Here is a 55841-nt window from a genome sequence, read left to right as displayed (position 1 = left end):
GCCGCTGCGGGCGCGGAAACGAGCGCGGCGGCAGCGATCAGGAACCGGCGCATCTGCGTTCCTCCCCTCTCGAAGGCCGCAGCATAGCATGAAACCGGATCAGGCGCGCGATCGATAGGGCGCCCAGCTCCCATCGGGCTGCGCCAGCCGCTCGGCAACGATGCGCAGCACGTCGGCGTTCCACGCAAGCCCGATATGCGTGCCGCCCACTTTCAGCGTCTCCCATGTCGGGCCGTTGCCGATATCGGCGCTCGCGGGCGCCACGATGCCATCGAACGGCGTCAGGATCGCCGTCACCGGCACCGACGGCAACTCCATGAGGTTGGTTTCGATCGGCGGCGCGTCTACCGTGTGGTCGTTCAGCCGCTCGTAAAGCCGCCACGCGTTGTTTGCGTGCAGGTCGCGCGCGGCGGGCGTCCCAAGCGTTACGATCAGGCGCACGCGGTCAGGGATGCGCTTCGCGATCTCGCGCGCGTAAAGCCCGCCGAGGCTCCAGCCAACAAGGCTCACTTTCCGCTTCTGCCCGGCGTGCACGGACTTCACATAATGCACCATCTGCACAAGGAGGCCGGGCTTGAGGCCGAGATTGGTGCCAAAGCGCCATCCGGCGTTCCAGTAGCCGAGCGCAGTGAGACGGCGACGCAGCGGCCATGTCAGCGCATCACCCGCCAGGAAGCCCGGAAATACGATCACGGGATGACCGTCGCCTTTTGGCAGGCCATGCGTCCGGCTTTTCATGACGAACCGGCAAAGTTCCGGCACGGCCTTCACCTCGAGCGCGAAGCGCCCGAGCGGCGGCGGCATAAGGCCGGACGGCGGCGTCAGCGCACGTTCGCGTCGATCCACGCCTTCACCTCCGGGCCTATATCGTCGCGTTCGAGCGCAAGCGCGATGTTTGCCGTCACGTAGCCGGCCTTGTCGCCGCAATCGTAGCGCGTGCCCTCAAACGGAAGCGCGTGGAAAGGCGAACCGCCGATCAGCTCCGCCATCGCGTCGGTAAGCTGGATCTCGTCGCCGGCACCGCGCTTCCGCGCCTCGAGCTTGTCCATGACCGCCGGCTCCAGAATGTAGCGGCCGATCGCCGCCATCGTGGAGGGCGCATCGGCGGGCTTCGGCTTCTCGACGAGGCCGCGCACTTCGGTGAGCGCGCCGCGCTGCGCGCCGGGCGAAACGATGCCGTAGCGGTGCGTGTGCTCGCGCGGCACATCGAGCACGCCGATCAGATTGCCGCCAACCTCGGCATGTGCCTCGATCATCGCTTTCAGGCAGGGGCGCGCCGGGTTCCACAGCAGCTCGTCGGGCAGCAGCACCGCAAACGGGTTGTCGCCAATGAGGTGCCGCGCGCACCAGACGGCATGGCCGAGCCCAAGCGGCTCGCGCTGACGCACATAGGCGATGGTGCCCGCCGCAAATCGCGTGCCGTCGAGCTGCGCCAGCACCTCTTTCTTGCCGCGCTCGCCGAGCGTCGTTTCCAGTTCGTAGTGGCGGTCGAAATGGTCCTCGATGGCGTTCTTGCCGCGGCCGGTGACGAAGATCATCTGCTCGATCCCCGCCGCGACCGCCTCGTCGACCGCGTACTGGATCAGCGGCCGGTCGACGACGGGCAGCATTTCCTTGGGCATCGCCTTGGTCGCGGGCAGGAACCGCGTGCCAAGGCCGCCTACGGGGAACACCGCTGTCCGAACCTTGCGCATGTCTACTCCCGCCCTAGAACCGCTTGAGAAGCCTGAGGTAATAGCCCCGTTCCTCTTCCGAACGCGAGGGGTCGCTTGCGCGTTCTTCGAGAATCTTTCGTATCTGCTGGATGCGCCGCACATCAGCCTGATCGGGCAGTTTGACCGCGCCCTGCCCGAACCCCGTGCCGGGGCGCCCGAGCGGATCGAGCCCGGAGCCTGCCGCGCCCGGCTGCATCGCCCCCGCCCCTGCAGCCTGCGCCATCTGCTGCGCCGCCGCTTCCGCCGCGTTCGCCGCCTGCCGAAGCAGATCGAGAGCGCGCGTCTGCGCCCGGATCGCGCCGCCCGCATCCCCGGCGCCGAGTGCCCGCGCCGCTTCCGCCATCGCCTTCGCGGCGGCACCGAGCGGCTGCGGGGCCTGCATTCCCGCGGCGCCGAACCGCTTCACCAGCGCCTCCGTGTCCGCTCCGAGCGTGCGCTGCGGCGGGGCATTTTCGCGCAGGCCGCTGTCGTTTCCAAAAGAGGCCTCGATCATGTCGGCGATCGTCGCGTCGCGGAGCACGCCCTGCCGTGCCTCGATCGCGCGCAGCGCCTGCGCAGCCTCCGCGGCAGCGGCGGCACGGGCCTGCGCTTCGGGATCGGGGGCGGCATTGCCGAAGCGGATCGTCTCCATCAGCTGCCGAAGGTTCGCGAGCGCCTCTGCCGCGCCCGCCTTGTCGCCCGCCGCCAGCCGGTCGCGCAGGTCCGCGAACATCTGGTCGAGGAAACCGAGATCGACCGTCGCGCCGGTGCCCGAGGGAGATGGCTGCGCGCCGCTCTCCGCAAGCGCCGCGGCGATCTGCCGGCTGAGATACTCGCTCATTGCGGCTTCCAGCCGGTCCGCCATCGCCGCAAGCGACGCGTCGTCGCCCGCACCGATACCGCGCGCCAGGTCTTCCATCGCGCGCCGCATCGCGTCCATCGCCTGCGTCGCGCCGCCGTCTTCGAGATCGGTAGCGATATCCCAGAGCAGCGCCGCGATGCTGTCCCGCGCATCCTTGCGCGGATCGTGCACCAGCCGCCACGTCGCGGCGCGCAGCCCCGCAAATACGCCGAGGTCATCCTGGAAGGCCGGATGATCGGCTGCCAGCCCCGAAAGGCGGCGCGCCACCCCGTTCCGCTTCGCGCCCGCGAGCAGGTCGGCCCGCACGGCGACGATCGCCTGCGCGAGCGGATTGGCAAAGCGGCGCTGCGGCAGCGTGATGCGGATGGGTGGCGACACGCCCTCTTGCCCGGCGCCGTCGGTGGCGACGAGCATCAGTTCGACGGTCGATCCGGCGAACGGGTGCGGGGTGAGATCGGCGAAGAGACTGCCCCGCCCTGGCGGCACGCGCGTTTCGAGATCGACATCGCGCACCGCCTTGCCGCGCCGAACGCGTAGCGACAGCGCGGAAACACCGTGATCGTCGCGCAGGCGGAAACCCAGCCGAAGCGCGCCGGTGGGCGTGATGGCGGGATCGCCATCGAAACGGATCGCAGGCCTGAGATCGGCGGCGAGCGAGAGATCGAGCGTCGCGATCCGGCGCGCGCCCTGCTGCACGCTGTATTCGCCCGCACGCGCAAGCGGAAAGGATACGCGCCCGCCTTCCGCCGCCGCATCGATGCCCGGGCCAGCGACGTGCCACCCACCTTCAAGACCTTCGACGCGGATCGTGACCCGGCTTGTGGCAAGCCCGTCGAGCGCGGCGTTCGCTCCGCCCTTCAGATCGATGCGACGCGGCGGTGCGCCCACATAGGCGGGCGGCTCCAGCGTCACCGCGACACGCACGCCTTCCAGCGTCGTCGGCCACGGAGAGACGGCAGCCGCGAGTCTCTGCGGCGCCTCCGCCTTCGCGAGCATCAGGCCGAGGAACAGCGCCGTGCCGATGAGCGGCCAGAGCCCGTAACGGGTTTCGAGCGTCGGCTGCCATTCGAAACGGCCAAGTCGTGGGCACAGCTTCTGTGCATCGGCAAGTGCACGGCCCCAGAGCGCAGCGCCGAAACCGTCGGGGTCGCTGACGGGCACATCCGCGACAAGCGCGAGCGCGCCCCGACTGAGCCCGCCGCCCCGTTCCAGCCGTGCCCGGCGCGCGGCCGCCGTGGGAATGCCGATGCGCCATCCCGCGCGGACCAGCAGGGCGACACTGCCGACGATGAGCAGCGCGAGCAGCGCGACGCGCAGCGTTCCCGGCAAAGCCTGCACGAGCCCAAGCAATGCGGCGGCGAGCCACAGTAGCCAGAGGGTGAGCACAAGGCCGAGTTCGCGCGGCAGCGCGCGCTCGGCGGCGAGAACGATCCCCGAAAAGGCGAGCGGCACGCGCATCGCGGCAAGGAAGGCTTGCTGCGGCGCGGGTGCGGTCATCGCGCTATCCGACCCAGTTCGGCACGCGGTCCTGCGCGATCAGATCCTCGATCGTGCTGCGCGGCCGCACCAGCGCCCACTTGTCACCCTTCACCAGCACCTCGGGCGTCAGCAGACGGGAGTTGTAGGTCGAAGCCATCGCCGCACCATAAGCGCCCGCCGTGCGGAATACGACCAGATCGCCGGCCTCCACCGCGGGAATCTCACGCCCTTCCGCAAACGTGTCGCCGGTTTCACACACCGGGCCGACGACGGTTGCGGTCATCAGCTCTTCCGTCTGCATCACTGAATCGATGTCGTGCCATGCGTCGTAGAGGCTGGGGCGCAGCAGATCGTTCATCGCCGCGTCGATGATGACGAAATCGGTCGTCGCGCCCGTCTTCACGCGAATGACGCGCGAGACGAGCACGCCCGCGTTGCCGACAATCACGCGCCCCGGCTCGAAGGTGAGGCGCACGTCCCAACCGGCGGTGACGCGCGCGACCATCGCGCCGTAAGCTTCCGGAAGCGGCGGTCCGGGCGTGTGCGCCGAATAGGGCACGCCAAGCCCGCCGCCGAGATCGGCGCGGCTGACCGTGAAGCCTGCCGCGCGCAGATCGGCGATGAGCGCACCGACGCGGGTGAACGCCTGCTCCAGCGGCGCAAGGTCGGTGAGCTGGCTGCCGATGTGAAGCGCGACGCCCACCGGCTCGATACCGGGGAGCGCGGCCGCAAGCGCGAATGCCTCCAGCGTGGTATCGATCGGAATGCCGAACTTGTTCTCGGCCTTGCCCGTCGAAATCTTGGCGTGCGTGCCCGCGTCGACATCAGGGTTCACGCGGAACACCACCGGCACGGTCCGCCCCATGCGCGCCGCGACGGCCGAGAGCATCTCCGCCTCGGGCAGCGATTCCAGATTGATCTGATAGACGCCCGCCTGAACGGCGGCCTCCATCTCATCCGCCGTCTTGCCGACACCGGAGAACACGATCCGCTCGGCCGGAACGCCCGCCGCAAGCGCGCGCTTCATCTCGCCGAGCGACACGACATCGGCCCCCGCGCCGATCCGCGCGAGCGTTGCGATCACCGCCTGGTTCGAATTCGCCTTCACCGCATAAGCGACGAGCGGCGGGGCATTGCCCGCGCCCGCCACCGCATCGCGGAACACGGTGAAGTGCCGCTCGATCGTCGCCGACGAGTAGCAATAGAAGGGCGTGCCGACGGCCTCCGCGAGCGCGGCCACGTCGACATCCTCGGCCATCAGGCGGCCGTTCCTGTGCTCGAAATGGTCCATCAGAGCCCCGGCGGCAGATCGAATTCGTCGTCGCGGCGCTCTTCGGAGCGGCGGACGGGATCGTCGACACGCTCGGGCGCGGCCTGCGTCGGCGGATCGAGCATCTGCTCGGTGGTGAGCGGTTCCTTGACGCCGGGCGGTGGCGCTGGCGGGCCGCCCTCGGGCCACGCGAGCGGCCCTTTGGCGCCGCACGCGGCAAGCAGAAGCAGCAGAGGCAGCGCGGCCTTCATTGTCCGGCCTCCCGCGCGGCGGCAACGGCCGCGCGCACGTTCGCGGGCGACGTGCCCCCGAAGCTCGTACGGCTCGCGACCGAGGCATCGACGGTAAGCACGCCGAAAACCCGCTCATCGATGCGGGCGTCGATACCACGCAGCGTCTCCAGCGGCAGCGCCGCAAGGTCAGAGCCCGCCGCCTCCGCCGCCGCGACACAGCGGCCGGTGATATGGTGCGCCTCGCGGAACGGCACGCCGCCTTCGCGCACCAGCCAGTCGGCAAGGTCGGTCGCCGTGGAGAAGCCCGTGCCCGCCGCTGCGCGCATCCGCGCGGTGTCGAACGTGATCGTCTCCACCATACCGGTCATCGCGGCAAGGCAGAGCGCGAGCGTATCGAACGCCTCGAACACCGGCGCCTTGTCGTCCTGCATGTCCTTCGAATAGGCGAGCGGCAGCCCCTTCATGATGATGGCGAGGCGCTGGTAGGCGCCAAGGAACAGCCCTGCCTTCGCGCGCACCAGCTCGGCGGCGTCCGGGTTGCGCTTCTGCGGCATGATCGAGGAGCCGGTGGAGAAAGCGTCCGGCAGTTTCACGAAGCCGTAAGGCTGGCTCGCCCAGATGATGATCTCCTCGGCAAACCGCGACAGATGCAGCCCCGCCATCGCCGCCGCCGACAGGAATTCGAGCGCAAAATCACGGTCCGAAACCGCATCGAGGCTGTTCGCCAGCGGCCGGTCGAAGCCGAGCGCCTTCGCCGTCGCGTGGCGATCGATCGGGAACGACGTGCCCGCGAGCGCCGCTGCGCCGAGCGGCGATTCGTTGAGCCGCGCCCGCGCATCGGCAAAACGCCCGCGATCCCGCCGCGTCATCTCGAAATACGCCATCAGGTGATGGCCGAGCGTGACGGGCTGCGCCGTCTGCAGGTGCGTGAAGCCCGGCATCACGTCTTCCGCGTGCTGTTCCGCGCGGGTGAGCAGCGCCTTCTGGAAACCACCAAGACCCGCATCGATCGCATCGATCGCATCGCGCACCCACAGGCGGAAATCGGTCGCCACCTGATCGTTGCGCGAGCGCGCCGTATGGAGCCGCCCGGCAGGCTCGCCGATGATCTCCTTCAGCCGCGCCTCGACATGCATGTGAATGTCTTCGAGTGCTGAGTTCTCCACGAGACCGCCCGCAGCATACTCGGCCTCGATCGCATCGAGACCCCGCGCGATTTCGGCGGCGTCGCCCGCAGAAAGGATGCCCGCCGCCGCCAGCATCGCGGCGTGCGCGCGGCTGCCCGCGATGTCCTGACGCCACAGGCGCTTGTCCACGCCGATAGAGACATTAATGTCACGCATGACAGCAGACGGCCCTTCGGCGAAGCGGCCGCCCCACATGTCATTGGAGCTTGCAATGCGGTCCGTAATGTTCGCGATCCTCGTTCTCATGCCGCTTTCCGCCTGCGGCAACGCCAAGGAGGCCGATAAAGCAGACGCGCTCGCCTCGCAAGAAAGCGCGGCCCCGGCAGCGAAGAAAGCCGAAGCGGGCGTCGTGGACACCTCGCAGGCCGGCACGCCCGCGCCCACGCAGGCCTTTGCGCGCGAAGACGGCAGCAAGGTGACGCTCGCCGATTTCCGCGGCAAACCCGTGCTCGTGAACCTGTGGGCAACGTGGTGCGCGCCGTGCATCGCCGAAATGCCCGCGCTCGATCGGCTCGCGAAGGCGAAGGCCGGCGAAATGGCGGTGATCGGCATCAGCCAGGATCTGCAGGGCTGGGGGAAGGTGAAGCCCTTCCTTGCAAAGGCGAAGCTGCAGCACATGACCATCCTCCTCGACGAGGAAGGCGCACTCGCCACCACGCTCGGCGCGCCGGGCCTGCCCTTCACCGTGCTCTATGATGCGGAGGGCAAGGAAATCTGGCGCGTCAACGGCCCGCGCGAATGGGACCAGCCCGGCGGCTTCCCCGAAACCGCCGCGCCGGGCCCCACCGTGCATTTCCATGCCGTCGGGCAGGAGCCGGGCTGGACGATGGACATCGCCACCGGCCGCGACGTGGAGGTGATCGCCGACTACGGATCGAAGACCGCCACGTTCAAGGCGCCCGCCCGCCTCGCACTCGAAGGCGCGAGCAGCTTCTCCGCTGCGCAGGGCAAGTCGTCGCTCGCCGTTTCGATCGTGAAGAAGCGGTGCGAAGACGCGATGAGCGGCAAGCCCTACGCCTACGCCGTCACAATGACGCTGGACGGCAAGCGCTACGAAGGCTGCGGCGAAACGCTATAAATAGCCCCTCCCCTGAAGGAGAGGGGAGACGGTCAGAACTCGATCCGGTCGAGCCGCCAGTCCTCGGCCTCCGCGCCCGCATACCAGTCCTGCATGAACGGGTGCGCGAGAACAGCATTCACATAGGCCTCTGATGCATCCGAGAGCGGTACGTCGTAGGTATGGAACCGCGTGACGACGGGTGCGTACATGATGTCCGCCGCGCCGAACGCGCCGAACAGATAAGGGCCACCGTTACCGCCGAAACCATGCAATGCCTCGCGCCACAGCGCGTCGATGCGGCCGATGTCGCGCTCCACCTCAGGCGTCAGCGCGAACGCCGGATAGGTCTGCCCGGTGTTCATCGGGCAGTGCCTGCGCAGATTGATGAAACCCGCGTGCATCTCCGCCGCGATCGAACGCGCGAGTGCCCGCGCCGCGTCGTCCTTCGGCCAGAAGACGTCGCGGCCGACACGGTCGGCGAGCCAGTCGATAATCGCGAGGCTCTCCCACACAACGACGTCGCCATCCCAAAGCACCGGCACGGTGCCCGAAGGCATCAGCGAGGCATCCGCCTTCGCCGCGGCGAATTCGGGCGTATCCATCGGGATCACCACTTCGTCGAATGCGAGGCCCGATTGCCTGATCGCGAGCCAGCCGCGCAGCGACCACGACGAGTAGCGTTTGTTGCCGATCACCAGTTTCATATGCCCGCCTCGTCCTTCGCCGCCCCGAGCACCGCAGCGCGCAGGTCTTCGATCCCGTGGTTCTTTTCGGAGCTGGTGGCGAGCAGGCTGGGGAACGATGCCGGATGCCGCTTCAGAAGCGCCGGAAGATCCTCGCGCAGCTTCGCGACCCAGCTTTCCTTCACCTTGTCCGTCTTGGTGAGCACGATCTGGTAGGAGACGGCGGCGCTATCCAGCATGTCCATCACGTCTTCATCGACCTTGCCGATACCGCGGCGGCTATCGATCAGCAGCAGCACGCGCTTCAGATTGGCACGCCCGCGCAGGTAATCGAACACGGCGCGCTTCCACGCGTCCACCATCTTCTTCGGTGCCTCGGCATAGCCATAGCCCGGCATGTCGACGAGGCGCAGCACGGCGGGTTCGCCGACATCGAAGATATTGAGAAGCTGCGTGCGTCCCGGCGTGTTCGAAGTGCGCGCGAGGCCCTTCCGCGCCGTCAGCGCGTTCAAAAGCGAAGACTTGCCGACATTGGAACGCCCCGCGAACGCCACCTCCGGCAGGTTCGCCGGGGGCAGGTCGTCCATCGTCGGCGCCGACTTCACGAAGGCGATCGGCCCCGTGAACAGCCGGTTCGCCTCCCGGGGGCTGACGCCGGTCATTTTGCTTTGGCAGGTTCGGGCGCGGGCGCCGGATGCTTGCGGATCAGCACCCACTGCTGGGCAATCGAGATGATGTTGTTCACCGTCCAGTAGAGCTGCAGACCCGCTGCGAACGGCGCCATGATGATCATGAACATCCACGGCAGGATGGCGAACACCTTCTGCTGGATCTCGTCGAGCGGCTGCGGATTGAGCTTCTGCTGAAGCCACATGGTGATGCCGAGCAGGATCGGCAGCACGCCGATGCCGATGTAGGGCGGCGGCGTGAACGGCAGCAGGCCGAACAGGTTCACCGGCGTCAGCGGATCGGGCGCGGAAAGATCCTTGATCCACAGATAGAACGGCTGGTGACGCATATCGATGACGAGGAACAGCGTCTTGTAGAGCGCGTAGAAGATCGGGATCTGCAGCAGGATCGGCAGGCAGCCCGCGAGCGGGTTCACCTTCTCCGTCTTGTAAAGCTCCATCATCTCCTGCTGGAGCTTCAGCTTGTCGTCCTTGTAGCGCTCCTGCAGCGCCTTCATCTTCGGCTGCACCTGCCGCATCTTCGCCATCGAGGCGTATTGCTTGTTCGCGATCGGAAACAGCACGAAGCGGATGAGGATGGTGAGGCCGATGATGGCGACGCCGAGGTTGCCGGTCTTCTCGAACAGCCAGTCGAGCAGGTGGAAGATCGGTTTCGCGATCACCTCGAACCAGCCCCAGTCGATGGCGCTGCCGAGGCGGACGACGCCGAGACCGTCCTGATAGCGATCGAGGACGTCCACTTCCTTCGCGCCCGCGAACAGGCGCGTCGTCGTCGCGGCGGTCTGGCCAGGGCCGACCGCGAGCGGTTCGCCGCGCACGCCCGCCTGATAGCGCTGATCGCCGCCGCCGCGGAAGTTCGCGTCGAACGTCGCGTCGTTCGCGGGGATCAGTGCGGAGAGCCAGTATTTGTCGGTGAAGCCGATCCAGCCGCCCTTCGAGCGGAAATCGATCTGCCGGTCCGGCGCCTCGTCGATGTCCTCGTAATTATTCTCGTAGCTGGTCTTGCCGCCGAACACGCCGATCGGCCCGGTGTGGGCGTTGAACGTGCTCTTGTCCGGCCCGGTGCCGACGCGTGCGACAAGCCCGTAGGGCCGCGCGACGAGCGCCTGGCCGCCCTTGTTCACGATGCTCTGCTTCGCGGTGAACAGATAGTCCTTGTCCACCGACAAAGCGATCAGGAAGGTCTGGCCTGCGGCGTTCGTCCACGACAGCGTTACCGGCTGTTCGGGCGTCAGCGTCGGCGCGCTCGCCGTCCAGCGTGTTTCGGCGGTCGGCAGGCCCGCGGACCCGGTCCAGCCGAATTCCGCGAAGTACGCGCCCTGCGTTCCCGAAGGCGAGAACAGGCGGACGTTCGGCGAATCCTTCTTCAGCGTCTCGTCGTGGCGCAGCAGCAGAAGGTCGTCGATGCGGGCGCCTTCAAGATTGATCGAGCCCGAAAGCGCGGGCGTGCGGATTGCAACGCGCGTGCTTTCCGCGATCACCGCCGCCCGCTCGCGCAGCATGGTGGGCGCCTCCGCGACCGGCGTTGCGCCATCCGCCTTCTGCGCGGCACTGACCGGTGCGTTGGACTTCGGCGTCGGGAAGAAGCGCTCCGAAACGGCGGTCCAGCCGAACAGCACGACGATCGACAACAGGATCGCCAGAAACATGTTGCGATTATCGCTCAAGCTCGACCACCTTCTTGCGGCCCGCAGCAGGGCCTCGACTTCATTATAGTTTCGGAACCGGGGACGGGATCGAACCCCGAACCGCCCCACGGATGGCAGCGCAATATCCGACGAAGCGCAAGCGCGCCACCCTTGATAGGCCCGTGCCGCTCGATAGCCTCGATGGCATAGGCCGAACACGACGGCGCGAACCGGCAGGTCGGCGGCAGGATCGCCGAGAAGCTGAGCTGCCAGCCGCGCGCCACGAGGATCATCATCCGGGCGACCAGCCTGCCGATCATCTTGCGACCTTCCGCACGGCACGCTGCAGATCGGCGATCAGATCAGCATAAGCGCGGGTCAGCCCGGCCTCGCGGCCGATCAGCACATAATCATGGGCGGGAGACGCCAGCGCAGGCATCGATTCGGAAACGAGCGCGCGCAGACGCCGCTTCAATCGGTTGCGGACGACCGAATTGCCGATTTTCTTGGTGACGGTGAAACCGACGCGCACACCGCCGCCATCGGCGCGGTCGCGGGCCAGCAGAATGAAACCGTCGGTCACAGCGCGGCGTCCCTTGTTCGCGGCGAGGAAATCGCGCCGCGCACGGAGCCGCTCCGGCGTCGGAGCTACGCCGACAGCCGCTTGCGGCCGCGCGCGCGGCGGGCCGCCAGAACCTTGCGGCCGCCCGGCGTCGCCGAGCGCGTGCGGAAGCCGTGACGCCGTTTGCGGACGAGCTTGCTCGGTTGGTAGGTGCGCTTCATCGGACATGCCTTCTTGCGAATCGAATCAATAAAAACGGCCGCGCACGCGTGCTCGCGCAATCGCGGCCGAAACCTTCGGGCGAGCGCATAGGCCAAGCGTGCGCCCAAAGTCAACGGAAAGCATGGACGCGCCTACTCCGGACGCGGCCGCTTGCGGCGGCGAAGACCCATGTCGACCCAGCGCGCGATCTTCGGATAGCGGCGCTTGAACGCGACGTAGCGCTTGCGCGCCCAGTGCGAGTTCCGGAGCACGAGCGCAAGGCCGATCGCCGAGCCGATGAAGCCGAACGGCCCCGGAATCAGTGGCCCGCCGATGATCGGCGACAGAATCATCAGCATCACGCCCGCCGTGATCTCCGCGCCGCGCCGCGCGAGCGAACGCGGCCGCCGCGGCTTGCGAGCGGATGGGGAAGGCGTGGTCACCGGGAATCCTTGAAGACGCGCGAATCGTTTCTGCGGCGCACGATGCACCTGCGGCGTGTAAAAAAAGAGGCCGTATCCTCAGGGGTTTGACGGCAATGTTGGCGCACTTTACCGGTGTTCTCCGATGCATCGTTTCGGTGCATCAACGGGGGAATGCCGGTCATGGTTGCGCGCGTGCAGACAGTCGCGTTCATCGGGCTTGAAGCGCGCAGCATCGACGTGCAGGTGCAGATCGCGCGCGGGGGCGCCAAGTTCACCATCGTCGGCCTGCCCGACAAGGCCGTGGCCGAAAGCCAGGAGCGCGTGCGCGCGGCGCTTTCCGCCATCGGCCTCGCGCTTCCCTTCCAGCGCATCACCGTCAACCTTTCGCCCGCCGACCTGCCCAAGGAAGGCAGCCACTACGATCTCCCCATCGCGCTCGGCCTCCTCGCCGCGATGGGCGTCGTCGACCTCGAAGCCCTCGCCGGCTACGCGGCGGTCGGCGAACTCGCGCTCGACGGACGCGTCAGCCCCGTGCCCGGCGTGCTGCTCGCTGCGCTCCACGCCTCGTCCAATGAACTCGGCCTCATCTGCCCCGCCGCGCAGGGCGGCGAGGCGGCATGGGCAGGCTGCGACGTGCTCGCCGCGCCCGATCTCCTCAGCCTGCTCAACCACCTGAAAGGCACGCAGCTTCTCAGCCAGCCCGTGGCGACTGTGGCCGACGAACCCGTCGGCGCGCCAGACCTCGCCGCCGTGAAAGGCCAGGAAACCGCCAAACGCGCGCTCGAAGTGGCGGCGGCTGGGGGCCATAACCTGCTGTTCTCCGGGCCGCCGGGCGCGGGCAAATCGCTCCTCGCCGCCACGCTGCCCGGGATCCTGCCGCCGCTCTCCCCGCGCGAGGCGCTGGAGGTCTCGATGGTCGCCTCTGTCGCGGGCGCGCTCGATGGCGGCAAACTGATCCGCACCCGCCCGTTCCGCGCACCCCACCATTCGGCCTCGATGCCCGCGCTCGTCGGCGGCGGCGCAAAGGCGCGGCCGGGCGAAGTGAGCCTCGCGCATCTCGGCGTGCTGTTCCTCGACGAGCTGCCGGAGTTCCAGCGCCAGGTCCTCGATTCGCTGCGCCAGCCGCTGGAGACGGGCGAAGTCAGCGTCGCCCGCGCCGCGCTTCACGTCACCTACCCCGCGCGCGTGCAGCTCATCGCCGCGATGAACCCCTGCCGCTGCGGCCACCTCAGCGACCCCGCCCTCGCCTGCGCCCGCGCGCCGCGCTGTGCCGCCGACTATCAGGCAAAACTCTCCGGGCCGCTCCTCGACCGCATCGACCTCCACGTCGAGGTCGAGCCCGTCTCAGCCGCCGATCTCGCGCTGCCACCACCTGCGGAAGGCTCAGCCGAAGTCGCCGCCCGCGTCGCCGCCGCCCGCGCACTCCAGACCGCCCGCTACGAAGCCCACGGCGTCCGCACCAATGCCGAGGCCGACGGCAAGCTCCTCGAAGACGTCGCGACGCCCGACGACGCCGGGCGCACGCTCCTGATGCAGGCCGCCGAATCCATGCGCCTCACTGCGCGCGGCTACCACCGCGTGCTGCGCGTCGCCCGCACGCTCGCCGACCTCGCGGGCGCCGAAACCGTGGCCCGCATCCACGTCGCCGAAGCGCTCAGCTACCGCCGCCGCGCCCCGGTGAACTGAGCCGCCAGCCCACCACGCACAGCGCCAGCATCACGGCGTTCCCGACGGCGTCGAGCAGGCCCAGCATCGTGAACACGGGATCGACGAAGGTGAACCACCAGTTGAACCCGAAGAACGGCAGCAGGGCGATGCCATAGGCAAGAAACGTGGCACGCGTGAAACGGCTGAACGTCGCGAATAGCCCGGAAAGCACCGCCTGCGCCCCGAAGCAGCCCACGACGAACGGCAGGATCGGCGCCCCCGTTCGGTACGCCGGCAGCAACGTCAGATCGATCACGCTTTGCGGCGCGATGAGTGCCCAGCCGCCCAGAATGAAGAAGACCGAACCGATACCCCACTGAATGTGCCGTGCCGTCATCATGATCCTCTGTCAGCGAACACCCGGACGATAAGGCACGGGCTGCTGTTCGCTTTAGCCCGCCCGCATTTCCATCGCCAATCCGCTCGTTTATCGTTATCGCCGCGCGGCGGGACGCGTGGCTGGGGGAATCGTTGATGCCGTTACATGTGAAGATGCTGATCGGGTTCGCGGCCGGTCTTGTCGCGGGCCTTGTCGTGCATTTCACGGCCGGCGCGGATGCCGCGTGGGTCCATACCGTCACGACCTATGTCACCGGCCCGATCGGACAGCTCTTCCTGCGCCTGCTCTTTATGCTCGTGATCCCGCTGCTGTTCTCTGCGCTTGTGCTCGGCGTCGCCGAGATGGGCGATGTCCGCTCGCTCGGCCGCATCGGCTGGAAAACGCTCGCCTACACGATCGGCGTTTCCGCGGTGGCGGTGGCGATCGGCCTCTTCTTCGTCAACGTACTGCGCCCCGGCGACGGTATCGATCCTGCGCTCGCCCAGCGCCTTCTCGCCGATGCGGGCGACAGCGCATCGGCGATTGTCGCCAGTTCGCGAGAGGCGCCCTCCGGCATCGACGCCGTGCTCAACATCGTGCCTTCAAACGTCATCCGCGCCGCTGCGGACAACGACATCCTCGCCGTGATGTTCTTCGCGCTGATGTTTGGCATCGGCATGGTGCTCGCGAACTCGCCGGGCACGGAGCGCCTGAAGGGCGCGATCGAAGGCCTGTTCGACGTGACGATGACGCTGATCAACCTCGTCATCCGCATGGCGCCCTATGCCGTCGCCTGCTTCATGTTCAATCTCGCCGCGCTGTTCGGCTGGGATCTGCTCGCCCGCCTCGCCTCTTATGTCGGCGTCGTCGTGCTTGCGCTCGGCGTGCACATGATCGTCGTCTATTCGCTGGCGGTGAAGTTCCTTGGCGGCATGTCGCCCGCGCGCTTCTTCAAGGGATCGGAGGAAGCCATCGTCATGGCCTTCTCCACCGCCTCCTCCAACGCCACACTGCCGACAGCGCTCCGCGTCGCCGAAACCAAGCTGATGCTGCCCCGCCGCGTCTCGCGCTTCGTGCTCACCATCGGCGCCACCGCCAACCAGAACGGCACTGCGCTCTTCGAAGGCGTCACCGTGCTGTTCCTCGCGCAGTTCTTCGGTGTCGAGCTGTCGCTCGGCCAGCAGTTCGTGGTGATGCTGGTGTGCATCCTCGGCGGCATCGGCACGGCGGGCGTGCCCGCCGGTTCGCTGCCGGTCGTCGCGCTCATCCTCGGCATGGTCGGCGTGCCGCCCGAAGGCATCGGCCTCATCCTCGGCGTCGACCGCTTCCTCGACATGTGCCGCACCACGCTGAACGTCACCGGCGATCTCGCCGCCGCAGTCGTGGTGTCGCGCGGCGAAACCGACCCACCGCTCCTCACACCCGAACCTATGCGATGAGACTTTCCACCGTTTCGTGAAAGCGCCGGATGCCGAGTTCGAGGCTGCCGAGCAGCAGTTCGGACACCGCGCCGCTTTCCAGTCCCTGTTGGCCGAGCGCGGCCGCGCCGAAATCCTCGGTGCCGAACACGCCGCCGTCGAGCAGCTCCCATGATCGGCGCCAGTGATCCTCGGCCTTCGCGGTCGCGGGCTTCTCGGGGATCAGCATGAAGTCCTCAACCAGCGTGCGCCCCGCCGCCTGCGGCATCAGCGTCATCAGGTTCACGTAATCGGGCGAGAACACCAGCACCGTGCCGGGCAAGAGCTGATAGGCATAAGTGACGACACGGCGCAGCGCCGCCCAGTCTTCAAGATCGACCTTCGCCAGATAATCGGCCCGCGCCACGGCAGATCGCGCGTGCGGACCGATCAGGTCGCCCGCCGTGATCCCGTCCACGAAGAACGGCGCGATCGTTTTCGCGTGCAGCCGCTGCACATGGTAGCTTTCAAGGAACGCATCCATGATGAGCTTCCAGTTCGCTGGCACATCGTGCGTGCGGCGATTGTAGAGATACATGTCGCCAAGCCCGAGCGCGTCGAAATCGGCCGCGAGCGCGCCCTCGACATACGAAAAATCATAGGCCCGATCCCGTTCCAGCCCCGCCCAGATGATCCCGCCCGCCTCGCGCGAGGGGAGTTCGAGAAGCCCGCGCTCCGCCTTGTCGAGCCCCGGAAACGTATCCGCGCGCGGCACGCCCGCCAGCCGTCCGTCCGCGCCATAGGCCCAGGCATGATAGGGGCAGACGATGCGCGGCGCCTTCTGCACGTCCGCGCCCTCCATCAGCCGCGTGCCGCGATGGCGGCAGACGTTCAGGAACACGCGCACCACGCCCTTGCCGTCACGCGTGATGAGCAGCGGCACGCCGAAGCCGTCGTGCGGCACCGCCATGTTCGCCTCCGGCAGCAGCGCCGATACCGCAACCGCAACCGGAAGCCGCCCGAACAGCCGGTCGCGCTCCAACCGGAAACGCGCGTCGTCGACATAGACGGAAGCGGGCACGGTCGCGGTGCGGTCGTCGTGCGCGGCCTTGCCGTCCGCGATCACCCGCGCCAGCGCAAGCTGGCCGGCGGTCGGACGGCGCGGGGGTGAAAGGGCGTCCATACCGCACATTCTACCGCGCCGGAGGCCGCCCGGCACCTAGCGCAAACGGGGGAGGATTCCCGTGTGGCAATTTCCCGCCTAAACAGGCATCAGCCGCCCGGAATAGGCGGTCAGAAACCGCGTTCCGGGAACATGCTGATGACCGATGATAAGCTAAAGGGACCAAAGCTTCTGGCCGCCGCGTTGCGAAACCGGAAGCTTGGCGTCATGCTCGCTTTCGGGTTCTCGGCGGGACTGCCCTACGCCCTGCTGCTTGGCACACTCTATGCGTGGCTCAGCGAGGCGAAGGTCGACCTGGAAACCATGGGCGTGTTCTCGCTCATCGGGCTCGCCTATGCATTCAAATTCCTGTGGTCTCCGCTTGTCGACACGGTGCGCCTGCCGCTGCTCGAACGATTCGGGCGGCGGCGCGGCTGGCTGATCCTTGCGCAGTCCCTTCTCGGCGGCATCCTGATCAGCCTGTCGTTTCTCGATCCGCATTCAGCACTCGGCTGGTTCTCGCTGTTGGCGGGCATCGGCGCGTTCGCCTCCGCCACGCAGGATATCGTAATTGATGCTTGGCGCGTGGACGTCGCCGACGAAACCGCCACGCTCGATCTTCTCTCGACCGTCTATCAGTTCGGCTATCGCATCGCGGCACTGGCCGGCGGCGCGCTGGCGCTGGTGTTGGCGGCGCGTATCGGTTGGCCGGCGGTGTACTTGGGCATGGGCTGCGCCATGCTCGCTGTCCTGTGTATTACCTTCATGGCCCCCGATACGCCCCGTCCGGCGGCTGCGCGGGGAGAAGCGCCGCTTCGTCAGCCGGGTGAACTCACCCCGCATGTACGCGGCTTCGCACTCATCCTCGTTGGACTGCTCTGGGCATGGGCGCTTGCGACAGTCTGCACGTTCATGGTGGAGTCGCTCAGCAACGAACCGGCGCTGCGCCCCAACCCCACGGAATTCCTGAAGCGATACGGCCCGCTCATTGTTATCGCCACCGTGATCGTACCGGCAATCGTCGCTGCCGTTCTGGTGTTCATGAAGGCCAGCGGGCGTCATATCCTCACCGCTGCTTCTCCGGCCGATGGGCAACTGGGCCGCATAATGGATCACGGCTACTCCGCATTGCTGTTGCCGCTTGCCGAGCTTGTGGGCCGTCTGCGCGGCGCAGCGGTGCTCGTGCTTGCACTGATACTCAGCTACCGAATCACGGATTCGATCTGGGGTCCGTTCGCACTTCCCTTCTATCTCGATGAACTCGGCTATTCGAACGACGAGGTTGCTGTTGCCTCCAAGTTCTTCGGAGTCGGCATGACCATGCTCGGCATCGCGCTCAGTGCGTGGTGCTTCGCCGCCATCGGGCGCATGGCAACAGTGGTACTTGGCGCAATCACCGCCGCAGCCAGCAACCTGCTTTACGCTGATCTCGCCAGTGGCGGTGGTGGCCTCGACCTTTTTGGACTGCTTTCAGGTTTCTACTGGCTTGTAGGGCTGTTCGGTGCGGACGACCGGCTGGCGCGATTGATGTTGGCCATCGCCGGAGAGAATATCGCGGGCGGCCTCGCCGGAGCGGCGTTCGTGGCCTATCTGTCTTCGATCACCTCGAAACAACATAGCGCCGTACAATATGCGCTGCTGTCCTCGCTGACCTTCCTCGTCGGCTCGCTCGGCCGGGCAGCGCTCGGCGAAGGCATTGAGGTTCATGGCTATGCGCCGATTTTCATCCTCACGGCCTCTATCGGCGTCATCGCCGTGGTTCTGGCGACGATCGAATGGGCGAGGCAGAAAAGAGCCCTGAACATCAGCCCGGAAGCGGCCCGTTGATCCGGAGCACGTCACCGGCGAGGTAGAGCGACCCCGCGATCAGTACCACGGGCGGCGCCTTGCGGTCGGCGGCGTGGCCGATGCGGCGGAGGGCTTCGTCGACCGATACGGCGTGGGTCGCGGTGAGGCCGACATCGCTCGCGAATTTCGCGAGTGTTTCCGGGGGCACACAGTCGTGCTCGGGGATCGGCACGGTGTGCACCGCCGTCACGCGGCCGGCGAACGCCTTGAGGAAGGCCGCCGCGTCCTTGCTCTGGAGCATCCCGAGCACGAGGTGGAACGGCGTCGCCGCGATATCCTGCGCGCGGAAGGCATCGACGATGACGCGCGCGGCAGAGGGGTTGTGGCCGCCGTCGAGCCAGAGTTCGCTGCCCTGCGGCAGGTGCTGCACGAACGGGCCGCTCTCCAGCCGCTGCAGCCGCGCGGGCCATTCCGCCCAGCCCGGCCCGGCGCGCAGTGCTGCATCCGGCACGGCGAGCGCCGTCTGGTGGCGCAGCATCGCGGCGGCAAGGCCGACATTGTCGATCTGGTGGGCGCCCGGCAGGCGCGGCATACCGAGCGTCAGCTTCGACTTGCTATCGCGGTAGTGAAGCTGGTCCTGATAGATGCCCACATCCCAGTCGATGCCGCGCGCGATGATGCGCGCGCCCTTCGGCCCCGCCACCTCGCCGATCGCCGCTGCCACCGTCTGCGGGTAGCGGGAGGTGACGAGCGGCACGCCCTTCTTGGCGATGCCCGCCTTCTCGCGCGCGATGTCGAGGATCGAGTGGCCGAGGAACTGCTGGTGATCGAGGCCCAGTTGGGCGATGCCGCAAACGGCCGCCGTTGGCACCACGTTCGTCGCATCCCATGTGCCGCCGAGCCCGACCTCGATGACGCAGGCGTCGGCGGGCATGCGCGAGAAGGCCGTGAACGCCGCCGCCGTGGTCAGCTCGAAGAAGGTGATCTGCTCTTCGTTGTTAACGCTGATCACATCGGTCAGCAGCTCGATCAGCTCGGCATCGGTAATGAGCCGCCCGGCAAGGCGGATACGCTCGTTGAAGCGCACCAGATGCGGCGAAGTGAAGACATGGACGCGGTGGCCCGCCGCTTCGAGGCAGGCGCGCAGGAACGCGGCCGTCGAGCCCTTGCCGTTGGTGCCGGAGACGTGGAACACCGGCGGCAGGTGGTGGTGCGGGTTGCCGAGCTTGCCGAGCAGCCGTTCGAGGCGGCCGAGCGTCAGGTCGATCAGGTTGGGATGCAGCGCCTTCGCCTCGACGAGCAGGGCGTCGAGCGCGGGATTGTCTGATCGGGCCCCCTCGGTGGCCATCAGCGCGGTGCTGGCATCGATCAGGCGGCTTTCGCGGGCGCGTTGGTGAGCACGCCGAGCAGGCTGCCAAGCTGCGCCTTCAGCCGCTTCCGATGCACCACCATGTCGACCATGCCGTGCTCGTGCAGATATTCGGCGCGCTGGAAGCCCTCGGGCAGCTTCTCGCGGATCGTCTGCTCGATGACGCGCTGTCCGGCAAAGCCGATGAGCGCGCCCGGCTCGGCAATGTGCACGTCTCCGAGCATCGCGTAGGACGCGGTGACGCCGCCCGTCGTCGGATCGGTGATGACGACGATGTACGGCAGCCCCGCCTCGCGCAGCAGCGAGGTGAGCACGGTCGCGCGCGGCATCTGCATCAGGCTCAATAGCCCCTCCTGCATCCGCGCGCCGCCCGCCGCGGTGAAAACAACGTACGGCACGCGGCTGTCGAGCGCGGCTTCTGCCCCGGCGATGAACGCCTCGCCGACACCCATGCCCATCGATCCGCCCATGTAGGCGAAGTTCTGCACGCCGACGACCGCGGAGATGCCCTCGATCTGGCCTTCTGCAACGGCGAACGCCTCGGGCTCGCCGGTCGCGCCCCGCGCGGCCTTGATGCGGTCGGTGTATTTCTTTTGGTCGCGGAACTTCAGCGGATCTTCCGTCACGGACGGGATCGCCAGCCGCTCATACTTGCCGCCGTCGAAGACCTGCTGGAAACGTTCCTTCGGGCCGATGCGCTCGTGGAATTCGCAGCGCGGGCAGACGTTCATGTTGTCCACCAACTCGCGGTGGAAGTTCATCTGGCCGCAGCCCCGGCACTTCGTCCAGAGGTTGTCCGGCGTTTCCTTCTTGGTGAGGAAACTGAGCGCGGGGCGGATGCGTTCGAGCCAGCTCATGCGGCCTTCTCCCTTGCGGTGGCGAGCGCGGCGGCGAGCCCGGCCACATAGTCCTTCACATGCGGCGCGGCCGCGGCGCCGTGCGCGGCGACGATATCGACGATCGCCGAGCCGACGACAACCCCGTCCGCAACGCGGCCGATCGCGGCGGCCTGTTCGGGCGTGCGAACCCCGAAGCCCACCGCGACGGGCAGGTCGGTCGCTACCTTCAGCCGCGCGACCGCGTCTTCGATGCTGCCCTGCGCCGCCTGCTGCAGCCCGGTGATGCCCGCGACCGAGACATAATAGAGGAAGCCGGACGCCCCATCCAATACGGCGGGAAGCCGCGCGGCATCCGTGGTGGGCGTCGCGAGGCGGATGAAGTGGAGCCCGGCAGCACGGAGCGCGGGGCCAAGTTCCGCATCCTCCTCGGGCGGCAGATCGACCGCGATGAGACCGTCCACGCCCGCATCTTTCGCGGCAGCGGCGAACCAGTCGGCACCGCGCCGAAGCATCGGGTTCGCATACCCCATCAGCACGAGCGGCACCTGCGGATGACGCCCACGGAACGCCTTCGCGATGCCGAGAATGTCGGCCGTCGTCGTTCCCGCCCCGAGCGCCCGCAGGTTCGCGCGCTGAATGGCGGGGCCGTCCGCCATCGGATCGGTGAACGGCATCCCGAGTTCGATCACGTCCGCTCCGCCCGCGACCAGCGCGTCGAGGACGGCGCCGGTATCGGCAGGCGACGGATCACCGCCGGTAACGAACGTGACAAGCGCCGCGCGGCCCTCGGAACGGGTGCGGGCGAAGGCGGCGGAGAGACGTCCGCTCACAGCTTCACCCCCAGCGCTTCGGCCACGGTGAAGATGTCCTTGTCGCCGCGCCCGGAGAGGTTGACGATGATCAGCTTGTCCTTGCCCAGCGTCGGCGCGATGCGTTCTGCAGCCGCGATGGCGTGCGCGGATTCGAGTGCGGGGATGATGCCCTCGAGCTTGCAGAGGCGCTGGAAGCTCGCGAGCGCCTCATCGTCCGTCACGGGCACATAGCGAACCCGGCCGATCTCATGGAGCCAAGCATGTTCCGGTCCGATGCCGGGATAATCGAGCCCCGCCGAGATCGAGTGCGCCTCGGTGATCTGGCCGTCCTCGTCCTGCAGCAGGTAAGTCTTGTTGCCGTGGAGAATGCCCGGCGAGCCGCCCGCGAGGCTCGCGGCGTGGCGCTTGTCCAGCCCCTCGCCCGCCGCCTCGACACCGACGATCTCGACGCTCTCGTCGTCGAGGAACGGATGAAACAGGCCGATGGCGTTGGAGCCGCCGCCGACGGGCGCGATCAGCATGTCCGGCAGACGGCCTTCCGCCTCCAGAATCTGCGCGCGTGCCTCGGTGCCGATCACCGACTGGAAATCGCGCACCAGCTCCGGATAGGGGTGCGGGCCCGCGACCGTGCCGATGATATAGAAGGTGTCGTGAACGTTCGCGACCCAATGGCGCAGCGCCTCGTTCATCGCGTCCTTGAGCGTCTTCGCGCCCGATTCCACCGCGACCACCTCGGCGCCGAGCAGCTTCATGCGGAACACGTTCGGCTGCTGGCGCGCGACGTCCACCGCGCCCATGAAGATCGTGCACGGCAGGCCGAAGAGCGCGGCCACGGTCGCGGTCGCGACGCCGTGCTGGCCCGCGCCGGTCTCGGCGATGATGCGCGTTTTGCCCATGCGCTTCGCCAGCAGGATCTGGCCGATGCAGTTGTTGATCTTGTGCGCGCCGGTGTGATTGAGGTCTTCGCGCTTCAGGTAAACCTTCGCGCCGCCGAGATCCTTCGTCAGCCGCTCTGCGAACCACAGCGGGCTCGGCCGGCCGACATAGTGCTTCAGCAGGTATTCGAACTCGTCGCGGAACGCCGGGTCGGTCTGCGCCGCACGGTATTCGCGTTCGAGATCGAGGATCAGCGGCATCAGCGTTTCGGCGACATAACGCCCACCAAACGCGCCGAAATGGCCACGCTCGTCAGGCTGCTGCCTCAGGCTGTTCTGAACCGTCATCGTGCGCGCACCGCCTCGCAAAACGCCCTGATCTTCGCCGGAGATTTCACGCCCGGCGCATCCTCCACCCCCGACGAGACGTCGACGAGCGGCGCCTGCGTCGTAGCGAGCGCCTCGCCGACTGTCGAGGCGTCAAGTCCGCCCGCAAGACCCCACGCCGCACCGGGATCGAAGCCCCCCCTATCCCCGGCCAGCAGCCGCCAGTCGAAGCGCACGCCCATGCCGCCGGGAAGCGCCGCGCCGGTCGGCGTCTTCGCATCGAACAGGATGCGGTCGGCAACGCCCGCATAGCGCCGTGCGTCGGCAAGATCGGCGCGGGTCGCAACCGATATGGCCTTCCACACCTCGACGTCGAAGCGCGCCTTCACCGCCGCTACGCGATCCGGCCCCTCGTCGCCGTGAAGCTGCACGCCATCGAGCCGCGCGGCGCGCACCGCCGCACCGATCGCCTCGTCGTCGGCATTCACGAACAGGCCGATACGGCGAATGCCGGACGGGACCGCGCCGGCAAGCCCGCCGGCCTCATCGAGCGAAAGATTGCGCGGGCTTTTCGCGAAGAACACGAAGCCCACGTAGTCGGCGCGCCCTGCCGCCGCGGCATCGATCGCGGCGCGGTCGCGCACGCCGCAGATCTTGATGCGCGCCACGGCTCAAAGGCTCTGAAGGATTGCGTCCGCCGCCGCGCCGGGATCATCGGCGCCGGTAATCGGCCGCCCGATGACGAGAATGCTCGCGCCCGCGTCCATCGCCTGGCGCGGCGTCATCACACGCTTCTGATCGCCGATGGCGCTGCCCGCCGGGCGGATGCCGGGGACGACGAAGAAACCTTCGGGCCACTGTGCGCGCATCGCGGCAACTTCGTGCGCCGAGCACACGATGCCGTCGAGCCCAGCGCCCCGCGCCAGCACCGCCAGCCTGCGGACCTGATCGGTGGTGGTGCCGATCACGCCGGTGGCGGCAAGATCGTCCTCGTCCATGCTGGTCAGCACCGTGACGCCCACGACCTTCGCGCCGGGCCGCGCCGCCGCCTTCGCCGCGCGCATCATGGCGCTGCCGCCGCCCGCGTGGACGGTGAGGATGTCGTAGGGGCACGAGGCGAGCGAACGGACGGCGCCGGCCACGGTGTTCGGAATGTCGTGGAGCTTGAGGTCGAGGAAGACAGGCACCCCGCCCTCCCCCGCGACAGCAGCGACACCCTCGCGGCCGTTCGCCATGAAGAACTCAAGGCCGAGCTTGATGCCGCCGACGCGCCCTGCGACGTGCACGGCAAGCGCCCGCGCGTGATCCTTGTCGGCCGTATCGACCGCACAGAAAATCGGGTTCGTCATAGCGGGGGAGCAAGCGGCGGCGGGGCCGGGTCCATGACGGGCGACGGTTCGGAGGACGGCGCCGGGGCCTTGTCCTCCAGCGCGCGTTCGAGCTTCTTCACCCGCCGCGACCAGTGCCAGCGGCTGGTATAGCGCAGGATCGCGAGCGGCAGCGCGCCGATAAGGAACATGAGGAGCAGCAGAACGGGGAGCCGGATCGCCAGCTCGTAATCGCCCCACAGCTTCAGCGTGACGAAATCCCAGTTTCGCGCGGCAAACCATGCCAGCAACGCGCCAAACAGGAAGTAAAAGGTCAGCGTGACGATGCGCATGACCTCTGCTTAACGGACAGGCACGCGCGATGCCAGTACCGATAGCGCACAAGGCGCCATCAGCCCAAAAGATGATTTAGGGTGTGTGGGGATTCAGTTCAGGGCGAGGCGAAAACGGTGGATTTCGAGAACCGGAGCGCAGCGTACTAAAAGTACGTGAGCACCGGAAGCGCAGAAAGCCGCCGTTTGCAGCCCGCTCTGGGCTGAATAGCCACACACCCTATTTGTTGAGCCGCTCGCGCAGTTCCTTGCCCGCCTTGAAATACGGCACGCGCTTCGCGTCCACCGACACTTTCTCGCCGGTGCGGGGATTGCGCCCCGTCCGCGGATCGCGGCCGCGTGTCGAAAACGCGCCAAAACCGCGCAGTTCCACGCGGCGCCCTTCAGCGAGCGCCTCCGTGATCGAATCGAAAATGGTCGAAACCACCCGTTCGACATCCCGCTGCGACAAGTGCGGGTTCATTTCCGTGACTGCTGCGACGAGTTCAGATCGAATCATCTCTCACCCCGTTTCTCGAGCCCCAATTTTTTGTTCAAAACACGTTGTGGGCCACCCAGCACGGCCCGGGTCCGTTGTCCCCCGACTCGGTCCGCGCAAATCATACAACAGCTTGAGCAGGTTAACAAAAAGCAAGCGGCCCGTCAGCAAAGGAACTGACGGGCCGCAAATGGCTCACAAAGGCGCGTCGCTTACTTCTTCGCGTCCTTGGCCTTGTTCAGCGCCTCACCGAGGATGTCGCCGAGGCTCGCGCCCGAATCGGACGAACCGTACTGCTTCACGGCTTCCTTCTCCTCGGAGATCTGCAGCGCCTTGATCGACAGGTTCGGCTTCTTCGAACGATCGAAGCCGATCACCTGCGCGTCGACCTTCTGACCAACCTGGAAGCGCTCCGGACGCTGCTCGTCGCGGTCGCGGCTGAGATCGCCGCGGCGGATGAAGCCGGTCGAACCGCTGTCGCCGAGCGTGACCTCGATGCCGCCGTCGGTGATCGCCGCCACGGTGCAGGTGACGGTCTCACCCTTGTTGACGCCGCCGCCGCTGGAGACCGTGGCACCGCCACCGCCGCCCGATGCGGAATCAAGCTGCTTCATGCCGAGCGAGATGCGCTCCTTCTCCACGTCCACGTCGAGCACGACGGCCTTCACCGTCTCGCCCTTGTGGTGCAGTTCCAGCGCGTCTTCGCCGCTCACGCCCCACGCAATGTCGGACATGTGGACCATGCCGTCGACGTCGCCGTCGAGGCCGATGAACAGGCCGAACTCGGTGGTGTTCTTGACTTCGCCTTCAACAACGCTGCCGGCCGGGTGCTGAGACGCGAACGCCTCCCACGGGTTCTGCTGCGCCTGCTTGAGGCCGAGGCTGATGCGGCGCTTGTCCTCATCGACCTCGAGCACCACGACGTCGACTTCCTGGCTCGTCGAAACGATCTTGCCGGGGTGGACGTTCTTCTTGACCCACGACATTTCGGACACGTGGACGAGACCTTCGACGCCCGCTTCCAGCTCCACGAAGGCGCCGTAGTCGGTGATGTTGGTGACGCGGCCGGTGGCCTTCTGGCCGACCGAGTACTTGGCGGCGGCGCCTTCCCACGGATCCGACTCAAGCTGCTTCATGCCGAGCGAGATGCGCTGCGTGTCGCGGTTGATGCGGACGATCTGCACCTTCACGGTGTCGCCGATGCCGAGCACTTCCGACGGGTGGCCGACGCGCTTGTAGCTCATGTCGGTGACATGGAGCAGGCCGTCGATACCGCCGAGGTCCACGAACGCACCGTAGTCGGTGATGTTCTTGACGACGCCGTCGACCGTCTGGCCTTCGGTGAGCGTCTGGATGAGGCCCGAACGCTGTTCGGCGCGGGTTTCCTCGAGCACGGCACGGCGCGAGACGACGATGTTGCCGCGCTTGCGGTCCATCTTCAGCACCTGGAACGGCTGCGGCATACCCATCAGCGGCGTGACGTCGCGCACGGGGCGGATATCGACCTGGCTGCCGGGGAGGAACGCCACTGCGCCGCCGAGATCGACGGTGAAGCCGCCCTTCACGCGGCCGAAGATGACGCCGTCGACGCGGGCGTTTTCCTGGAATTCGGATTCGAGCTTGTCCCAGGCGGCTTCACGGCGCGCGCGGTCGCGCGACAGCATGGCCTCGCCATAGGCGTTCTCGACGCGGTCGACATACACTTCGACCTGATCGCCGACCTTGATCTCGGGCTTCTCGCCCGGCGCTGCGAACTCGCGCAGCGGCACGCGTCCTTCCGACTTCAGGCCGACGTCGATGACGGCCATGTCGTTTTCAATTCCGGTGACGGTGCCGGTGACGACCCGGCCTTCGAATGATTCGCTGCCGCCGAGGCTCGCTTCGAGGAGCGCCGCGAAATCGTCGCGGCTCGGCGTGGGGTTGGTTGCCATAGGTATCAGTTATCCTTCATGTCTGTTTACTGGCCGACCGGTTGTTTCCGGCGGTCTGGAAACACGTCCGGGCCCCATGCCCGTCCGCTCTCCTGCAAAAGCCTGCGCTGCAAAACCTTGCGTTTGGCCCTTCTTTTCCGGGTTCATGAAACGCGGAAAACGGGCGGCATCCTGAAGGCTGCCACCACGAAAAGCGGCGCCGCTCTATCCCAAAGCCGCCTTTTCCGCAAGTCGCGCCTCGGCAAGCGCGATCGCGCGCGCGATCGCCGTCTCCCGATCCATGTCGGACGTGTCGAGCAGGATCGAGTCATCCGCCTGCCGGAGCGGCGCGGCATCGCGCTCCGCGTCCCGCGCGTCGCGTTCGGCGAGATTGGCACGCACGACGGCATAGTCGCGCTCCGGCGTCTCCGCCTGCCGGCGTTTCGCACGCACGTCGAGGCTCGCGGTCACGAAAATCTTGATGTCGGCATCGGGCGCGATCACCGTGCCGATGTCCCGCCCGTCGAGCACCGCACCGCCCGGCTGGCGCGCGAAGGCCTGCTGACATTCGAGAAGCGCCGCCCGCACCTCCGGATGCGCAGAGACAACCGAGGCCGCCCGCGCCGTCGAAGGTTCCCGCAGCGCCGGATCATCGAGCACGGCCACGTCGAGCGTTCGCGCGCACTTGGCAGCGAGTGCAGCGTCGGCGGGATCGCCCCCCGCGCGCAGCACGGCGAGGCCTACGGCACGGTAGAGGCTCCCGGTATCCATGTGCGGCAGACCGAAATGCGCAGCGAGCGCCCGCGCGATCGTGCCCTTCCCCGAGGCGGCGGGGCCGTCCACGGCTATAACGACAGCGAAACGATTTGCATTCGGCACATTCATGCCGCTCCTATAGACGCAGGCGTATCGATGTGAAGTGCGAAGGGGGGCGCATGGTATCGGTGGGTGCGATGAAGATCGTCATCGGCACGCGGCCGGAGGCGATCAAGCTCGCCCCGGTCGTACTCGCACTGCGCGCGCTGCACCTTCCGGTTCGCGTGTGCCTGACAGGACAGCATCCGGAAATGGCGACCGAGGCGCTCGCGCCCTTCGGGATCGAGGCCGACGTGAACCTCGATCTGATGCGCCCCGGACAATCGCTTGCCGAGCTGACGCAGCGCGCGGTGGATGCCCTTACCTTGCGGCTGACCTGCAAGCAGCCCGCGTGGGTGATTGTGCAGGGCGACACGACTTCCGCGCTCGCAGGCGCCATCGCGGCCCGGCAATTGGGCATCCCGGTCGCACATGTCGAAGCCGGACTGCGCAGCTTCGATCTCTCCCAGCCCTACCCTGAAGAGCTGAACCGCACACTGATCGCGCAGCTGGCGACGCTGCATTTCGCGCCCACGCCAGGCGCAGAGGCGAACCTCCGCGCCGAAGGCGTGCCAGGCAAGGCGATCGAAGTGACGGGCAACACGGTTGTCGATGCGCTTCACCGAACGCTGCAAACCCTACCTGCCGCGCCGCGAAGCAAGCGGCGCCTCGTACTCGCCACACTGCATCGGCGGGAAAACCGTGAGACCGCGTTTCCCGAGATCATCAGTGCACTCGTCGAAATCGCAGCGCGCCGTGACGTCGAGGTGCTGCTACCCCGTCACCCCGGCTGCCCGCCCGACATGTACGCGCCCCTGAAGACCGCGCCGAACGTGCGGCTGGTACCGCCTATGCCCTACCCCGACTTCGTCGCCGCACTCGCCGCGGCGCACCTCATCATCACCGATTCGGGCGGTATCCAGGAGGAGGCTTCCGCACTCGGCATCCCGACGCTTGTGGTGCGCGCGCTCACCGAGCGCCCCGAAGTGATCGAGGCCGGCACGGCGATAATCGTGGACACGGCGAAGAGCGGCATCCTGACCGCCGCGACGCGACTGCTCGATGACGATACAGCCCACCGCAGTATGGCCAACGCGTCCACGCGGATCGGAGACGGCAAAGCCGCCGAGCGGATCGCTCGGCGGCTTTATGATGAACTGCACGCCGCGCGCCGCCCTGCGGCCTGAAACGCCTCAGTCCTCGGCGGGCTTGGTCTGCAGCTGGATATAATTCTGTATGCCCATCGATTCGATCAGCGAAAGCTGCGTTTCGAGGAAGTCGACATGCTCCTCCTCGCTTTCGAGGATGTCTTCCAGAATCTCGCGGCTGATGTAGTCGCGGACCTTCTCACAGTGCTGGATGGCATCGCGCAGCGGCGGGATCGCCTCGCGCTCAAGCTCCAGATCGGCTTTCAGCACCTCTTCCACCGACTCGCCGATGCGCAGCCGTCCAAGCAGCTGGAAATTGGGCAGACCGTCTAGGAACAGAATGCGCTGGGCGAGCTTATCGGCGTGCTTCATCTCATCGATGGATTCGCCGTACTCGTACTTTGCGAGGCGCGTGACGCCCCAGTTGTCGAGCATCCGGTAATGCAGGAAATACTGGTTGATCGCGGTCAGCTCGTTCTTGAGCGCGGCGTTCAGGTGCTTGATGACGTCCTTGTCGCCCTTCATGGCGCGACTCCTTCATGCTGTTCACAGGGGAAACCTGAGGCATGAAATCTCACGAAAAAAATCGTGCGTCAACAATGACTTGGAATGATGCGAAGCACTATCATCCGCAACAGGAGCGAGACACTCTCAGGCTGCGCGTCCACCTTTCAGCAGGCGCCGGGCATGAGGCAGGCATTGACCGCACTGCGGGCGAGCGCCAAGGCGCGCGTAGGTTTCCACCGGGCACCCTTTCGGGCCAGCAGCGGCGCGGACGTCGTTCTCACGCAAGGCATTGCACACGCAAAGGATCATCGGAACCGAACCATCCCCAAGACCAATAATGCGAACGATTAGCAGGATTGCGACAGTTCTGCAAGTCGTTCGCATTCGCGCCTGAGTGTAAAGCGCAACTTTGCCTCTTCCCAATCGTTAACGAATTGGTAACCTTCGTTAACAGCAGGCGTTGGGAGAGAGTTCGTGGGCCACGAACAAGAGTATGTGCAGGTTCGCGCGCGCGTTTCCCGAGCGACGTTGATCAACGACCTGCGCTTTTTCCTCACCGCGTACGTCGCCGGAACGGCCTTCGCGCTGGTTTACCTCTTCTAGCGCGTGGCGGCGCCCATGCGCTGCATGAGCGGCAGGAAGTCCGGGAAGCTCGTCGCGATCGGGCGGGCATCATCCACAACCACGGGCGCCTTCGCATTGAGGCCGAGCACAGCGAAGCTCATCGCGATGCGATGATCGAGGTGGCTCGCCGCCGTTGCGCCACCGGGCACGGGGTTTCCGCCGCTGCCGTGGATGACAATGCCGTCTTCCAGCTCCTCGACCGGCACGCCGCAAGCGGCGAGGCCTGCCGCCATCACGGCAAGGCGGTCCGATTCCTTGACGCGCAGTTCCTCCAAGCCGCGCATCACGGTCGTGCCGTCCGCAAAGGCCGCCGCGACCATCAGGATTGGATATTCGTCGATCATCAGCGGCGCGATCGTCGGATCGACCTCGCCGCCTTTCAGCATGGCATGGCGAACGCGAAGCGCGCCGACCGGCTCTCCCCCCGCCTCGCCCCTGTCCTCCACCGCCACCTCGAGTCCAAGCATGGCGAGCGCATCGATGATGCCCGTGCGCGTGGGATTGAGGCCGACATTTTCGATCACGATCTCGCTGCCCGGCACCACAAGCGCCGCCACAAGCGGGAACGCCGCGGATGAAATATCCCCCGGCACCGTGATTCGCTGCGGCTTCAACTCCGCCTCGCCATGCACGGAGATGAGGCGCGCACCGTCCGGCAGCGTTTCCACAGTCAAATCCGCGCCGAAACCGCGCAGCATCCACTCCGAATGGTCGCGCGTCGGCACGCTTTCGATAACCCGCGTGATGCCCGGCGCGTTGAGGCCGGCGAGCAGCACCGCGGACTTCACCTGCGCCGACGCCACAGGCAGGCGATATTCGATCGGCAGCGCCGGAGAGGCACCCTCCACCGTCATCGGCAGGCGATCACCGTTCCCGGAGAAGCGCGCACCCATCTGCGACAGCGGCATGATGATCCGCTGCATCGGACGCTTCGAAAGCGATGCATCGCCCACGAAAGTCGCGCGAATCGCATGGCTGGCCACAAGCCCGGCAAGAAGCCGCGTCGAGGTGCCGCTGTTGCCCATCTCCAGCACGCCCGCAGGCTGCAGCAGCCCGCCCACACCAACGCCGTGCACGCGCCAGCGCCCCCCCGCATCCCGCTCCGCGTGCGCGCCCATCGCCCGCATCGCAGCAGCCGTGGCGTGGACATCCTCGCCTTCGAGCAGACCATCGATCACGGTTTCACCGACTGCGAGTGCGCCAAGCATCAGCGCGCGGTGGGAGATCGACTTGTCCCCCGGCACACGCACACGGCCGGAAAGTGGCCCCTCGGCGACAAGCGAAAGCGGCATGGGTATGGCGGCAGACAACGGTCGGCCCCTTCATCCTTGAGGAAACGGCTATGGGAAGCTGCCGGCACAACACCAGCGGCCGCGCCCGGAGGCCCCCGGCGCGATTAGGTTTTGACAGCGCCGCACGCGCATGGCAAGGCACCGCCCGCGAATCCGCCCCGGCGGCGCCCTTTTGTGCGCTTGGGTAGCGGCTACACGACAGACAGCTGTACGAAATACGAACGTCCGGAGACATATCTTGGTGAAGCCCGAATGGGGAACGAAGCGCACCTGCCCGAAATGTGGCACCCGCTTTTACGATCTTGGCGCCGATGACCCCGTCACCTGCATCGAATGCGGAACGGCTTGGGCGCCCGAGCCGATCCTGAAGTCCAAGCAGCCGCTGCCCTTCGAGGTGGTGAAGAAGGAAGCCGCCACCGAAAGCGATGACGGCGCTCTCGACGAAGACGATCTCGACGTGGACGTCGACGACGACGACGTGAACCCGGACGACGAGAACGACCTCGGCGGCGACGACGACCTCGGCGAAGTCGCGATGACCAAGGAATCGGGCGAAGACGTCTGATTTTTTGAAAGGGAGCCGCACAAGGCGCTTGCGCACCGTGCGGCTTCTGAACTAAATGCCCGCCGCCCGGGACCAGACCGGGCCGCAAGCAAGACGTGTGGGGCCGTAGCTCAGCTGGGAGAGCGCTACAATGGCATTGTAGAGGTCAGGGGTTCGATCCCCCTCGGCTCCACCAGCGTTCAAACAGCTATGCACATTTCGACAAACCGACATGGCGAGCGCGCCCTTGTGGCACAGCCACGTTTCTCTTGAGCGCCGCCTCATCTGCCCTGTTCAGTCGTCCGAAATGCAATCGTGCCGATTGCATTTCGTCTTGGCCAGCGCGTATACGCTGAACACTTGTCACCGCGTGCAAACAAAACTATAGCTCAGGCAAGGAATACGAGTGGATACAAGTATCCTTAGGGTCCGGAAAAGTTCGCTCCAAGGTGAAATCCGATTGCAGGGCGCTAAGAATTCCGCACTGCATCTGTTGACAGCCTCGCTCCTCACCGCCGAGCGGGTCGTACTCACCAATTATCCCAAAGACCTTTACGACGCCCAGGTACATGTGGGCATGCTTGAGGCACTCGGCAAGACATGCCGCAGCGACGACAACACAATCGAAATCTACGAGACTGCGGCGCCGACAACTCGGTTGGTGTGGCCAGGCCGTTCAATCAGAAACACCCTTCTGATCCTCGGAAGTTTGTTCGCTCGCGTGGGCTACGGAGCGGTCCCTCATCCGGGTGGATGCGATCTCGGTGATCGCAAGTACGATATCCACGTGCAGGTTATCGAAGCATTTGGCGGCCGAGTATTCGAACTGGGCGGCGACCTGTGCGCCGAACGTTCCGGCCCGCTCAACGCCTGCACGCTTGAACTGCCTATCCGATCGACAGGAGCCACGGAAAACGCCTTGCTTATTGCAAGCTTGGCCGAAGGCACCAGTAACATCTATAATCCACACATTCGGCCAGAGATTCTCAATCTCATCGAAATGTTGGAACTCATGGGCGCATCCATCACTATTCATGGGCAAGAACGAATTGAAGTTACCGGAAATCCCGATGGCCATTCAGGTGCGCGCGTGAATGTCATACCCGACAACATGGAAGCGCTTACGTGGGTGGCGGCAGCGGCGATGACAGGCGGACAGGTCCTTATTCACGACTTCCCGTACGACCACCTCGAAGTGCCTTTGATTTACATGCGTGAAAGCGGCGTGCGCGTATTTCGCGAGCAGCGCGACGCGTTCGTTACTGCCAGCAAGTGCTACCCCGTAGAAATTTCCACCGGACCTTACCCAGGTATCAATTCCGATATGCAGCCGATATTTGCCGCATTCGCCAGTCAGGCAAACGGCTTGTCCAAAATCGTCGACCTACGGTTTCCCGGCCGGTACCAGTACGCTGCAGAAATGCAAAAGCTCGGAGTCGAAGCTGGCATTGAGGGTGATTTCCTCCACGTTCGGGGATCACGGCCGCTTCGCGGATGCAATGTTACCGCAACAGATTTGCGAGCCGGCATTTCGCTTGTTCTGTTGGGCTTGGTCGCCGACGGTGAAACACGAATTCACGAGTCGTGGCAGATTTTCCGCGGCTACGAGAACTTCCTTGCGAAGATACGCTCATTGCAAGGCAATGTTGACGCCGGGTAGGATGTCCGCTTGCGCATTCCATACCTAGTTCGGCACATTATCTTTACAGGCAGCGCCGCAACGCTGGTCAGCGCGATCAGCTATCTTGTCGGCATTTTTCTGGCGCGATCGCTTGGCCCCACTGGCCGAGGCGATCTGGCGATCGTTCTTAATAGTCTTAACCTTCTTTATCCACTAACGAGCCTTGGAATTCGCCAAGCCAGTGCGTTCATGATCGCGCGGGAAAATCTTGGTATGCGCGCAGCCAGGGCATTGCAGATACGGATCCTCCCCTTCTCCGCAGCTCTCACGTTCGGCGCCTTTCTCGCGACCATCGCGCTATCCGCCAGAACCTCATTAAATAATGACGAGCTCTTGGCAATCTTAGCGATTATCCCGCTACGTCTTTTTTTCGAGTTCCGCAGTGGCTTATTTCTCGCAAGCAAGCGCCTACCCGAATATAGCGCGCTACAGGTTGTCCAACCACTGACGGAAGCCGCGCTCCTGACCGGGGCCTTCTTGATATTCGGCGCTTCAATTTCTGTATATTTATACTGCATGGCAGGCGCCTTTATGCTTGCCTCCATACTGCAGTCACACCAACTCGGGCAGGATGCAAACGAGTCACAGAATAGCGGCCAGACGCTCACAACAGAATCAGTTATAAGGATCGTTAAATTAGGCCTGACATTTGCATTACCACTATTTATTATGGGAATTAATTATAGCATTGATATAGCAATAATGTCATTTCTTGGAACAGATTCGAGTAAAATTGGATTATATTCCATATCTGTTTCTATTTCATATTTAATTTTATTTTTTCCTAAGTTTGTAAATTTAGTTATATTTTCTCACTCATTGAATAACATTAAAAAATCAGAATCAAATTTCTCATTATATTTGTTTAAATATTCATTATTTATTTTTATAATCTTATCTATAATATCGTTTATTTTTACAAGAATTGCCTTGTTGGATTTTATTGTTTTTATATATGGCCAATCTTTTTCGAATGCTTACGATTCACTCTGCCTGCTTCTGCCAGGAACATTGGCAATGTTGTTCTTCAAGATTCTGAACGGAGATCTCGCAGGACGTGGCCATCCCTCTGTTGCGACCAAGATTTTCGGCCCGATGGCGATCTTGAACATCGGACTGAACTTATGGTGGATTCCCGAGTATCACGAACTCGGCGCAGCTGCCGCTACTTCGGTCTCTTACGTACTGGGTGCAGCGATCTATCTCGTCATGTATTGGCGAATTGCGATTAGAGACCAATAATATGCGAATAACCCTCCTCATTTGCGTCCCTAAAGCCGGGGTAGGTGGGCACTATCACAGTCTTTGCGCAACTGCGGAAGCGCTCGCGTCAGCCGGACATGACATCAACGTGATCAGTATCGGCTATCAACAATCACCAGTGGTCTCAAAGCTCTCCGAGCGCATATCGCGTCAGCACATTCAACTGTCCTGGCCGTTGGCTCTGTTACCGCTGCGTCGTTGCACCGCTGCGATCCGAATAACCATGCCCGATGTCATTCATGCATTCGATGTGTACGCTTATCTCTTTGCACGTATAGCCGCAACGAAACTGCGTATTCCTGCCATTTTAACAAAATGCGGCGGCCCAAAGCCCAGAACCCATTTTCCGCGAGGAGAGCAGCTCATTGTCTATTCTGGCGAGGATTTCCGCTATTTTAGTGGAAAGTGGAATAATATTCATCTGCTTCCCAATCGGGTTACTCCGTTTGCCTTCGATACAACATTGATGCAACGTCTGGAAGCATGCCTACCTCACACCTACACGCTGCGGCTCCTGCGTATCAGCCGCATAGGCAATTATTACGAGAAAACTCTGCGCGACACGATGAGGCTACTGGACATATTGCGCAGCAAAAATATTGACGCCTGCCTTTTGATCGTTGGAGCGATATATGAGGGAAGCGCTTTCGCGCGTCTGCGAAGCGTCGCATCCGAACACGTTTTTTTTATTACTGATCAAGAGTTTACACAGGACGCAAAGCGCGTACTCGGCGTTGCAGATATTGTGGTCGGAACGGGGCGTTCGCTAATGGAAGCCGCGGTCGCAGGCAGAGCCGTTTTAGCTCCTCTCAGAAACCTAGACATTCCCATTCTAATCACACGGGACAATGTTGATGTATTTCTGGATAAAAACTTTTCAGAACGCACCATTTTCGTCAAGAAACAAGAGGACGCGATTGATGAAATTGCTGCCTTGGGCGATCTTCAGGTTTTACGTGCTGCGCAAGACGACTGCCAAGCCATCGCGAACCGCTATTTCCTGGTGTCTGAGGCGTTGCCCGCCATGGAGAGCATATATTCAAATGCCGAGACGCCCAACCACAGACAAATGCTGGATACGGCATTGCATGTGGCAGAGTATTGCTACAGGCTGAGCAAGGCATGGATACGCAGAAAAGTCGAAGCGCTCTGAAGGCCGTCTCCTCAACTTTTGCCCTCTTCTTTCTCGCCCTTGTGGTCGTGAAAGTGTTGCTGATTGGCGACGACTCGTTGGTTTCGCGCCTTATTCTGCCTGGCCTGATCGTCGTTAGTGTGGCCGGCATGGTGTTATTCGAAGAGAAAAGGGTGCCGTTGCCAGTAGAAACACCGGCACTCAGCTTTCTGGCCGCAGTTTTCGTGTTCGCCGCGCTGAATGGCGCTTTATTTCAAGGGTACATGGCAACCAGCATTCAAGCCCTGCTAAAGATCGTAACGATGGCATTCGTCTTCGCGGGATCATACTTGGCGACGCTGCGCGGCTGGGGGCAGGCTACCGAAAAATGTATTCTCGTCATCATATCGCTTCACGTCATACTTGGTCTCGTGCTGACTCCTTTCGGCGTGGGCTTTGAGATCGGCGGCACCTTCCGACCCACGGGGATAACCGGAAGGCCTCAACTTCTCGCCAATATCGCCACGCTCGGCGCACTATATGCCGCGCTATTTCTAACTATAATAAGGGGACGTAACACTACAATTTACTTCACAATGTTCGCTGTATGCCTATTATTTGTTGTCTTCAGTGCCACCCTGAAGAATGCACTTACGTTGCTTGCATTCGGTACAGGCATTTTCCTCGTGCGTGCTGCAAAACGCTCCATTTCCGCCGTGATCGTCGCACTTGTCTTCGTTGCGATTTTTGCTGCTCTGATCACTCTGGGCACGGGCCTGGGCGATAGACTCTTGGCCACCGCCGAGGGGGGATTACGCCTCGAGGTTGCCCGGGGCGAGGAGCTCGAATCCTCGCTCATATGGCGCATCCTGCACTGGCGACTGCTGTTCGTGGATTGGTATCAGCATTATTTCTGGACTGGTTCCGGCCTCGGCGCTGTCGTACATATGCGGGGCCTGACCACATCGTCAGGAGATGGCTTTGCCGCCCACTCGGACTGGGTCGGCTTTTTTGTCGAGCTTGGACCGGTGCTGCTTCTGCTTTTCCTCGTGGGGATATTCCGTTTTTGGGGCAGCCTCTCGCCACGCTGCGCCGATGAACGGCAATACGCTATTGTAACTCGTATTTTACTCGCATTGTTCGTTATTATGGCAGCCGCCGGCAACGTATTCTATTCGGCGGCATTCCAATACTTGTTCTGGATTATTGCCGGTCAATCCGCAGCTTACCGGTGGCTTATTCGTGACAATTCCCTGCTCGCACCAAAATCGTTCATGCCTGTCGCCGGCGCCGTCCGGTAAATAGTATGCAAGCCGCTTCCCATTCTGCCGATGACATCGCATCACCGACACGCACGGCGATCCGAACCGGTAAATTTGGCCGCTGGCACAAAAACATGCCGCTAAGCAGTCTTTCATATTGGAAAGTGGGCGGGCGTGCCGATCTAGTAGTATGGCCACGCTCTATCGACCAGCTTGGTGAACTGCTTGGCCTGCTCAGCATACATCAAGAACGTTACGTGGTCATTGGACGCGCAACGAACCTACTAATTAGCAGTGCCGGTGTGCATTGTATATGCATTCAACTTCTGAACAATTTTTCTCAGTTGGACTCTGACGAAACCGGGGTCACGGCATTGTCGGGTGCTTGGACCCCGCGCTTGGCGGTTGAAGCCGCACGGAGAGGTCTCGGCGGCATTGAGCACATTGCCGGGATACCGGGCAGCTTTGGCGGATTAATCACTATGAACGGTGGGAGTCTGCGCAAAAATATCGGTAGCGTAGTCGAGAGTGTGAGCGCGCTTTCCCCATCAGGGGAACTTCGAATCTATAATCAGACAGATTGTGCGTTCGAATATCGCCGCTCCCGCTTCAAGGCATCAAACGAGATTATTGTATCGGCTCGTTTACACCTCGAACCAAAACCGCAGAGCAAAATCTATCAGGAGATGCTAGAGATAATGGCAGCCCGCAAAGCGAAATTCCCACTTCGACTTCCAAATTGCGGATCTGTTTTTATGAGCGATCCCGTGGCCTACGCAAACTTTGGACCTCCAGGATTCATGATTGAACAATGCGACTTAAAGGGCCTTCGATCTGGCGATGCAGAGGTTTCGCCGCTGCACGCAAATTTTATTGTCAATCACGGTATGGCAACCTCGAATGACATACTCCATCTCATCGATATCATGAGAAAGAGCGTGCAAAAGCGGTTTGGCGTTAGCTTACACACTGAAGCGCTCTTCATGGACGAAACGGGTCTCATCAAGCCGATTGATGAAATGCTTGATACCAGGGACTGAACTGATGGCTTTCCTAAAGCATGTCGGACGAATTGTACGTGTCAACACCCAATTGAACTTTCTCCTCCGCGTTCGTCAGAGATTGCAACGTTCAAATATGTCCGGTCGCAATTTTCTCCAGCAATGTCTCCGTTCGGCTATTCATTACTTGTCGGGCTGCGATTTCTCCACTGGTGCCATCATTCCGACGAGCACACGATTTCCCCACCCGTCCGGCATAGTCATCGGGGAGGGCGTACGCCTAGGCGAGGGTGTCACCATATATCAGAACGTAACCTTGGGCAGTCACGGGCGGAAGGGCATCACGCCTGCATACCCCGCTGTCGATGATGGCTGCATATTATATGCAGGCTGCGTGCTTATTGGCGATATTACATTGGGAAAGGGCGCCACTGTAGGAGCAAACTCTGTTCTTACACAATCTCTGGGCGACAAGCAGATAGCTGTCGGCGTACCGGCGCGCATTATGCCCACGCGTGATGGCAGGCATCACAGTCATACTATCGGGGTTTGATAGAAGCCAGCATAGCTTCGTAAAATGCGATCAAGCGACTGTTCACAGTTACCTTGTCTAACGCCTTATGCATGAATGCGCTCCTTATGAGGTCAGGGGAATAGTCAGGCAGATCGACAAGAAAAGAGCGTGCCTGCTCCCAGGTTTCCAGAGTGAAACACATCGTGTTCGGGATTCCGTCGAGCAACGAACTGACGTCGCCAACATCTCGGGCCACAACTGCAGTGCCACAGGCCAACGCCTCTTTTACTGCGTTCGGCGAACCTTCAACATCGGACGTAAGGATGAGAACATCTGCCGCACCAAAATAATAGGGGACCATATCTCGACCGACGTTCGTTATCAGAAGCTCGGTCCAGCGTGAATCCATGGACTGAAGCTCGGAGAGCATCTTCCGGAACAGGTCGTGCCGCTTTACCGCACGAAGGGGACCAGAAACGCCCCCGGCTGAAACAAATAATGCGTAGCGTAGCGTAGCGTCTAGGTTCAAGACCGCACAGCTTTCCTCTTTTCCTATGGGACGGAAGCGCTCTGTATCCACGCCGTTGGGCAGGCAAATCGATTTGTGCTCATACCATTTTGGTACCCTAGACTTGTAAATGCAACGGTAGGAAAGTGCCGATGCGGCATGGAACATGAGGTGGCCAAGGAACTTGCTTTTGCCACGCAGATTGGCCGCGCCATCACTCATGAAGGACGTGACGAGACGTTTGCGAACCCCGGCCGCGATAGTCGCAAGCCCACATAGCATATGCTGGGCATGCACTATGTCGCACGACGCGGCCTGCTCTCGAATACTCCGGATCGCGCGAAGGTACTTCAAGATCCCGCGACCTTCGATATTGCATAGCTCGAAGTCTACGCCGGATGCCGCGACCTCATCGACTTGCTCCTTGACAAAACAACAAAACTGAGGATTTTTTAGTGTCGGATAGCCGTTTACGACGTAGAGAATTTTCATTCGCCGGGTTTAGTCAAAGCAAGAACGTTTTCGCAAGCATATTGCGTCAATTGAAGTTGCCCAATACCGAGCCTAAGCGCTATATGCTCCCGCCAAATAATTCAGCAGCGTCGGGGTTTCATCGACGTAGGAAACGGGAAGCAGCCGTCAACCATGAATGAGCAGTTGCGTGAATACCACGTCACGCCACCGGATGATCAGATGCTATCTCAAACGTCGCTTACGCTCGCTTGGGATTTTCTGCGGCGGCGCCTCTACCTTCCAATTGCCATGGCGGCAGTCTCTGGCGTAGGCGCGGCGGGTATCTCACTCATGTTCCCTGACCAGTATGTTAGCGAGGCCGCGCTGGCGCCTAGCGAATATTTATACAGCCTGAACGCTGACCGCTCGGTGTCCGGTTCGTTGGGCGGACGCCTCCTCGGCCTGACAGGAGGAGGGGCCAAATTGATTGACCCGGTTGACCTCACGATAGAATATGCCAAATCGCGAGACTTTGTTTTATACTTCATAGCCAAGCATAATCTTGCACCTGAACTTGCCGCCGTCAGCGGCTGGAATCGCGATACAAACCGCTTAATATGGGACAACTCTATTTATTCCCTATCCACCAAGACTTGGTCTACAAAAATAAATGGCGAAAGCCATAAACCAAATGAGACTGATCTTTATAGAATTTTTCGAGAGCGCATTAATATTACTAGAGAATTTGAAACAGGGGTAATATTGGTAGATTTTCGTCACGTTTCTCCGGAAAGGTCGCAAAAAATACTTAAAAAATTTATAGATGATCTCAATTATTATGTATCTGATCGACAATATAGAAAATCCAGATCGATAGCAAACTCCCTTCGAAAAGCTATTGCCACAGAACCTTTGCTTAGCATAAAAAATGAATTAATAAATTCCGCTATAGGACATATCAGAATAATGTCCATGCATGGCACTAGTCCGAATGCCGCGTTTGACATTATAGATACACCATCCAAGCCAGATGAGAAGGACGGCCCTTTCCGATCGCTTATCTGCTTAGCATCAGCATTTGCGGGTGGCCTTCTTGGTCTTGCATGGGTTTTAATAAAGTTTCGCCTAAGCATGATGCCGAAATAATGATGGAAAACGTTATAAATATACAAGGAATATAGGGGATTATTATATCATTATTTAAATACCAATTTCACGACATTCGTAAAGTCAACAATTATGTCGTTTCCGACTGAACAAGGCCAGTGGGTATGCGCATGGCATGAATACACGATGCTCGATAAACGACTGACAGGGAAACCTGTATGAGGCCCACAGCTATTCTGCTTATCTACGGTGAAGGTGGTCATCGTGCGCAGATGAAACGCCTTTATGAGCTGCTCAAACCCGGACTGGAACATCGCGGTCTGTTGGTGGTAGGCATCTGCGAGAACGACGACGCTCTGGATGGATTTCCAAGTCATTCACAGAATGCGGTGCGTGACAAGCACAGTCACCTGAAGTCACTGATGACTGCGCCGCTCAGCTTTGTACATTCGGTGAATCTTGTCGTACGATTGGTATTTCGTTATCGTATCGTGGGCATGGTCTCCACGGGTCCGGGAATCGCCGTGGTGCCGGCCATGCTTCTCAAGCTGATGAGAACACGCATAATATTTTTGGAATCCTGGTCGCGCTTCGAGACCAGTTCCCTGACCGGACGGATAATGTACCGGTTAGCCGACCGCTTTTATATTCAGAATCGCAATCTGAAAAAACACTATCCCGATGCAATTTACGGCGGCCTACTGTGAAGATATTCGTCACCGTCGGCACGACGCGTTTTGACAGCCTCGTCCAGTATATCGCGGAAAATGAGTATTTCCGCACACATGAATGTGTGTTGCAGGTGGGGTCGGGCGGACCGCATCCTGACAGTTTCCAAGTTTTCGACTATACTAACCAAATAGACCGCTTCTACGCGTGGGCCGACGTTATTATCACTCACGCTGGCGCGGGATCAATCTACCGACTACTGGATATGAGAAAATCGCTGGTGATCGTGCCCAACACTGACCGGCTGGACCCCCACCAGAGTGACATAGCGCGCTTCATGCACGAGAATGGGCACGCGCTCGCAGTGGATTCTCTGCCCGAATTGACGGCATTCGTGGAAAAGGCTGCCACCATGCGATTTCATCCCTTCGAACGGGAAGCATTCTTTGCCGTAGAGGACATCCTAAACTTCATTGCCTCCGAAGTGAACTGATACGACCAACGGGCAGTGAGTCAGTTCGAGTCCAACTTTTCTTTTTCTCCAGGCAGCCCTTCGCAAGCTTTGCTTCGGCAAATGATACCAACATGGTAATGTTTTCGACCTTCCCTAGCTGGTCAACGTCCGACCGAAGCGTAGAGGAGTCCGGTGCGAAGAACGTCATCCACCGGATATACATTCCTCAAATCCACGAACACCGGCGCTTTTAATCCGTCCCTTACCCGCTCCAAATCCAGCGCCCGAAATTCGTTCCACTCCGTCAAAAGCACCGCCGCATGCGCACCCTCGATCGCCACATAGGCATCACCACACATTTCCACCCCCGGCAACAAAGGTGCTGCTGCCTTCATCCCCTCCGGATCGAACGCCTTTACCTTCGCCCCAGCAGCCTGCAGCGCCGGAACAATGACAAGGCTCGGCGCGTCTCGCATATCATCGGTATTAGGCTTGAACGTGAGGCCGAGGATACCGATGGTTTTGCCGTCCACCGATCCGCCGCAGGCGGCGATGATGCGGTCGGCCATGGCGCGTTTGCGTTCGTCGTTCACCTTTACGGTTGCCGCCACGATCTGCAGCTGCACGGCATTATCCTCGGCGGTCTTGAGGAGCGCGAGCGTATCCTTCGGGAAGCAGGAGCCGCCGTAGCCCGGACCCGGGTGCAGGAACTTCGAACCGATGCGTTTGTCGAGGCCGATGCCCTTCGCGACATCCTGCACGTCGGCGCCCACCTTTTCGCAGAGATCGGCGATCTCGTTGATGAAGCTGATCTTTACAGCGAGGAACGCGTTCGCGGCGTATTTGATGACCTCTGCGGTCGGTCGGTCGGCGAACAGGATCGGCACTTCGCGCAGTGAAAGCGGACGGTAAATGGCCTTCAGCACGTCGCGCGCCTGATCGTCGGCGACGCCGCAGACGACGCGGTCTGGCCGCATGAAGTCCTCGATCGCCGAGCCTTCGCGCAGGAATTCGGGGTTCGAAGCGACGCTGATCGCCTTTCCGGGGGCCACTTCGCGCGCGATGCGCTCCACTTCGGTAGCCGTTCCCACTGGTACGGTCGACTTGTTGACGATGACACAGGTATCCGGGGCAGCCTCGGCGATCTGGCGCGCTGCTGCATAGACATACGAGAGGTCGGCGTGACCGTCGCCGCGGCGGCTCGGCGTGCCGACCGCGATGAACACCGCGTCGGCATCCTTCACGCCGGCGGCAAGATCGGTCGTGAAGGTCAGACGCCCCGCCTTGGCGTTACGCGCCACGAGGTCTTCGAGACCGGGCTCGAAAATCGGGATGTCGCCCGCTTTCAGCCGCTCGATGACCGCGGCGTTGAGATCGACGCACGTGACACTGTGGCCGAACTCGGAAAAACAGGCACCGGAAACGAGGCCCACATAGCCCGTCCCGATCATCGCAATACGCATTCAATGGCCCCTGAGCAGCAGACGCTTCAGCGGGTTAGCGTCTGCCGCCGCGAAATGCAAAGCCGCCATCACGGCTTGGCCCAGGTTCAGACCGTATGGCCGAACTGCACGGGGTTCGGGCCGCGCTGCTTTTCATCGATGATGAGGCTGCTGTTCGCGGGCGGGCGAGCGCGCTGACGGCAGTGAGGACGCTCGCAGAGTTCGCAGCCGAGGCCGATCGGCGTCGCGTCGCCGCTGCCGAGATCAAGGCCGCGCGCGTAGACGAGACCGTGCGCGTGTCGCGCCTCGCAGCCGAGCGCAATCGCATATTCGGGGCGGACGCCGCCGTAGGGCTGCGCGTAGGCACGCACGGTGCGAGCGATCGACACGTATTTCGTGCCGTCCTCCATCTCGACGAGCTGCCGCAGGATCTGCCCCGGCCGCTCGAACGCCTTGTGCAGCGTCCACAGCGGGCAGTTGCCGCCGTGGCGCGAGAACGGAAAGCCGCCCGCGGAGAAACGCTTCGAGATGTTGCCGGCACGGTCGACACGGACCAGGAAGAAGGGGATACCGCGAGCGCCGGGGCGTTGCAGCGTGGTGAGACGGTGCGCGACCTGTTCCAGCCCCGCGCTGAACCGTGCCTGCAACAGATCGAGATCGTAGCCCGTCGCCTCGCAGGCCGTGTGGAAACGGCCGTAGGGCATCATCAGTGCGGCGGCGAAATAATTGGCGAGGTTCTGGACGAGCAGCCGCTCGGATGCCGCATCGGGCATTCCAGCGCGCGCGACGATCGCATCGATCTCCCCGCGGCCTTCGGAGAGCGCGAGCTGGTAGGCCGCCTGGAAGCTGCGCGAGGCGGGATCGAGCAGTTCGGAAAGCTGAAGCTGGCGGCCGTGAAGATCGAGGCGGCGGAGCAGTTCGGGCATCACCTCGGCGGGCAGGATGCGTACGGTGAGGCCGTGACGCGCGCGCAGCCGGTCGCTCACCGCCGCGAAGAAATCCGGGGCGGCGAGGCGCAACTCGTCGGCCAGAGATTCGGCGCGTGTTTCGAGTTCGGGGAAATGGTTGCGGCGGTCCTGAATGAACGCTCGGACGAGTTCGAGGGGGCCATCGCCTTGTGGCGCTTCGGCGCCAGCGCCGCTGCTGCGGGCGTCGCGAAGCGCGCTTCGCAGCCGCACGATCGCCTGTGCGATGCCGGGTGAGGCGGCGACGAATTCCTGGACTTCGGCGCGACCGACATCGAGGCCTTTCAGCAGTGGATCGGCGAGGGCTTCGGCAACGTCGAGGGCGAGGCGGTCGTCGTCGGCGCCGGTGAGCTGGCGGAGGTCGAGATTATACTGGTGCGACAGCTTCAACAGAAACGGTGCGGTCAAGGGGCGCTGGTTGCGTTCGATGAGGTTCAGATAGGAAATCGAGACGCCGAGCTCCTCGGCCATGCGCGTCTGCGTGAGACCGAGCTGGCTGCGCAGGCGGCGCACGCGGGGGCCGGCGAAGAGCTTTCCGCGCGGTTCGGCAGTGTCGATCGCAATGCTGGCCATTTGTATGTCTCTTTTACTTTTTAACAATCAAGACACGAAATTTACAGACACTTACACACGTTTTTTACACGATTCTCTTGCTGCGAGTAGGGGAAAGACGACAAGGCATCAATAGCAGATTTGCAGGGCACTGCGATTCGGTTGGGTTCGATTGGAAGCCCCGTTTCCGCACTGCAATGTAAAAAGACTGTGAATGGTTAACACGGAGTCATACACGATGAGCGCCCAGCCGACCTTCGAATCGCTGATCCCCTCAGCCCCCGCCGGCCGCTTCGACGGCATCAAGCGCCCGTACACGCCCGCCGATGTGGAGCGTCTGCGCGGCTCGTTCCCGATCGCTTACACGCTCGCCGAGCGCGGCGCGAACAAGCTGTGGGAGCTGCTGAAGACCGAGCCCTACATCAACTCGCTGGGCGCACTTTCGGGCAACCAGGCGATGCAGATGGTGCGCGCTGGCCTGAAGGCCATCTACCTTTCCGGCTGGCAGGTCGCCGCCGACGCCAACACGGCGGGCGCGATGTACCCCGACCAGTCGCTGTACCCCGCGAACGCCGGCCCTGAGCTTGCCCGCAAGATCAACAACGCGCTGATGCGCGCCGACCAGATCGAGCATTCCGAAGGCGGCGCCAAGCGCGACTGGTTCGCGCCGATCGTGGCCGACGCCGAAGCCGGCTTCGGCGGACCGCTCAACTGCTTCGAGATCATGAAGGCGTACATCGCGGCGGGCGCTTCGGGCGTTCACTACGAGGACCAGCTCGCCTCTGAAAAGAAGTGCGGCCACCTCGGCGGCAAGGTGCTGATCCCGACGCAGGCGCACATCCGCAACCTCGACGCCGCGCGCCTCGCCGCCGACGTCTGCGGCGTGCCGACCGTGATCTGCGCCCGCACGGACGCGGAAAGCGCCAAGCTCATCACTTCGGACATCGACGAGCGCGACCGCGAGTTCCTGACCGGCGAGCGCACGCCCGAAGGCTTCTTCCGCCTGAAGGACGGCACCGGCGTTGACCATTGCATCAAGCGCGGCCTCGCCTTTGCCGAGCACGCCGACCTGCTGTGGTGGGAAACCTCGGTTCCGAACCTCGACGACGCGCGCCGCTTCGCCGAAGCGATCAAGAAGGCGTTCCCGAACAAGATGCTGGCGTACAACTGCTCGCCCAGCTTCAACTGGGAAAAGAACCTCGATAAGGACACCATCGCCAAGTACCAGCGCGAGCTGGGCGCCATGGGCTACAAGTACCAGTTCGTGACGCTGGCCGGCTTCCACCAGCTGAACTTCGGCATGTACGAGCTGGCGCGCGGCTACAAGGATCGCGGCATGGCGGCGTACTCCGAGCTGCAGCAGGCCGAGTTCGCCGCGGAAGCCAACGGCTACACCGCGACGCGCCACCAGCGCGAAGTCGGCACAGGCTACTTCGACATGGTCGCGACGACGCTCGCGGGCGGCGAAAGCTCCACGACCGCGCTCGCCGAATCGACCGAAGCCGATCAGTTCAAGAAGGACGCGGCATAAGCCGCACCTGATCGCGTTACCTGATCACCGGGGAGGGTGACGAGGCGCCCGTCGGGACAACCGGCGGGCGCTTCTTTTTGGGGCAAGCTGCGTGATTCCGGAATCACGCAGCTTGCCCTATCTCTTTGTGGGCGCATCGTTTTGCGCGGAAAACCGGTTCCCACTTTTCCGCACGATGCTCCATGTCGCGTATCCGTCATAAACACGGTGCAAGGATGCGGGTCAGATCAAACGCCGGAGCCAGCGATGACCCGTTTCAACCCGAAGCCGCAGGATGCGCCGTGGCTGACCCCCTATCTCGTGCTCACCGACTGGGCGGACAATCGCCGCTATTACGAGAAGGTGTTCGGCTTCGAGCTGGGGCTGGCGCTTGATGGCCCCGGCCATACGCCGATCCATGCCGAGTTCCGCTACAAGGGCCAGCTTCTCTTCATGTGCGCCCCCGAAGGCACCGGCGGCAGCCCGATCCGCAGCCCGCGCTCCGAAGCGCTCGATCATTCGCCGGTCAGCTTCTGCGTCTATGTCGACGACGTCGATGCCTTCACCAATCATGCGCTCGAAGCGGGCGGCATCATGACCGAAGAGCCCGCCGACCAGTTCTACGGCGAACGCCGCGTCGTCTTCACCGACCCTTCGGGCTACACATGGATGTTCATGTCGAACATCAAGGCGATGAGCGAAGACGAGATCAGGGCCGCGGCTTCAGCGATGGCCGACTAACGCCGCACGCGTCTCCGCATCCGCGGGAAAGAACGTCTCCAGCGAGAGTTCCGCGAGCGTCACGTCCGCGGGCGTGCCGAAGTTCGTGATCGTGCTGATGAAGCTCAGTATGCCGCCATTTTCACCGCGAAGCATCAGCGGCAGGAAGATGCCCGCCGTATCGTGGTTTTCGGCCTCCGGTGCATAATCCGCAAGTTCGCGCCAGAGATCGGCAAGCACGGGATCGCCGCTGGCGAAGGCATCCCGCTGAAGGCGCGTGAGCAGGTGGCCGCTCCACGCCGCCCGGTTCAAGATACGCGGTGCAAGACCTTCCGGGTGCATCGCAAGCCGGAGCACGTTGACGGGCGGCTCGAGAAGATAGGGCGCGGCGCCCGCAAGCAAAGGACCGATCGCGCCGTTCGCCGCCACGAGCGTCCAGTGCCGGTCAACGGCGATCGCCGGAAACGGCTCGTGCGCCTTCAGAATATGCTCCACCGCCTGCCGTGCCGCCGCGAGCGCATCCGAAGCGAAGCCGTGTGCGCTGAATGCCGGGGCATAACCGGCGGCGAGCAGCATCGCGTTCTGCTCGCGCAGCGGCACGCCGAGCCGTCCTGCGAGCGTCAGCACCATCTCGCGGCTGGGGCAGGCGCGTCCGGTTTCCACGAAGCTCAGATGCCGCGCCGAGATCTCCGCATCGAGCGCGAGATCGAGCTGGCTCATGCGCCTGCGGCGGCGCCAGTCGCGCAAGTGATCGCCGATCGAAACCTGTGTCGCCATGGCCCGAACATAGCGCGACCGGAGTCGTTTCCAATTACCTGCGGGGTAATCGACACGCCCCCATCCCGACGGCAGCCTTGCCGCATCGAAACGCGATTAAGGAGAAACATCATGTCCCTCAGTCCCGACAGCCTCATCCGGCGCACGCTGCTGCTCGATGCCGCGATGTCCGGCGCTTGCGCCGTGCTTCTGGTTGCGGGCGCCGGCACGCTTGCCGGTCTGCTCGGCCTTCCCGAAGACCTGCTCTTCACCTCGGGCCTCGTCCTCGTGCCCTTCGTCGGGCTGCTCGTCTGGCTGATGCGCGCAGGCAGCCCTTCGGCAATCGGCGTGCGCGCCGTGATCGCGATCAACCTTGCATGGGTCGCGGCGAGCGCAGCGCTGCTGATTTCCGGGCTCGTCGATCCGACACCGTTCGGCACGGCATTCGTGATCGTGCAGGCGGCCGCCGTACTGGTGTTTGCCGAGCTTCAGATCATCGCGATCAGGCGGACGGTGCTTCCCCGGGCGGCGTGACCGCGCCGCCACCCGGCGGCACCCGCTTCTCCACCGGCGGCTGCGCTGCGCTCGGCCGCCGCACGAGAAGGATCGCGACGAAGAGGATCGCGATGCCCGCGAAATCCGTGACCGACAGGATCTCCTCAAACCACAGATAGCCGAGCAGCGCCGCGAACACCGGCTGGATGAGGAGACCGACGCCGCTCGCCAGCGGCGTGAGGTGCGGCAGCGCATAGATGATGAGCCCCTGCCCGACCACCTGGCTGCCGAGCGCAAGCAGGATCACCGGCGTCCAGTCCTGCGGCCACACATTCCCCGGCGCGATCAGCGCCACCGGCAACAGGCAGATCGCCCCCGCGAGCGTAACGGGCGCAAGCGTCGCCATCGCGGAGAGGCCGCCGCGCGCCCTGCCCATGACGACGAGATAGCCCGTGTAGAACACCGCCGCGACGAAGCAGAGCAGATCGCCGAACAGATGCTCGCCCGATACGCTCGCGGAATCGCCCATCAACATGCCGATGCCGACCGCGGCGAGCGCCAGTGCTAGCGCCGCCACTGGCGTCGGCCAGCGGCGGGCCACCAGATAGCCCCAGATCGGAAACAGGAAGGCGGCAGCATTGCCGAGCAGCGCCGCGTTCGCAAGTTCGGTCCGCACGATGCCGAGATGCCAGGCCGCAAGGTCAGCCGCGAAAAAGAAGCCCGCGAGGAACAGCCACGGCACGCTCCCGCGCGGCGGCAGCAGCGGCGCGTCGCGTTCCATCACACGCGCCAGCGCATAGAGCAGCGGCACCGCGAGCGCGAGGCGCCAGAACGCCGATTGCAGCACGCCGACGTCCGCGACGCGGACAAAGATCGGCCCCGCCGAGAGCATGGCACTGCCTGTCAGAAACAGCGGGAAGGCGAAGCGGGGAGTTTTCATTGACGCGGCAATACCTAATCTTGTTTGTCGCCGCCATCCCGCGTTCCCAAGTTGACGGGCGGAGGGACACTAGCAGGAAGGTTCGTGATGCCGACACTCTTCGACCCCGTTCAGTTCGGCGCCATCAGCGCCGACAATCGTATCCTGATGGCCCCGCTGACCCGCGCACGTGCCAACCGCGACGGCGTTCCGCAGGCGTTCGTGAAGGATTATTACGCGCAGCGCTCAGGCGCGGGCCTCATCATCTCCGAAGCGACCGGCATTTCGCGGCAGGGCCTTGGCTGGCCGAATGCGCCGGGCATCTGGTCTGAAGCGCAGGTCGAAGCGTGGAAGCCGGTGACGGCGGCCGTACACGCGGCCGGCAGCAAGATCGTCAGCCAGCTCTGGCACATGGGCCGCCTCGTGCACCGGTCCGTGAGCGGCATGGAGTCGGTATCATCGAGCGCGATCCAGGCGCCGCACTACGCGCACACCTATGAGGGTAAGAAGGACTATGTCGTCCCGCACGTTCTGACGAAGGATGAGATCGCCGGGATCGTTTCCGACTATGCTGCGGCTGCGCGCAACGCGATCCGCGCCGGTTTCGACGGCATCCAGCTCCACGCGGCAAACGGCTATCTGATCGACCAGTTCCTGCGCGACAACTCCAACACGCGCGACGACGAATACGGCGGCGGCCCGGAGAACCGCACACGCTTCCTGAACGAGGTGCTGGACGCGGTGATCGCGGAGATCGGCGCCGACCGCACAGCGATCCGCTTCTCGCCGAACGGCGACACGCAGGGCACCGAAGACAGCGACCCGGCCACATTGTTCGACATCGTCGCGCGGCAGCTCGCCGGGCGCGGTCTCGCCTTCGTCGAGCTGCGCGAGCAGCGGCCGGGCGGCACATTCGGCAATTCGGACGTGCCGCAGGTGTCGCCGTCGTTCCGCCGCCTCTACGACGGTCCGCTGGTGCTGAACAACGACATCACGCCGGAAATGGGGGCCGAGTTCGTGGAAAGCGGCAAGGCCGACGCCATCGCCTTCGGCCGGCCGTTCATCGCGAACCCGGACCTGCCGCTGCGCATCAAGGACGGGCACCCGCTCGCGACCGAAGATTACAAGCTTTGGTACACGAACGGCACCGAGGGCTACACCGACTACCCCACATGGGAACAGGCGCAGGCCGCGGCGTGATGGGCTGAACGGGAAACCCCTCCCAAAAGGAGGGGAACACCCCTTACAGCTTGGGCGCGATCACCATCAGCATCTGGCGGCCTTCGAGCTTCGGATGCTGCTCGACCTTGGCGTACTCGACCGTATCGAGCTGAACGCGCTCCAGCAGCTTCATGCCGAGCTGGAGGTGCGACATCTCGCGGCCGCGGAACCGCAGCGTCATCTTGACCTTGTCGCCTTCCTCGATGAAGCGCTGAACCGCCTTCATCTTGGTGTCGTAGTCGTGGTCGTCGATGTTCGGACGCATCTTGATCTCCTTGATCTCCTGCGTCTTCTGGTTCTTGCGGGCGGCGTTCGCCTTTTTCTGCGCCTCGTACTTGTACTTGCCGACGTCGAGGAACTTGGCGACGGGCGGATCGGCGTTCGGCGAGACCTCGACGAGGTCGAGGCCGACTTCGGCGGCCGATTCAATCGCTTCTGCTGTGAGCATCACCCCGAGGTTTTCACCTTCGTGGTCGATGACACGGACTTTCGGGGACTGGATGAACTCGTTGTAGCGAGGGCCCGAGAAGTTTTGCGGCACCGGAGGGCGCCGGGTCAGAGGCGGTCGAATAGCAGTCTCTCCATAACAATTGGCGAAAATCGAAGGCGCCTATGTAGTCGCTGACCGCGCTTTCGAAAAGAGCGCGGTTGCAACAGGTGTGCGGAAAAATTTGGGGAGCGCTTTAAGGAAAAAGAGAAGGCCGCCGTGGCACAGAGCTGCCATGCAGGCGGGCACACACGTTCAGACATCGTCCGGTCCGGATTTCGCCGTGCCGTGGACCGCGATTGCCGCTGCGTGCTTCGTGGCAGGTCTTCTCGCGGCGATGCTGGCTCTGAACTGGCACGGCTTCCGAGGCAGCGGCGGTGACGACTGGCAATATCTGGATGCGGCGCGCTGTCTTCGCGGCAACGTGCTGTGCCCTCCTGAAACGCACTGGGCGGCTCGTCATGCCATCGTCGGCCCACTGGCCGCAGTAACGGCGCTTTTCGGGGAGAGCCATCTTACGGTCGGGCTGCCGTCGCTTCTGGCCACTTTCGTGGTGCTGGCCACAGTCTTCCTGTCCATGCGACACATCATCGGTCTGCACGCGGCCCTGATCACCTGCCTCATGCTCGTGCTCACGCCTGTGTTCGTGGACCGCGCGGTCCGGCCGAATGCCGACATGGTGGAACTTGGCTGGACCGTGCTCAGCGCCGGCCTGCTCATGCTTTCGCGGGGCACGCACCGACCCCTGCTGGTGGCCAGCGGGCTGTGCGCGGGTATGGCGTTCGGCGCACGCGCGACGGCGTTCGCGCCTGTTGCCCTCATCGTCGCGGGATGGGCGATCGCGGCAGGGCCGCACCGTTCGTGGCGGAGCTTTGCCGCATGGGGGTTGGCCGCGGCGCTGCCGCTCGCCGCCGAGGCCACGTTCCACGGCGTCTTTCACGGCAGCCCTCTTCTGCGATGGACGCTGGAGCTGAATCACACGGCGATTCCGTCAACGGCACTGGCCGCAGAATACCGTGGCGCCTTTCCGGTCTTCAATCCCGCCCTGATCGCGGCATGGCCGGTTCGTTTCGGGCCGGATGTTCACTGGAGCGTCAACGGTCTCGTCAATCTCTTCTTCTCGCCTTCGGTTGCGCTTACGCTCGTCGTCGCCGTCGGCAGCCAGATTCTGGTCCGCCTCGCACACGTGCCGGTCCCCCGCTGGACGCCCCTCCTTTTCGTCGGCGCGCTTAGTCATTTCGCTGTCCTCGTCTACGGTCTCGGAATCGATCCGACACCCCGCATGTTCCTGCCGGGTATCGCGCTTTTGTGCGTGGCCGCAGGCATCAATATCGCGGCCCTGTCGGCGCGCCTGCCGATCCTCACCGCCGGAGCGATCCTCGTTCCGCTTTTTCTGCTTTTCCTGGCGCGGACAGCCTCCGTCCAGTACGCGGCGCCCGACATGATGGCGCTCGACCGTGCGGCGACGCAGATGATCGCAAGTGCCCGGCAGCCGCTCGCAGGCGGCGCGAATACGCTCCGGATGCTGGCGCTCAACCCTGCGGCGCAAACCCTGGCGCACACCGCGAACAGCAGATCCATCCTCGTGTTCGCACCCAAGGGGTGCGCGGCGCAGGCACAAAGCATGGCATCGCCGGACACCGCCGCAGCGGTACTCAGCGATACGCCGCTGGCGAAATCTGATCCTCCGCTTGTCGCGTGGATGCGCGAACGCCGTATCCTGCTGACGCCGCAGGCACCCGCCGCCCTCTGCATCATCGCGCGGTCGCCGCGCGGCGGCTAACGCAGGTCGGGCGGCGTCGCCTCCGCGTTCAGCCACGCGATCGCTTCTTCGAGCGGCATCACCTTCTGGCGCTCCTCACCGAGCGTACGGATCGCGACGGTGCCCTCCTCCGCCTCGCGCTTGCCGACGACGAGGAGGTGCGGGACCTTGGCGAGGCTGTGCTCGCGGACCTTATAGTTGATCTTCTCGTTGCGCGCGTCCGCCTCGGCGCGGAGGCCGGCGGCGCGGAGCTTTTCGACCACCTCGGCCGCGTAGCCGTCTGCGTCGGACACGATCGTCGCGACCACCGCCTGCACGGGCGCGAGCCAGAGTGGGAACTTGCCCGCGTAGTGCTCGATGAGGATGCCGATGAAGCGCTCGAACGAGCCGAGGATCGCGCGGTGCAGCATGATCGGGCGGTGGCGCTCGCCGTCCTCGCCCACGTAGCTCGCGTCGAGCCGCTCGGGGAGCACCGTATCGGTCTGGATCGTGCCGACCTGCCAAGTGCGGCCGATGGCGTCCGTCAGGTGGAACTCAAGCTTGGGCGCATAGAAGGCGCCTTCGCCGGGAAGCTCCTCCCAGCCGAATTCAGGCGTGTTGCGCCCAGTCGCAGCGACGGCGTCGCGCATGGACTGCTCGGACCAGTCCCACATCTCCTCGCTGCCGAAACGCTTTTCGGGGCGGAGCGCGAGCTTGATCGCGTATTTGTCGAAGCCGAGATCCTTGTAGACGGTGTCGAGCAGGTCGACGAACTTCGCGACCTCGCTGACGAGCTGGTCGGCGCGCACGAAGATGTGCGCGTCGTCCTGCGTGAACTGGCGCACACGCATGATGCCGTGCAGCGCGCCGTGCGGCTCGTTCCGGTGGCAGCAGCCGAACTCCGCCATGCGGATGGGAAGGTCGCGGTAGCTCTTGATGCCTTGCCGGAAGATCAGCACGTGCGCCGGGCAGTTCATCGGCTTCAGCGCCATCCAGTCGGCATCCTGCGAGATCACCGGACCTTCATCATCGACGTTCGGCACCTCGTCGGGGATGACGAACATGTTCTCGCGGTACTTGCCCCAGTGGCCGGACTGCTCCCACTGGCGCGCGTCCATGATCTGCGGGGTTTTCACCTCCTCATAGCCGCCCGCATCGAGGCGGCGGCGCATGTAGGCTTCGAGCTGGCGCCAGACCATGTAGCCCTTGGGGTGCCAGAAGACGCTGCCGTGCGCCTCCTGCTGGAGGTGGAACAGGTCCATCTCCTGCCCCAGCTTACGATGGTCGCGCTTGCCCGCTTCCTCCAGCATGTGGAGGTGCGCATCGAGCTGCTTCTTCGACAGCCACGCCGTGCCGTAGATACGCGAGAGCATCGCGTTCTTCTGGTCGCCGCGCCAGTACGCGCCCGACACGCGGGTGAGCTTGAACGCCTGCGGATCGAGCTTGCCGGTGGAGGCGAGGTGCGGCCCGCGGCACATGTCGAACCATTTGTCGCCGGACCAGTAGACGCTGATCTCGTCGCCCTCGGGCAGCTCCGCCGCCCACTGCGCCTTGAACGTCTCGCCCTGTTCATTCCAGCGCGCGATCAGCGCGTCGCGCGCCCACACTTCGCGGCGGAGCGGCTGATCGGCACGGATGATGCGGCGCATCTCCTCCTCGATGGCGGGGAGGTCTTCCTCGGTGAACGGGCGCACCGGGGCGAGATCGTAGTAGAAGCCATCGTCGGTCGCCGGGCCGAAGGTGATCTGCGTGCCCGGAAACAGGCTCTGCACCGCCTCGGCGAGCACGTGCGCGAAATCGTGGCGCACGAGCTCGAGCGCGTCCGCCTCGTCCTTCGCCGTCACCAGCGCCAACGCGGCATCGCGCTCGATGGGGCGTTCGAGGTCGATCACCTCACCGTCCACCTTCGCCGCGAGCGCCGCCTTCGCCAGCCCCGGGCCGATCGAACGCGCCACATCGCCGCCCGTAGTGCCGCGCGGCAGCTCGCGCACGGAACCATCGGGCAGGGTGAGGCGGATCATCTCGGACATGGTCGTTTCTGAGCTTTTCTCGGTTGAATGAAGCGGGGCTTATGCCTTTTCCATGCCAAGGCTGGCAACAGGCGCTTTGCAATACCGGCAGGCCCGCAATCCCTTGTCACACGTCGATAATAAGCGCAGCATATCAAGTATTTCCGAATACGGGGGATTGTATTCATGGACGAGACGACTCCGGTTGATATGAAAACCGGTGAATTTGCCGACGGCGTTACTTTCCACGGCCGTTGGCAGGAATTCCTGCCGATTGCGCTCACCAACCTGCTGCTCATCATCGTGACGCTCGGAATCTACCGCTTCTGGGCGAAGACGCGTGAGCGCAAATATTTGTGGAGCCGCACGCAGTTCATCGACGAACGGCTCGAATGGGCGGGCACCGGCAAGGAGATGTTCATCGGCTTCCTGATCGTGATGGCGATCTTCGTGCCGATCCTGCTGTTCTTCCAGTTCGGCCTGCAGGCACTGATCCTGCGCGGTCAGGGCGTGCTCGCGTCCGTCCTCGCCATCGGCCTCTATCTGGCGCTCTTCTATCTCGCCGGCCTCGCCCTGTTCCGCGCTCTCCGCTACCGGCTGAGCCGCACGTACTGGCACGGCATCCGCGGCGGCAGCGATGACGGCGGCTGGAGCTATGCCGGTTCGGCCATGCTGAAATACATCATCGGGTTCGTGACGCTCGGCTTCCTCGTCCCGTGGGCGATGGTGAAGCTGTGGCGGGAGCGCTGGGGCAAGATGAGCTTCGGCCCCTACGCGTTCGAACCCGGCGACGGTCCGGCCGTGCAGGGCCTCATAGGGCGCTATCTGCTCATCTATGCCACGCCCGTGCTGTGGGCGATCCTCGTCTTCGCGCTCGGAATGGGCACGATCTTCACGGCGGGCTCCAACCCCGATCCACGGGTCATGGCGGGCATGATGGGGACATTCTTCCTTGCGGTGATCGGCTTTTATGCCCTCTTCTCGCTCGTCAGCCTCGCCTACTACGCCGTGTTCATGCGCAAGGTCGTGGGCGAGCTGACGCTCGGGAACCTCAACTTCGCGTTCAATGCGCGCACGATGGACTGGGTGAAGCTGATCCTCGGCAACATCGCGCTCGTGGTGTTCACGCTCGGCTTCGGCATCATGTACCTCGGCTACCGGCACTGGTCGTTCTATGTGCGGCATCTCGAAGTGCAGGGCGAGGTCGATCTGGCGGCGCTGACGCAGTCCACCACCCGCATCAGAAGCGATGCGGAAGGCCTTGCCGACGCGTTCGACATCGGCGCAATCTGACGCCGGATGACGAACGCTTGGTTGTATGATGGCGAATCCGCGCTGCGCCGGAGCGTGACGCTCGGCGCCCGCGACGGAACGCTGGAGATCGCGGGGGAGGACGGCGAGACGCGCGTCGCCCC

The 55841-nt window shown here is 63.6% G+C and carries 55 protein-coding genes, 1 tRNA gene and 2 pseudogenes (2 of these 58 running past the window's edge); 23 read left to right on the top strand and 35 right to left on the bottom strand.

All coding sequences use genetic code 11. The annotated features are described in order from the left end of the window. The 7 genes in view from ACFQ00_RS08835 to argH are tightly spaced (at most 46 nt apart) and all read right to left on the bottom strand, a layout consistent with a single transcriptional unit that may run on beyond the window. Positions 1-53, bottom strand: the 5' end (the start) of a protein-coding gene (locus ACFQ00_RS08835) for a DUF6265 family protein (RefSeq protein WP_381489160.1). The gene continues 379 nt to the left of window position 1, outside the view; only the first 53 of its 432 coding nucleotides appear in the window; its start codon is at positions 51-53; its stop codon lies off the left edge, out of view. A gap of 46 nt (positions 54-99) precedes the next feature. Further along, on the bottom strand, positions 100-846 hold the full coding sequence (locus ACFQ00_RS08830; protein WP_381489158.1) for an esterase/lipase family protein: 747 nt from the start codon (positions 844-846) through the stop codon (positions 100-102). After that, complete coding sequence (gene galU / locus ACFQ00_RS08825) at positions 822-1694, bottom strand: UTP--glucose-1-phosphate uridylyltransferase GalU (RefSeq protein ID WP_381489155.1); 873 nt, start codon at positions 1692-1694, stop codon at positions 822-824. Before galU ends, ACFQ00_RS08830 begins: the two co-directional genes overlap by 25 nt. A 13-nt stretch (positions 1695-1707) precedes the next feature. Continuing rightward, positions 1708-4053: a DUF4175 family protein gene (locus ACFQ00_RS08820; protein WP_381489153.1), complete on the bottom strand. Its 2346-nt coding sequence runs from the start codon at positions 4051-4053 to the stop codon at positions 1708-1710. A 4-nt stretch (positions 4054-4057) separates the two neighbouring features. Then, positions 4058-5326 (bottom strand): diaminopimelate decarboxylase, encoded by a 1269-nt coding sequence (gene lysA, locus ACFQ00_RS08815; protein WP_381489150.1) that lies wholly within the window; start codon positions 5324-5326, stop codon positions 4058-4060. Continuing rightward, a complete protein-coding gene (locus tag ACFQ00_RS08810) occupies positions 5326-5556 on the bottom strand; it encodes a hypothetical protein (RefSeq protein WP_381489148.1) in 231 nt (76 codons plus the stop codon). The genes lysA and ACFQ00_RS08810 overlap by 1 nt, the downstream gene beginning before the upstream one ends. Further along, entirely contained in the window at positions 5553-6920 is a 1368-nt protein-coding gene (gene argH, locus ACFQ00_RS08805; RefSeq protein ID WP_381490868.1) for an argininosuccinate lyase, read from the bottom strand. The genes ACFQ00_RS08810 and argH overlap by 4 nt, the downstream gene beginning before the upstream one ends. A 16-nt stretch (positions 6921-6936) precedes the next feature. On the opposite strand from argH, the gene ACFQ00_RS08800 reads away from it, so the two are divergent. Then, positions 6937-7803 carry a TlpA family protein disulfide reductase gene (locus ACFQ00_RS08800; protein WP_381489144.1) on the top strand — a complete coding sequence of 289 codons (867 nt, stop codon included), beginning with the start codon at positions 6937-6939 and terminating at the stop codon, positions 7801-7803. Between the two features lie 32 nt (positions 7804-7835). Here ACFQ00_RS08800 and ACFQ00_RS08795 read toward each other — a convergent pair whose 3' ends face one another. The 7 genes and pseudogenes from ACFQ00_RS08795 to ACFQ00_RS08765 all read right to left on the bottom strand — a co-directional run bounded on the left by ACFQ00_RS08795 (position 7836) and on the right by ACFQ00_RS08765 (position 11991). Further along, positions 7836-8489 (bottom strand): glutathione S-transferase family protein, encoded by a 654-nt coding sequence (locus tag ACFQ00_RS08795; RefSeq protein WP_381489142.1) that lies wholly within the window; start codon positions 8487-8489, stop codon positions 7836-7838. Next, entirely contained in the window at positions 8486-9130 is a 645-nt protein-coding gene (gene yihA / locus ACFQ00_RS08790; protein WP_374597352.1) for a ribosome biogenesis GTP-binding protein YihA/YsxC, read from the bottom strand. Before yihA ends, ACFQ00_RS08795 begins: the two co-directional genes overlap by 4 nt. Next, positions 9127-10824, bottom strand: a complete 1698-nt coding sequence (yidC, locus tag ACFQ00_RS08785; RefSeq protein WP_381489140.1) for a membrane protein insertase YidC — start codon at positions 10822-10824, stop codon at positions 9127-9129. Before yidC ends, yihA begins: the two co-directional genes overlap by 4 nt. A 59-nt stretch (positions 10825-10883) precedes the next feature. Further along, positions 10884-11093: pseudogene (yidD, locus tag ACFQ00_RS08780) on the bottom strand (membrane protein insertion efficiency factor YidD); the annotation flags it as partial. A gap of 8 nt (positions 11094-11101) precedes the next feature. Then, positions 11102-11416, bottom strand: a pseudogene (rnpA, locus tag ACFQ00_RS08775) (ribonuclease P protein component); the annotation flags it as partial. Between the two features lie 17 nt (positions 11417-11433). Beyond that, a complete protein-coding gene (gene rpmH / locus ACFQ00_RS08770) occupies positions 11434-11568 on the bottom strand; it encodes a 50S ribosomal protein L34 (protein WP_121049614.1) in 135 nt (44 codons plus the stop codon). 132 nt (positions 11569-11700) lie between these two features. After that, positions 11701-11991 carry a hypothetical protein gene (locus ACFQ00_RS08765; protein WP_381489137.1) on the bottom strand — a complete coding sequence of 97 codons (291 nt, stop codon included), beginning with the start codon at positions 11989-11991 and terminating at the stop codon, positions 11701-11703. Positions 11992-12153: 162 nt separating this feature from the next. Here ACFQ00_RS08765 and ACFQ00_RS08760 point away from each other — a divergent pair, with 162 nt between their 5' ends. Continuing rightward, positions 12154-13659, top strand: coding sequence for a YifB family Mg chelatase-like AAA ATPase (locus tag ACFQ00_RS08760; RefSeq protein ID WP_381489134.1), 1506 nt, complete (start codon positions 12154-12156; stop codon positions 13657-13659). On the opposite strand, the gene ACFQ00_RS08755 is transcribed toward ACFQ00_RS08760, so the two are convergent. Next, complete coding sequence (locus tag ACFQ00_RS08755; protein WP_381489131.1) at positions 13628-14020, bottom strand: hypothetical protein; 393 nt, start codon at positions 14018-14020, stop codon at positions 13628-13630. The two genes, ACFQ00_RS08760 and ACFQ00_RS08755, sit on opposite strands and share 32 nt — an antisense overlap. Positions 14021-14154: 134 nt before the next feature. Here ACFQ00_RS08755 and ACFQ00_RS08750 point away from each other — a divergent pair, with 134 nt between their 5' ends. After that, a complete protein-coding gene (locus ACFQ00_RS08750; protein ID WP_381489128.1) occupies positions 14155-15438 on the top strand; it encodes a dicarboxylate/amino acid:cation symporter in 1284 nt (427 codons plus the stop codon). On the opposite strand, the gene ACFQ00_RS08745 is transcribed toward ACFQ00_RS08750, so the two are convergent. Beyond that, positions 15428-16579 (bottom strand): aromatic ring-hydroxylating oxygenase subunit alpha, encoded by a 1152-nt coding sequence (locus tag ACFQ00_RS08745; protein WP_381489125.1) that lies wholly within the window; start codon positions 16577-16579, stop codon positions 15428-15430. The two genes, ACFQ00_RS08750 and ACFQ00_RS08745, sit on opposite strands and share 11 nt — an antisense overlap. Positions 16580-16717: 138 nt before the next feature. On the opposite strand from ACFQ00_RS08745, the gene ACFQ00_RS08740 reads away from it, so the two are divergent. Next, entirely contained in the window at positions 16718-18385 is a 1668-nt protein-coding gene (locus ACFQ00_RS08740) for an AmpG family muropeptide MFS transporter (protein WP_381489122.1), read from the top strand. Here ACFQ00_RS08740 and ACFQ00_RS08735 read toward each other — a convergent pair. From ACFQ00_RS08735 to cmk, 10 genes are all read right to left on the bottom strand, one after another. After that, positions 18363-19694 (bottom strand): bifunctional folylpolyglutamate synthase/dihydrofolate synthase, encoded by a 1332-nt coding sequence (locus tag ACFQ00_RS08735; RefSeq protein ID WP_381489119.1) that lies wholly within the window; start codon positions 19692-19694, stop codon positions 18363-18365. The genes ACFQ00_RS08740 and ACFQ00_RS08735 overlap by 23 nt on opposite strands. Positions 19695-19714: 20 nt before the next feature. Further along, a complete protein-coding gene (gene accD, locus ACFQ00_RS08730; protein WP_381489116.1) occupies positions 19715-20572 on the bottom strand; it encodes an acetyl-CoA carboxylase, carboxyltransferase subunit beta in 858 nt (285 codons plus the stop codon). Further along, complete coding sequence (trpA, locus tag ACFQ00_RS08725; RefSeq protein ID WP_381489113.1) at positions 20569-21384, bottom strand: tryptophan synthase subunit alpha; 816 nt, start codon at positions 21382-21384, stop codon at positions 20569-20571. The genes accD and trpA overlap by 4 nt, the downstream gene beginning before the upstream one ends. Continuing rightward, positions 21381-22589, bottom strand: coding sequence for a tryptophan synthase subunit beta (gene trpB, locus ACFQ00_RS08720; RefSeq protein WP_381489110.1), 1209 nt, complete (start codon positions 22587-22589; stop codon positions 21381-21383). The genes trpA and trpB overlap by 4 nt, the downstream gene beginning before the upstream one ends. Then, complete coding sequence (locus ACFQ00_RS08715) at positions 22586-23236, bottom strand: phosphoribosylanthranilate isomerase (RefSeq protein ID WP_381489107.1); 651 nt, start codon at positions 23234-23236, stop codon at positions 22586-22588. The genes trpB and ACFQ00_RS08715 overlap by 4 nt, the downstream gene beginning before the upstream one ends. A 3-nt stretch (positions 23237-23239) precedes the next feature. Next, positions 23240-23917, bottom strand: a complete 678-nt coding sequence (gene pyrF, locus ACFQ00_RS08710; protein WP_381489104.1) for an orotidine-5'-phosphate decarboxylase — start codon at positions 23915-23917, stop codon at positions 23240-23242. Next, positions 23914-24228: a hypothetical protein gene (locus tag ACFQ00_RS08705; protein WP_381489101.1), complete on the bottom strand. Its 315-nt coding sequence runs from the start codon at positions 24226-24228 to the stop codon at positions 23914-23916. Before ACFQ00_RS08705 ends, pyrF begins: the two co-directional genes overlap by 4 nt. Positions 24229-24448: 220 nt before the next feature. Continuing rightward, a complete protein-coding gene (locus ACFQ00_RS08700) occupies positions 24449-24727 on the bottom strand; it encodes an integration host factor subunit beta (protein ID WP_374597322.1) in 279 nt (92 codons plus the stop codon). 191 nt (positions 24728-24918) lie between these two features. Beyond that, positions 24919-26637, bottom strand: a complete 1719-nt coding sequence (rpsA, locus tag ACFQ00_RS08695; protein WP_381489097.1) for a 30S ribosomal protein S1 — start codon at positions 26635-26637, stop codon at positions 24919-24921. Positions 26638-26841: 204 nt separating this feature from the next. Beyond that, complete coding sequence (gene cmk, locus ACFQ00_RS08690) at positions 26842-27495, bottom strand: (d)CMP kinase (RefSeq protein ID WP_381489094.1); 654 nt, start codon at positions 27493-27495, stop codon at positions 26842-26844. A 56-nt stretch (positions 27496-27551) separates the two neighbouring features. Between cmk and wecB the strand changes: the two genes are divergently transcribed. Next, positions 27552-28658 (top strand): non-hydrolyzing UDP-N-acetylglucosamine 2-epimerase, encoded by a 1107-nt coding sequence (gene wecB / locus ACFQ00_RS08685; RefSeq protein ID WP_381489091.1) that lies wholly within the window; start codon positions 27552-27554, stop codon positions 28656-28658. A 6-nt stretch (positions 28659-28664) separates the two neighbouring features. Here wecB and bfr read toward each other — a convergent pair whose 3' ends face one another. Beyond that, complete coding sequence (gene bfr / locus ACFQ00_RS08680) at positions 28665-29144, bottom strand: bacterioferritin (RefSeq protein ID WP_374597314.1); 480 nt, start codon at positions 29142-29144, stop codon at positions 28665-28667. Positions 29145-29600: 456 nt separating this feature from the next. Between bfr and ACFQ00_RS08675 the strand changes: the two genes are divergently transcribed. After that, positions 29601-29729 carry a hypothetical protein gene (locus ACFQ00_RS08675; RefSeq protein ID WP_381489088.1) on the top strand — a complete coding sequence of 43 codons (129 nt, stop codon included), beginning with the start codon at positions 29601-29603 and terminating at the stop codon, positions 29727-29729. Here ACFQ00_RS08675 and aroA read toward each other — a convergent pair. Next, the gene (gene aroA / locus ACFQ00_RS08670) at positions 29726-31042 is read right to left on the bottom strand and encodes a 3-phosphoshikimate 1-carboxyvinyltransferase (RefSeq protein ID WP_381490864.1); all 1317 of its coding nucleotides are present in this window, start codon (positions 31040-31042) and stop codon (positions 29726-29728) included. The genes ACFQ00_RS08675 and aroA overlap by 4 nt on opposite strands. Positions 31043-31280: 238 nt before the next feature. On the opposite strand from aroA, the gene ACFQ00_RS08665 reads away from it, so the two are divergent. From ACFQ00_RS08665 to murB, 7 genes are all read left to right on the top strand, one after another. Beyond that, entirely contained in the window at positions 31281-31607 is a 327-nt protein-coding gene (locus ACFQ00_RS08665) for a TIGR02300 family protein (protein ID WP_381489085.1), read from the top strand. A 99-nt stretch (positions 31608-31706) separates the two neighbouring features. Beyond that, positions 31707-31782 (top strand) — tRNA-Ala (locus tag ACFQ00_RS08660). A 210-nt stretch (positions 31783-31992) separates the two neighbouring features. Next, a complete protein-coding gene (locus ACFQ00_RS08655; RefSeq protein ID WP_381489082.1) occupies positions 31993-33246 on the top strand; it encodes a UDP-N-acetylglucosamine 1-carboxyvinyltransferase in 1254 nt (417 codons plus the stop codon). A gap of 9 nt (positions 33247-33255) precedes the next feature. Next, positions 33256-34509: a polysaccharide biosynthesis C-terminal domain-containing protein gene (locus ACFQ00_RS08650; protein ID WP_381489079.1), complete on the top strand. Its 1254-nt coding sequence runs from the start codon at positions 33256-33258 to the stop codon at positions 34507-34509. A 1-nt stretch (position 34510) separates the two neighbouring features. Further along, positions 34511-35683: a glycosyltransferase gene (locus ACFQ00_RS08645; protein ID WP_381489076.1), complete on the top strand. Its 1173-nt coding sequence runs from the start codon at positions 34511-34513 to the stop codon at positions 35681-35683. Further along, the gene (locus ACFQ00_RS08640; protein ID WP_381489072.1) at positions 35653-36942 is read left to right on the top strand and encodes a hypothetical protein; all 1290 of its coding nucleotides are present in this window, start codon (positions 35653-35655) and stop codon (positions 36940-36942) included. Before ACFQ00_RS08645 ends, ACFQ00_RS08640 begins: the two co-directional genes overlap by 31 nt. A gap of 5 nt (positions 36943-36947) precedes the next feature. Next, the gene (murB, locus tag ACFQ00_RS08635; protein ID WP_381489069.1) at positions 36948-37943 is read left to right on the top strand and encodes a UDP-N-acetylmuramate dehydrogenase; all 996 of its coding nucleotides are present in this window, start codon (positions 36948-36950) and stop codon (positions 37941-37943) included. 500 nt (positions 37944-38443) lie between these two features. Here the strand turns inward: murB and ACFQ00_RS08630 are convergent, their stop codons facing one another. Beyond that, positions 38444-39418: a glycosyltransferase gene (locus tag ACFQ00_RS08630; RefSeq protein ID WP_381489066.1), complete on the bottom strand. Its 975-nt coding sequence runs from the start codon at positions 39416-39418 to the stop codon at positions 38444-38446. 153 nt (positions 39419-39571) lie between these two features. Here ACFQ00_RS08630 and ACFQ00_RS08625 point away from each other — a divergent pair, with 153 nt between their 5' ends. The 3 genes from ACFQ00_RS08625 (at position 39572) to pssE (ending at position 41648) form a co-directional block, all read left to right on the top strand. Beyond that, positions 39572-40525 carry a hypothetical protein gene (locus ACFQ00_RS08625; RefSeq protein WP_381489063.1) on the top strand — a complete coding sequence of 318 codons (954 nt, stop codon included), beginning with the start codon at positions 39572-39574 and terminating at the stop codon, positions 40523-40525. Between the two features lie 179 nt (positions 40526-40704). Then, positions 40705-41193 carry a PssD/Cps14F family polysaccharide biosynthesis glycosyltransferase gene (gene pssD / locus ACFQ00_RS08620; RefSeq protein WP_381489061.1) on the top strand — a complete coding sequence of 163 codons (489 nt, stop codon included), beginning with the start codon at positions 40705-40707 and terminating at the stop codon, positions 41191-41193. Then, positions 41190-41648: a PssE/Cps14G family polysaccharide biosynthesis glycosyltransferase gene (gene pssE / locus ACFQ00_RS08615; RefSeq protein WP_381489058.1), complete on the top strand. Its 459-nt coding sequence runs from the start codon at positions 41190-41192 to the stop codon at positions 41646-41648. Before pssD ends, pssE begins: the two co-directional genes overlap by 4 nt. Positions 41649-41770: 122 nt before the next feature. Here the strand turns inward: pssE and ACFQ00_RS08610 are convergent, their stop codons facing one another. Together ACFQ00_RS08610 and ACFQ00_RS08605 are read right to left on the bottom strand one after the other, a co-directional pair. Continuing rightward, the gene (locus ACFQ00_RS08610; protein ID WP_381489055.1) at positions 41771-43072 is read right to left on the bottom strand and encodes a UDP-glucose dehydrogenase family protein; all 1302 of its coding nucleotides are present in this window, start codon (positions 43070-43072) and stop codon (positions 41771-41773) included. 86 nt (positions 43073-43158) lie between these two features. Next, positions 43159-44589: a helix-turn-helix domain-containing protein gene (locus tag ACFQ00_RS08605; protein ID WP_381489052.1), complete on the bottom strand. Its 1431-nt coding sequence runs from the start codon at positions 44587-44589 to the stop codon at positions 43159-43161. Between the two features lie 217 nt (positions 44590-44806). On the opposite strand from ACFQ00_RS08605, the gene aceA reads away from it, so the two are divergent. Together aceA and ACFQ00_RS08595 are read left to right on the top strand one after the other, a co-directional pair. Next, positions 44807-46099 carry an isocitrate lyase gene (aceA, locus tag ACFQ00_RS08600; RefSeq protein ID WP_374597253.1) on the top strand — a complete coding sequence of 431 codons (1293 nt, stop codon included), beginning with the start codon at positions 44807-44809 and terminating at the stop codon, positions 46097-46099. A 246-nt stretch (positions 46100-46345) separates the two neighbouring features. Beyond that, entirely contained in the window at positions 46346-46819 is a 474-nt protein-coding gene (locus ACFQ00_RS08595; RefSeq protein WP_381489049.1) for a VOC family protein, read from the top strand. Here ACFQ00_RS08595 and ACFQ00_RS08590 read toward each other — a convergent pair. Beyond that, positions 46802-47575 carry a helix-turn-helix domain-containing protein gene (locus tag ACFQ00_RS08590; protein ID WP_381489046.1) on the bottom strand — a complete coding sequence of 258 codons (774 nt, stop codon included), beginning with the start codon at positions 47573-47575 and terminating at the stop codon, positions 46802-46804. The two genes, ACFQ00_RS08595 and ACFQ00_RS08590, sit on opposite strands and share 18 nt — an antisense overlap. 111 nt (positions 47576-47686) lie before the next feature. Here ACFQ00_RS08590 and ACFQ00_RS08585 point away from each other — a divergent pair, with 111 nt between their 5' ends. Further along, positions 47687-48088 carry a hypothetical protein gene (locus ACFQ00_RS08585; protein WP_381489043.1) on the top strand — a complete coding sequence of 134 codons (402 nt, stop codon included), beginning with the start codon at positions 47687-47689 and terminating at the stop codon, positions 48086-48088. Here the strand turns inward: ACFQ00_RS08585 and ACFQ00_RS08580 are convergent. Beyond that, on the bottom strand, positions 48057-48989 hold the full coding sequence (locus tag ACFQ00_RS08580) for a DMT family transporter (RefSeq protein ID WP_381489040.1): 933 nt from the start codon (positions 48987-48989) through the stop codon (positions 48057-48059). The genes ACFQ00_RS08585 and ACFQ00_RS08580 overlap by 32 nt on opposite strands. A gap of 87 nt (positions 48990-49076) precedes the next feature. Between ACFQ00_RS08580 and ACFQ00_RS08575 the strand changes: the two genes are divergently transcribed. Further along, complete coding sequence (locus ACFQ00_RS08575) at positions 49077-50168, top strand: alkene reductase (RefSeq protein WP_381489037.1); 1092 nt, start codon at positions 49077-49079, stop codon at positions 50166-50168. A gap of 43 nt (positions 50169-50211) precedes the next feature. Here ACFQ00_RS08575 and infC read toward each other — a convergent pair whose 3' ends face one another. Continuing rightward, positions 50212-50748, bottom strand: a complete 537-nt coding sequence (gene infC, locus ACFQ00_RS08570) for a translation initiation factor IF-3 (RefSeq protein ID WP_381490861.1) — start codon at positions 50746-50748, stop codon at positions 50212-50214. Positions 50749-50911: 163 nt separating this feature from the next. On the opposite strand from infC, the gene ACFQ00_RS08565 reads away from it, so the two are divergent. Then, positions 50912-52459 (top strand): ArnT family glycosyltransferase, encoded by a 1548-nt coding sequence (locus ACFQ00_RS08565; protein WP_381489033.1) that lies wholly within the window; start codon positions 50912-50914, stop codon positions 52457-52459. Here ACFQ00_RS08565 and thrS read toward each other — a convergent pair. Beyond that, positions 52456-54447, bottom strand: coding sequence for a threonine--tRNA ligase (gene thrS, locus ACFQ00_RS08560; protein ID WP_381489030.1), 1992 nt, complete (start codon positions 54445-54447; stop codon positions 52456-52458). The genes ACFQ00_RS08565 and thrS overlap by 4 nt on opposite strands. A 165-nt stretch (positions 54448-54612) precedes the next feature. Between thrS and ACFQ00_RS08555 the strand changes: the two genes are divergently transcribed. Both ACFQ00_RS08555 and ACFQ00_RS08550 read left to right on the top strand, forming a co-directional pair. Next, entirely contained in the window at positions 54613-55719 is a 1107-nt protein-coding gene (locus ACFQ00_RS08555; protein ID WP_381489028.1) for a YjgN family protein, read from the top strand. Between the two features lie 6 nt (positions 55720-55725). Continuing rightward, positions 55726-55841 carry the 5' end (the start) of a M48 family metallopeptidase gene (locus ACFQ00_RS08550; RefSeq protein WP_381489025.1) on the top strand. The gene runs 928 nt beyond the window's last position, so only the first 116 of its 1044 coding nucleotides appear in the window; it begins with the start codon at positions 55726-55728; the stop codon falls past the right edge of the window.

It is taken from the genome of Sphingosinicella xenopeptidilytica, from assembly GCF_042676985.1.
GTDB classification, from domain to species: domain Bacteria; phylum Pseudomonadota; class Alphaproteobacteria; order Sphingomonadales; family Sphingomonadaceae; genus Sphingosinicella; species Sphingosinicella xenopeptidilytica.
Note: the sequence above shows the minus strand (reverse complement) of the source record. Positions and strands in the feature narration are given on the sequence as shown.

Coding starts and splice junctions, on each gene's coding strand:
- ACFQ00_RS08800 (WP_381489144.1), top strand. CDS start 6,937: ATGCGGTCCGTAATGTTCGCGATCCTCGTTCTCATGCCGCTTTCCGCC.
- ACFQ00_RS08740 (WP_381489122.1), top strand. CDS start 16,718: ATGACCGATGATAAGCTAAAGGGACCAAAGCTTCTGGCCGCCGCGTTG.
- ACFQ00_RS08755 (WP_381489131.1), bottom strand. CDS start 14,020: ATGATGACGGCACGGCACATTCAGTGGGGTATCGGTTCGGTCTTCTTC.
- ACFQ00_RS08705 (WP_381489101.1), bottom strand. CDS start 24,228: ATGCGCATCGTCACGCTGACCTTTTACTTCCTGTTTGGCGCGTTGCTG.
- ACFQ00_RS08645 (WP_381489076.1), top strand. CDS start 34,511: ATGCGAATAACCCTCCTCATTTGCGTCCCTAAAGCCGGGGTAGGTGGG.
- accD (WP_381489116.1), bottom strand. CDS start 20,572: ATGAGCTGGCTCGAACGCATCCGCCCCGCGCTCAGTTTCCTCACCAAG.
- trpB (WP_381489110.1), bottom strand. CDS start 22,589: ATGACGGTTCAGAACAGCCTGAGGCAGCAGCCTGACGAGCGTGGCCAT.
- ACFQ00_RS08590 (WP_381489046.1), bottom strand. CDS start 47,575: ATGGCGACACAGGTTTCGATCGGCGATCACTTGCGCGACTGGCGCCGC.
- bfr (WP_374597314.1), bottom strand. CDS start 29,144: ATGAAGGGCGACAAGGACGTCATCAAGCACCTGAACGCCGCGCTCAAG.
- ACFQ00_RS08575 (WP_381489037.1), top strand. CDS start 49,077: ATGCCGACACTCTTCGACCCCGTTCAGTTCGGCGCCATCAGCGCCGAC.
- ACFQ00_RS08820 (WP_381489153.1), bottom strand. CDS start 4,053: ATGACCGCACCCGCGCCGCAGCAAGCCTTCCTTGCCGCGATGCGCGTG.
- pssD (WP_381489061.1), top strand. CDS start 40,705: ATGAGGCCCACAGCTATTCTGCTTATCTACGGTGAAGGTGGTCATCGT.
- ACFQ00_RS08625 (WP_381489063.1), top strand. CDS start 39,572: ATGAATGAGCAGTTGCGTGAATACCACGTCACGCCACCGGATGATCAG.
- ACFQ00_RS08795 (WP_381489142.1), bottom strand. CDS start 8,489: ATGAAACTGGTGATCGGCAACAAACGCTACTCGTCGTGGTCGCTGCGC.
- rpsA (WP_381489097.1), bottom strand. CDS start 26,637: ATGGCAACCAACCCCACGCCGAGCCGCGACGATTTCGCGGCGCTCCTC.
- galU (WP_381489155.1), bottom strand. CDS start 1,694: ATGCGCAAGGTTCGGACAGCGGTGTTCCCCGTAGGCGGCCTTGGCACG.
- ACFQ00_RS08595 (WP_381489049.1), top strand. CDS start 46,346: ATGACCCGTTTCAACCCGAAGCCGCAGGATGCGCCGTGGCTGACCCCC.
- pyrF (WP_381489104.1), bottom strand. CDS start 23,917: ATGACGAACCCGATTTTCTGTGCGGTCGATACGGCCGACAAGGATCAC.
- ACFQ00_RS08565 (WP_381489033.1), top strand. CDS start 50,912: ATGCAGGCGGGCACACACGTTCAGACATCGTCCGGTCCGGATTTCGCC.
- lysA (WP_381489150.1), bottom strand. CDS start 5,326: ATGGACCATTTCGAGCACAGGAACGGCCGCCTGATGGCCGAGGATGTC.
- rpmH (WP_121049614.1), bottom strand. CDS start 11,568: ATGAAGCGCACCTACCAACCGAGCAAGCTCGTCCGCAAACGGCGTCAC.
- aroA (WP_381490864.1), bottom strand. CDS start 31,042: ATGCCGCTTTCGCTTGTCGCCGAGGGGCCACTTTCCGGCCGTGTGCGT.
- ACFQ00_RS08605 (WP_381489052.1), bottom strand. CDS start 44,589: ATGGCCAGCATTGCGATCGACACTGCCGAACCGCGCGGAAAGCTCTTC.
- wecB (WP_381489091.1), top strand. CDS start 27,552: ATGGTATCGGTGGGTGCGATGAAGATCGTCATCGGCACGCGGCCGGAG.
- ACFQ00_RS08640 (WP_381489072.1), top strand. CDS start 35,653: ATGGATACGCAGAAAAGTCGAAGCGCTCTGAAGGCCGTCTCCTCAACT.
- ACFQ00_RS08630 (WP_381489066.1), bottom strand. CDS start 39,418: ATGAAAATTCTCTACGTCGTAAACGGCTATCCGACACTAAAAAATCCT.
- aceA (WP_374597253.1), top strand. CDS start 44,807: ATGAGCGCCCAGCCGACCTTCGAATCGCTGATCCCCTCAGCCCCCGCC.
- ACFQ00_RS08735 (WP_381489119.1), bottom strand. CDS start 19,694: ATGGCCACCGAGGGGGCCCGATCAGACAATCCCGCGCTCGACGCCCTG.
- ACFQ00_RS08745 (WP_381489125.1), bottom strand. CDS start 16,579: ATGGACGCCCTTTCACCCCCGCGCCGTCCGACCGCCGGCCAGCTTGCG.
- murB (WP_381489069.1), top strand. CDS start 36,948: ATGCAAGCCGCTTCCCATTCTGCCGATGACATCGCATCACCGACACGC.
- ACFQ00_RS08810 (WP_381489148.1), bottom strand. CDS start 5,556: ATGAAGGCCGCGCTGCCTCTGCTGCTTCTGCTTGCCGCGTGCGGCGCC.
- ACFQ00_RS08750 (WP_381489128.1), top strand. CDS start 14,155: ATGCCGTTACATGTGAAGATGCTGATCGGGTTCGCGGCCGGTCTTGTC.
- yihA (WP_374597352.1), bottom strand. CDS start 9,130: ATGACCGGCGTCAGCCCCCGGGAGGCGAACCGGCTGTTCACGGGGCCG.
- thrS (WP_381489030.1), bottom strand. CDS start 54,447: ATGTCCGAGATGATCCGCCTCACCCTGCCCGATGGTTCCGTGCGCGAG.
- ACFQ00_RS08585 (WP_381489043.1), top strand. CDS start 47,687: ATGTCCCTCAGTCCCGACAGCCTCATCCGGCGCACGCTGCTGCTCGAT.
- ACFQ00_RS08700 (WP_374597322.1), bottom strand. CDS start 24,727: ATGATTCGATCTGAACTCGTCGCAGCAGTCACGGAAATGAACCCGCAC.
- ACFQ00_RS08555 (WP_381489028.1), top strand. CDS start 54,613: ATGGACGAGACGACTCCGGTTGATATGAAAACCGGTGAATTTGCCGAC.
- ACFQ00_RS08580 (WP_381489040.1), bottom strand. CDS start 48,989: ATGAAAACTCCCCGCTTCGCCTTCCCGCTGTTTCTGACAGGCAGTGCC.
- argH (WP_381490868.1), bottom strand. CDS start 6,920: ATGTGGGGCGGCCGCTTCGCCGAAGGGCCGTCTGCTGTCATGCGTGAC.
- ACFQ00_RS08760 (WP_381489134.1), top strand. CDS start 12,154: ATGGTTGCGCGCGTGCAGACAGTCGCGTTCATCGGGCTTGAAGCGCGC.
- ACFQ00_RS08610 (WP_381489055.1), bottom strand. CDS start 43,072: ATGCGTATTGCGATGATCGGGACGGGCTATGTGGGCCTCGTTTCCGGT.